Raw genomic sequence first — 53,267 nt, 5'->3', positions numbered from 1 at the left:
TATAAGCAAATCATCATTGCTGCGGGTGAAGGTGCTAAAGCCTCTTTATCTGCCTTTGATTATATTATTCGTTCTGGACAATAAGATATTTCATTTAAATTCTCTATTAAAAAAGCCTTTTATCTTTACTGATAAGAGGCTTTTTTAATGATCATTTTTTCATTAACAATTTTAAATATTTTTTTCTCATGATTTTGTTTATATTGCCAATATCCATTGTTATGGATTTAAAAAATAATAGGTTAAGAAGGTAAAACAAATGAATAAATTACTTGTTGCTTTAGGTCTTGCTGCTACCGTTGCACTTGTGGGTTGTAATAAAGACAAAACTCCTGAAACTGGTGCCTCTACTGGTGAACATTTAGAAAATGCTGCTGAGCAAGCTGGACATGATGTTGCAAATGCAACTGAAAATGCAGCTAATGCAACTGCAACTGCTGCTGATGCGACTGTAGATGCTGCTAAAGATGCCACTGCTGCAACTGCTGGTGCTGTTGAACAAGGCGCTGCTAATGTAAAAGATGCTGCTAAAAACTAATATTTTCATACTATATAAAAAACTCCCACGGGAGTTTTTTATAATATTTGTGCAGCTATCATATTCATCTCATTTATTATAAAAATAATTTAATCAAAATTACTGATTTAACTCATCAATTATTCTCAATATATTGCTCAATAATATATGTATTATAAATCTATGATCTCGTAATTAGTCGCTTAAATTCTCTCACTTACTCAGCTTTTTATACTTCTCCTATGTCTATTGTTGCTGCAAAATCTGACCGATCGAATGCCTCGGTTTGGGTCGCTCTTGTTCTTTTAATTCTAGGTACTTTCGGTGCTTATTCCGTGGTTGGGCTGAATCAAGCCTTATTATTTCTTATCGGTGGTGCTTTGGGCATGACTCTCTATCACGCTTCTTTTGGCTTTACCTCAAGTTGGCGTGTGTTTTTAAATGAACGTCGTGGTCGTGGACTTCGTGCTCAAATGATCATGTTGGCGCTTGCAGTATTGCTATTTTTCCCTGCATTAGGCGCTGGTGAATTATTTGGTCAATCTGTGCAAGGTAATGTCAGTCCTGTCTCCATGTCTGTCATGATTGGTGCTTTTATCTTCGGAATCGGCATGCAACTCGGTGGTGGTTGTGCTTCGGGTACACTTTATACAGTCGGCGGCGGTAGTGCCCGCATGGTGATTACCCTGATCTTCTTTTGTCTGGGTTCATTGATTGCGACAACACATTTACAATGGTGGTTTGATTTACCACATTTCGCACCTGTTTCACTGGTGACAAGTTTAGGTGTTGTGCCTGCATTACTGCTCAATTTCGTGATTTTCGCAGTGATCGCATGTCTGACCGTTTACTTTGAGAAAAAGCGTCATGGCTCACTTGAAGTTGAAAAAGCAAGCTCTCATCAGGGTTGGTTCCGTTTTTTACGTGGTCCATGGCCTTTGATTTGGGGTGGCATCATCTTAACTTTATTAAATTTTGCCACACTTGCTTTGGCAGGTCGTCCATGGGGCGTGACCTCTGCTCTGGCGGTCTGGGCAGCCAAATCTGCAAGTCTACTTGGGGTTGATGTTGCTTCGTGGGCATATTGGCAAATGCCTGCCAATGCTAAAGCACTTTCTCAATCTTTATGGTTTGATATTACCTCAATGATGAATTTTGGCATCATGCTCGGTGCTTTATTGGCAGCAAGTCTTGCAGGTAAATTTGCACCGAACCTGAACATTCCGAAACGCTCCATTATTGCTGCTGTTGTTGGTGGTTTATTGTTGGGTTATGGCGCACGTTTGGCGTATGGATGTAACATCGGCGCTTACTTCAGTGGTATTGCTTCAGGCAGTTTGCATGGTTGGTTATGGCTTGTTTTTGCCTTTTTGGGTAATGCTATTGGGGTAAAAATTCGTCCATTTTTCTTTCCCAATGAAAAACCTCAAGCAACTAAACTTACAGGTTGCTAACTGTTGTATAGGCTGATATTAAAAACTTAAATATTCAGTCCAAATGTTAAAACTTTAAGTCCTCTTGATTTACATCAAGGGGCTTTTTTTATATCCATTCTTAAATCAGTACAGCTCATCTATTTCAGCTTATACATTTGATATATCTGTCAAGAAAAGCTCAAAAATGTCATGCATTTTACAGCGGTCTAAAACAACATATTATAAGATGTATTTAATATATATTTTCATAAAAAATACTGAGTATAATTTGCTAATTTTCTTCAGCTTGGGCAAAGTAAAATAAAATATACGGAGCACATGGATATGACATTATTGGAACAATTGGGGATTCAGCATCCTATTTTACTTGCTCCAATGGCAGGGGTTTCCACACCTCAACTCGCTGCTGAAGTTTCGGAACAGAATGCATTGGGTTCCTTAGGTCTTGGTGCAAATACGGTTGAAACAGCACGTCAGCAGATTTTGCAAACACAAGCTTTAACCCCAAAATCATTTCAGGTAAATTTTTTCTGTCATGACAGTGTTGAAAGTGACAGCGCAGCCAATCAAGCTTGGATTGATTACTTAAGCCCTCAATTTGCACAACTGAATGCTGTACCGCCAACAGAATTACAATGCATTTATCCAAGTTTTAAAGACAATGATGATTTTCTGAATTTGTGTCTGGAGACTAGACCTAAAGCAGTCAGTTTTCATTTTGGTATTCCACATCCACATCAGATTCAAAAGCTTAAGGATGCAGGTATTGTGACCATGGTTTCAGCTACCAATCTAGTTGAGGCTCAAGCCATCGAAGCGGCAGGGATCGATGTAATTATTGCTCAGGGTGTAGAAGCTGGTGGGCATCGTGGTATTTTCAATCCATCCATTGATGCTGCCATTAAAACTTCGGATCTGGTGCAGTTGATTAAAAAATATTGTAGCCTGCCGATCATTGCGGCAGGTGGCATCATGAATGGTCAACAAGCCAAAGCCATGCTGGCACTCGGTGCAGACGCAGTACAACTTGGCACAGCATTTGTACAATGTAAATCATCCAATGCCAATGCAGCTTATCGTCAAGCCTTGTTTAATCAGCCTTTGACTCAAATTACAGCCACCATTTCAGGACGTCCTGCCCGTGGTTTAATAAATCATTGGCATGAACAAATTGATGTTCCTGATCGGGTTGATCTTGCACCCTACCCTTATGCTTATGATCTTGCCAAACAACTCAATGCACTGGCAAGTAAACAAGGTGATTTTGGTTATGGTGCATTTTGGGCGGGTACAAATGTTGCGCAAATCCGTGCATTGGAAGCTCAGGATTTAATTAATCAGTTGGTCGTGGAAATCAATCACGCTTAATGCTTAGGCTAAAATTAATCATATTAAATGAATCTGTCACGATCAATCGACACAAAATGATTCATTATGTTGCTGCCATTACCTGAATCATTTGTGCTTCTGAGCATTACACAGGAGGGAGTTTATTTTCATTTTTTACAATGTAAAATTATTCCCTTCTCTTTTTTTAAACAAAATAATCAATCACTTCGCCTGTCAATTTAACCGCACTTATGTCTCAGTTGATCACTCGATTCAATCTGCATTTAAACCACTATTATTAAGATTAACTTAAAATCAATCACAATATTTACATCTTAATTTTGCCAAAATAACAAGAATTATCAATGTAATTGTTTAATTTTAATTATCAAATATTTATCAATAAAAATAGCGCAAAGAACTATTTTTAGACCTGAATTATGCCGAACAGATATTGACCATCATTCAACTGAAAAATAAAATCCGCTCACAATTGAAATGATAATGATTATTAACAATCTTACGTCTATCAAAAATGTAGACGAAGCCTTCTGGGGAAGATATGAAACGAATTGGCTTGAGCATCATCATACTTGGACTGTTCCAAAACAGTTGGGCAGATGAAAACCTTTTTGGTTATGTAAAAGGTGCTGAAACTTTACCTAAAGGTGGACAAGAGCTTTATCAATGGGTGACCAATCGCAGTGATAAAGGTGCGGGACACTACTCTGCTTTTGATTATAAAACGGAATATGAACGCGGAATCACCGATAAATTTAATGCTTCCGTTGCCTTAAAAGCTATGTCATTGGACACCTCTGGCATTGTCATTGATGGTTATATGCCTGAAGACAAAAAATTTGCATTCAAAATAAGTGGTGTGGAATTGGGTGGAAAATATAATTTCCTGAGCCCTGTAAGTGAAACCGTGGGACTTTCCAATCAATTTGAACTCAGCTATTCCACGATTGACCCACATTCAGGTCAGGACAAAGATACACTCAGCTTTGAAAATAATTTAATTTTACAAAAATACTTTATGGACGCAAGTCTGGTTTGGGTTGGCAATCTTATGTTTGAAGGTACCTATGCGAAACGCAGTCCAATCAATAATTTACCTGAAAATTTTGAATGGCCAACCAAACCTGAAATGGAGCTTGAACTACAGCTTGGAACAGGTCTGAGTTATCGTTTTGCCCCAAACTGGTATGCAGGTGCTGAAACACAGTATGAAACAGAGTTTGAAACCGAAGTTGGGCAAGAGCGTTGGTCATGGTTTATGGGACCTTCTCTACACTATGGCTCTAAGGATTATTGGCTGACTGCAACATGGTTTCCACAATTACGGGGCGGGCGTGAAAAATTTGATGAACAGGATGATCGAGATCTGCACTTGATTGAAAAAACAAAAAATGAGTTCCGCTTAAAGTTTGGTTATAACTTTTGATTTAACAGTCGAGATATCAATATGAAATGGATGCCTTATGCAACAGCGCTGCTGAGTATTAGCCCGATCGTTGCACATTCTGCAGTTTATCTGAGTGCAGAACAAGCACAGAAACTGATGTTCCCAAACCTTGCACTAAAAAAAATACTTATCCATCTCAGTGAAGATCAACTCAAAAGCCTCAAAAAATCCTCTGGAATTTTTTATCCCTTCAAAGCTGATTAGGTTTATAAAAGCAGTGATGGAGGTTGGTTGGTCATTGATCAGGTATTGGGTAAACATGAAATGATAACCTATGCTGTTGCGTTGACCGCCAAAGGTGCGGTCAAACAAGTTGAAATTCTGGAATATAATGAATCTTATGGTGGACAGGTTCGTGATGCAGCATGGCGTCAACAATTTGTGGGTAAAACGCTGTCCTCACCTGTTGCCTTGAATAAAGACATTAAAAATATCAGTGGTGCCACCTTATCTTCTAAACATGTCACAGATGGGGTCAAGCGTATTCTTCAGTTTCATCATTTGGTATTAGCAACATTAACAGTATAAGAGCCAAACCTTTATTGGGCACCATGGTTGAAATCAAACTGTATGATGACTTCATGCCTCATGCGGCACATTCAATCATCGATCAAGCATTTGCCTGTATTGAAAAAGTTCAACAATTGATGAGCTTTCATGATCCTGCAAGTGAGTTATCACAGATCAACCGCAGTGCTTTTCAACAAGCGGTGCGGGTTCATCCATGGACTTATGCTGTTTTACAACGTGCTCAACGGGTATTTACAGCCTCTTCAGGCATATTTGACTGTGCTGTTGCCAATACTTTGATGGACTGGGAATTGTTGCCTACGCATCTCCCTATCGTAAACCCTGAAAAAATGAATTTGTCACAGGCACATTTACATTGTCTTTCTGCCAATAAGATACGGTTTACAGCTCCAATTGTGCTCGATCTGGGCGGCATAGCCAAAGGCTTTGCGATTGATATTGCGATTTACTCCCTGCGTAAACATGGCGTGAAAAATGCAGTGGTCAATGCAGGTGGAGATTTACGTGTTTTAGGGAATATTGCTGAACAAATTTTTATTCGAGATCCTCAGGCTCCTCAGCAATTATATGTCTGTGGAGAATTGGCAAATGGTGCGATTGCCACTTCTGCCTGCTATTTTTCCAAAGCCAAAAATCAAGGGCAATGGATCAATGCTTTGGTCAACCCATATACACGCCATGCATTGGATACCGACCACAGTTTTAGTGTGATCGCACCAAATGCCTGTATTGCCGATGCACTGACCAAAGTTGTTGCGATCACTCAAAATCTACAACACCCCTGTTTGCCTTTATTTTCGGCACAGGCATTCATTCTATAAATTGATTTGGTATTGCCATGACATTTAGCTTAAAAATTCCGTTTCTGCAACGCTACTTGCTCTATTTTATCTGGCTGATTCTTGCGCTAAGCGGACTCTATTTTGCATATACGCAGGACTGGAAAATGCAAGATCCGAGCGATTTTACAGTCAATGTACTAAAAACACATGGTATTTCGGCAGCCATTTTTTTAGTGATTTTCGGCTCAGTCATTGCTGTACATATCCGTATTGCACTAAATTTAAAGCGGAACATGCTCACAGGCTTAAGCATGCTTGTGTTGATGAGCATTTTAGCGCTGACAGGAACACGTCTATACTATAGTCCTGAAGAATGGCATGAAAATATCAAATGGACACATATTTGGCTTGGTTTAATCTGCATTATTTGGTTGCCACTCCATATATGGATGGGTATTTTACTGAGAAAATCTAAAAATATAGCTTAAAATATCAGCTACACTTTATATTTACCTCTTGATTATTCTGCTTGCAACTCCATCAACATATACACCAAATCAAGCTCGGGACAGCCATAACCCAATGCAGTCATGGCAGCCGTGATTTGCCCACGATGATGAGTGCCATGATTAAACACATGCAGCAATGTTGCAGCAAATGGCAAACACATCGCCTGTCCTGACGCTGTTTTATAATTTAAATTGCCCTGCAATACCGATTCATCCAATTGATTTAACCATATCACCCAATGATTTGACTTCTGCCTTAAATCATTCAGCAAAAGGTTTCTATCAGAATGAACGATTTGATTCAGCGCTGAAACAGGAGATTGGTTCAAGGCAAATCTTGCATACCACAAGCGATGTTCACCCAAAAGCAAATGATTGAGCGTGCCAAAAATACTGTTAAAAAATAACCCCGTATCCTGATAAAAATGTTGATCTGAAACAGGCTTTAAGGCTTCCACCAAACGTTGTGTTGCCCATACATTATATTGAGCAAGTAAAAGTAAATTTTCTTTAGAATTTATCATCAACATCCCATCTATTTATACTTGCTAAAGTTTTATATTTGAATAAAATACACACAAAATTTCTCTATTTTACATTTTTATCATGATGAATCTAATTGTTTGCCAAGCGGTAAATCATTTTCCACTTGTTTAAATCAGTTTTTTAATTTTCAAAAACTTGATTAAATTTTTAAGTGAGATTCATTATGCCTGCATATCATGAAATTCGTGCAGTATATGACCGTGACAGCATTACGGTCTATCAAGCCTATAACAAACAGATCGCGCAACTTGCCTTTCAACAGCAAAAATTTGTTTCTCCATTTTCATTTCAAAGAATGACATGGATTAAACCGTCATTTTTATGGTTGATGGGACGCAGCAATTGGGCAAATAAATCAGGTCAGGAACATATTCTTGCGATTCGTATCCCACGTGATTTTTGGGAAATATTGTTGAGTCAAAGTGTACATACCGATCCAAGTTTATTTCACCCCCAACACGATCAACCATGGCTAGACATATTTGAGCAAGCGCAAGTGCATATCCAATGGGATCCTGAACGTAATTTGAAAGGTGCAAAATTAGAGCATCGCAGTATTCAGATTGGCATCAGTCGTTTTTTAATCCATTCATTTAATAATGCAATTCTAAGCATAGAGGATATCAGTCCAAAGGTGCAAAAAATGGCTCAATTTCGTCGTGAAGGTCAATATAAACATGCGGAAAAATTATTGCCAAAAGAGCGGATTTATCCTGTGAGTGCCTCACTCAAAAGGCATTTAAGTATTTCTTAAAATTATACGCTATGAAAAATGGGAGTAAATTTACTCCCATTTTCAACTATAATATCAATATGATTAAGCACCATATTTTCGTTGTAAATAATTTATAATTGCTTCAGATTCAAATATTTTTGCCCCTGTATTTGGATCTTCAAAATAAGGCACTTGAATATCTTTTTTCACACGCCCCATAACAGAGACAATCTTTTCACGCTTTCCGCCTTTTAGTGCTTCGTATTTACCTGGTTTCAAACGTAAAATCGAAGGACCTTGATCTTGCCAGCGCTCTTTTGCCACATTATGAAATACAAATGGAATCTCAAGCTCTGTTAAAACACCACGTACTACACGTGTATATGGGCTTGCTTCAAATCCCCAGAGCTGAACCAACTGCTCAGGTGCACTACGATTAATAATTTTTTTATTGATCCAAACGCCACGCGCGCCATTAATTAAAGTACCTGCAAATGCAACCAATGGAAGTTTTGGATAATGTGTATATTTTTTTGGTGTTTTTCCTGATTTACCGTAATTTTTAAACAAATATTGGATAATATCTTGTGATTCATACAGTTTTTCACCTGTATTTTCATCTACAAAAAATGGAAATTGTGCTTTTCCACCCAATTCTTTTACAATTTTACGATATTTTGTGCCGCCCTTAGGACAAGGATAAACTTCATAGTCTAGATTCAATAGTGTCATCACTTCACGAACCCGACGACAAAATGGTGAACCTTCAAATTCATAGAGCTTTAATGCCTTTTCTGGCTGATTTGGAAATGCTGTTCCATTTGCACCACGACCACCTTCTGTAATGGCTGAAGCTAAAGCTTGTACAACTTTAATTTGATGATGTACCATTTTGCGATCCTTTGGGATGACCCTATTTTATAAATCAACTAATTTTTCTTTTGAAACAATAATTCCGTTGTTATCTACATAGATATATTCTTCAGAATTAAAGCTTACATTACCAAAATACAGCGTAATATCAACCTCTCCAATGCCTTTACGATTACTTTTTTGTGGAATTGAAGCCAATGCATGTACGCCTAAGTCAAGCTTTGCTAAAGCATCAACATCACGCACACAGCCATAAATTACAACACCATTCCAGTGATTTTTAACAGCAGACTCAGCAATCATATCGCCCATCAATGCACAGCGCATAGAAGCACCTCCATCAACCACCAAAACTTTTCCAGTTCCATCTGTAGCCAATAATTCCTTAACACGTGAATTATCTTCAAAACATTTTACAGTCACAATCTGACCACCAAATGTTTTACGTGCGCCATAACTTTTAAAGAACTTTCCATCTAAAGATGGAATTAAAGTTTGAATGGCTTTTTCAGGGTTATCATCTAATAAATCACAAGTTACAAAGGGTACTGAAGTCACTTTAATTCTCCATTATTTGGCATTTTGTATGCTTAAATTATCATATATTTCAAATTGATGAGTTTGATTTTGCGCAGCCTCGACCATAGTATGAGCCACTTGCTCGGCTGTCACAGGTTTATATTTAAACGTATTTGGTATTAAATGTGAAAATTTTTGATAGGTCTTTTGAGAGATATCTTCTAAAAACCGTTTTTCGTTGCGCTCGCCCAATAATAATGATGGACGAATAATCGAAACACGCATTAAACCAAGTTTCTCAATATATTGTTCCAATTCTCCTTTAACACGATTATAAAAAATTGAAGAAGATGGATTTGCGCCCAAAGCACTCACGAGCAGCAAATGAGTTTCGGTGCTTTCCAATAAATCAGCAAAATGTGCATTGATCTCAAAATCAATATTATAAAATGCTTGTTTTGATCCTGCTTTTTTAATGGTTGTACCTAAACAACTAAATGCATGACTATAACCATTTACATCTTGATCATTCAGCAATAAAAAGTCATCTAAAAGTAACTGATCTACTTTAGGGTGTTTTGCAAAGGCATCATCTTTTCGACGCACAACAACTGTTATTTTTTCACAGCAAGTTACTTGGTTGAGTTGTTCAACCAGACAACGCCCAACTAAACCTGTTGCACCAATAATAATTGCATTTTTAATCGAATAAGCCATTTTTTAATCAATCTCCTGAATTTATTACTAATCTAACGTTTTATTTAAAAAGTTTCTGCATCTATAATGTTGCCAAAGCAAGTCAAGACTTGACTTTAGGCTGTGCTTTAATCACAATATGGCACTTGTTTACGGGCTGGTGATAATCCTCTGATGTTGGTTTTCAGATGTGGTTTCAGCCCGCCCAGACCAATCTAATTCAAGGAGTGCACGAGTGGCAAACTCTGCTCAAGCAAAAAAACGTGCTAAGCAAAACGTAAAAGCGCGTAAACACAACGCAAGCTTACGTTCTATGGTTCGTACTTACATCAAGCGTACTATCGCAGCTATCTCAGCTGGTGAATATGCTGCTGCAACTGAAGCTTATAAAGCTGCAGTTCCAGTAATCGACCGTATGGCTGATAAAGGCATCATCCATAAAAACAAAGCAGCTCGTCATAAGAGCCGTTTGAATGCACAAGTTAAAGCATTAGCTAACTAAATTGTTGCATAGAAAAGAGCCCTTTTTAGGGCTTTTTTTGTGCCTGAAATTTACTGATTTACCATTGAACTTGAATGACATTTGAACGTATAAAACCCCTTAAATAATGTCCCGTCATTACACGACATTGTAATGGTTGCTTTAATCGTTCTTTATTTTGCCAATGATTTAACTCAAGCTCTATTTGATAAATATATTTTTGCTGTTTTGCATCAAATCGTGCAGGTGTTTTTCAATCAACCCGATATATTCTGCTCCTGTTGGCGTATATGACCATGCTGTTAAATTTAATTTTTTATCATTTGTACAAAATAAACGGCTATTTATTTCAAAAAAACCACGTGTTCCAAAATCCTTGGAAGATTGTAGATGAATGATTATTTTCTGTGGATCCTGTTGCACTTGTTGTAATCGAATAACAGACTGAGGATAAACTCGCCAAACCTGCCATCCAACAATAAACAAAAGAAAACAGCCTAAATATTGTATGGTTTTATTTTTAAATATTTTCATCTCATTTTTAAATCATATCCGTTAGCATTTTTCAAAAATGAGTAAATCTTGTTATCCACTCAATACATTGCATAGTAATTCTATATAAATTATTTACATTTATAAAATTTTCAATATCTAAAATAACAACTTATAGAATGAATCTTTCATACAAATATAAATAGATAAATTACAACACTCTCTTAAAAAATGATCTAATTTTCCAACTTTTGAAAATCTCGAATAGACAATTGATTGACCTCACCACGCCAAATCCATTTTAAAAGACAATCCTCAAATGTATCACCCTCAAACCAGACAAATAGACCTTCCATCATTTGCGGCCAATCGACTTTAGTAACATGATGACGACCTGAAATTACCGCAATAATAGCCGCTAAAATCGTATCATGGCTTACAGCAAGGCTTAAACCCTGCGCATTTTGTGGATGCGTGTTATAAATCAACTCTAAAACATCAACCACCCCTGAGATAGGATGCTTCATGCCCGGTAAAGCATTATTCACAAAGCTATTAATAAAACCTAAAGCACCTTGTTTTTGAAAATAAGGGGCTGCTTGCTTAATATCTAAAACAAAACTTCCTGGCTCTACAAGTAAGCCTTGCTCCACAATCTCGATACGATGCGTATTATGGGGTTGGTTAATTAAATCAGCACCTTCTATCATCAGTGCTGCTGTATCAACACAACGTTGAATTGGGCTTGAAATACAATGCTGAATAATACGATCTGTCTGCTCTGTCAAATAAGCACCCCATGATTGCGCCAGATCTCGCCCTTGGGTAGTCAATTGCAAATCATAGCCTGCTAAGCCCTGCCCATCTACAATTTCACGAATCGAATGTCGTGTAAATAAAGTGACAGGTGTTTTTGTATCAGGCAATAAATCAATCGCTTTCAACATGCTTTTAGGCAATAGCTCAAGTGCCATACAGACTCAATATTTATCTTTTCATCATGCCTCACTATACCATGAGATACAAAACACTCAATCTTAGCCTGTCACGTTTGTAAGCGCCGCTAATGCAATTTTTTGGTTTTCCTGATCTCGGTATGCAATAAAACCATCATTAAGCACTGTTGCTCGTTGATTATAAGTAAATGCCTGAGCTTTTAGACTTACCAGTCCCCCACCGATACTTTCTAACAAGCCCTGTCCTGCACTTGTATCCCATTCTGAGGTTGGATGAAAACGTGGGTAAATATCGATTTCACCTTCAAGCATCATACAAAATTTATAAGCACTACCCGCTTCACGCTTAATGACTGGCGTTTCTTGCTCAATATAATCAATATATTGCTGATATTTAGGATTTTTACTGCTATGACTTAACCCCACTTGAATTGCATCATTCGCGATATCTTTAAATTTGCTATAACGCAACCATGTCTGTTGTGAAAATGAATATTTATAAGGAAGTTCAGTCAAATAGCCAACGTACATGACTTGCTCAGTTGGCACAGCAATCAGAGAGAAAACCGTTTGATGATTTTGAATAAGACTCAGGTTAATTGTAAATTCATCTCGTTCGTGAATAAATTCTTTGGTTCCATCTAATGGATCAAGCAACCAGCATTCTGTCCAATGATGACGTTCAGAATGATCATTTTCTTCTGATAGCACAGGAATATGAGGGGTTAAAATCGCCAATTGTTGTAGTAAAAATGCATTTACTCTTAAATCTGCTTGTGTCACAGGTGAATGATCATCTTTTTCATGAATATTAAACTCGCGCCCTGCACAATAATTTTGGTATTCTTCTAACAGTATTTGAGTTGCCTGTGCCAAGATTGGGACTAATTTTAAAATTTGCTCATCTTGCGGTGCTTGAGTTTTAATAAACATGGATTAAACCTATTTTTATGTCTGATTGTATAAAACCGATTATCATGTTTGATATGGACGGTACGCTTCTTGATTTGGCTTTTGATGATCTGATCTGGAATCATCAACTTCCAGAACGTCACGCAGCCACGCATCAATGCTCACTCGAACAAAGCCATCACACTTTACACGAATTTTATCAGCAGCATAAGCATACCTTATTATGGTATTCCTCAAAGTATTGGACTGCAAAAGTTGGTGTTGATGTACTTCAACTACAAGCTGACTTTCAACATAAAATCGCACCTCGTCAAGGTTGCTTTGAATTACTTAAACAATTAAAAGCACAAGGCTATCGTTGTTGGTTAGTGACCAATGCAGATCGCGCAGGACTTCAGTTAAAACTTGAAAATGTTGATTTAAGCCCTTATTTTGAAGTGATGGTGAGTAGTGAAGATATTGGTTATGCCAAAGAATTTGTAGAATTTTGGCAAATTTTACAACAGCAACATCCTTTTGACCCTCAACATGCGATGTTGATTGATGATACTACGCCTGTATTACAGGGTGCTGAAAAATTTGGCATTCAACGCCTAGTTACGATTCGTCAGCCCTCAAGTTTAAAAGCAGCACGCCATGTCTTAGAACTTGAATATCCATCTATTAATGACTTAACTGAACTTTTACCTTTATTAACGCAAGACCAATTGAAGGATGTCGATGTCAAAACAGCCTAAAAATCAGCAAACTGAAAATAATCAAAATGAAACAACTCGTGCAGATAAATGGCTTTGGGCTGCGCGCTTTTTCAAAACTCGTTCTATCGCAAAAGATGCAATAGAAGGTGGCAAAGTTCATCATAATGGTGAACGTATCAAAGTATCCAAAGAAATTCGAGTTGGTATGGAACTGACCATTCAACAAGGTTTTGATAAAAAAACGGTTCTTGTCAAAGCATTATCGAATGTACGTGGTGCTGCCCCCATTGCTCAACAACTTTATGAAGAAACTGAGCTGAGTATTGCACGTCGGGAATTGATTTCAACCCAAAGAAAATTGCATAATCTTGCTCGACCTGAGCATCGACCAAGTAAAAAAGACCGCCGAGAAATCAGCAAATTTAAACAAGAAAATGATTCAGGTTATGAGCAATCTTGGTCATATCATGATGAATAAAATCTAAAATTGCCTGCGCGACATCTTATGTCGTAGATAAGCGATTTTGCATAGATTCATAGATAATTTTCTGTCACTATTGCTTCTGTGGACGAAGATCAAATTTAAAGACATCCACTTAAGATAGTAGTGATATAGACATAGTTTTGAGGTTTCAAGATGGATGATAACAAAAGTAAAGCGCTAAATGCTGCATTAAGTCAAATTGAAAAACAATTTGGTAAAAACACAGTCATGCGCTTAGGCGAAAATACCGTACAAGCCGTTGAATCTGTTTCTACAGGCTCATTAACGCTTGATATTGCATTAGGTATTGGCGGCTTGCCAAAAGGTCGTATCGTTGAGATTTATGGTCCTGAATCTTCAGGTAAAACAACCATGACTTTACAAGCGATTGCCCAATGCCAAAAAGCAGGTGGAACTTGTGCTTTTATTGATGCTGAACATGCACTTGATCCACAATATGCACGTAAACTTGGTGTAGATATTGACAATTTACTTGTGTCTCAGCCTGATAACGGTGAGCAAGCACTTGAAATTGCAGATATGCTTGTACGCTCAGGTGCAATTGATATGATCGTAGTCGACTCAGTTGCTGCATTAACACCTAAAGCCGAAATTGAAGGTGAAATGGGTGACTCACATATGGGCTTACAAGCGCGTTTAATGAGCCAAGCATTACGTAAAATCACAGGTAATGCAAAACGTTCAAACTGTATGGTGATTTTCATTAACCAAATTCGTATGAAAATTGGCGTAATGTTTGGTAGCCCAGAAACAACAACTGGTGGTAATGCACTAAAATTCTACGCTTCTGTACGCCTTGATATTCGCCGTATTGGTCAAGTCAAAGAAGGTGATGAAATCATTGGTTCAGAAACGCGTGTGAAAGTGGTGAAAAACAAAATGGCACCTCCTTTCCGTGAAGCACTGTTCCAAATTCTATATGGTAAAGGTGTGAACCATTTAGGCGAGCTGATAGACCTTGCTGTTGCACAAGATATCATCAATAAAGCAGGTGCTTGGTATTCTTATAATGGCAATAAAATCGGTCAAGGTAAAAATAACGCGATTCGCCACATGGAAGAAAATCCAGACATGGCAAATGAGATCGAGAAGCTCATTCGTGAAAAACTACTCACCACTTCAAATGCAGCACCTATAACAGAAGAGCTAGATGAAGAAGCTGAGTTTTTAGATGCTTAATACTGATTCATGAAATCAAAAAGATGAAACGCCCACAACGGGCGTTTTTTCTTAAGCGGTAATTGCACTACAATTTATGTTCCTAATTTGAGGATTTTATTTTTTATTATGACTGCACCTAAATTTCCCAAAATGCTCAATTACACCGCATTAAAACAGCAGTTTTCTGAAGAAGAAAATCTTGTTCCCGCCCCTCCATCAGAAACACATTTAAATTTTTCCGCAGAAAAGCAAACCAAAGCACAAGAAGGCTTAACAGGAACTCGACTACGTTCTTATGCTTTTGCAACCCTCACACGTAAAGAATATTCCAAAGCAGATCTCATTGAAAAATTATGTTTATATGCAGCCAACAGAGATGAAGTGATTGAATTAGTCGATGAGTTAGCTCAAGAAAATTACCAGAGTGATCAACGTGTTGCAGAAATGACAGTACGCAGTCAAGTACGACAAGGCAAAGGTCCAAATCGCATTAAAATGGCTTTACGTCATAAACAATTAGATAAAGACTTGGTGACAGAAGACTTAACTGAAATTGACTGGTACGAACAAGCATATCAGCTTAAAGTTAAAAAATATGGAACTGAAGTTGCACAAGATGCCAAAATCAAAGCAAAACAAATTCGTTTTTTACAATATCGAGGCTTTGAAATGGATGCGATTATGAAAGCGATTCGTAGAAAGGTATCAGAAGATTAAAAATAAAATGATGAATTTAAAATTAAAAAATGATAATAAAGGAATAATTATTTTAGAATATGGTGGCAGCCCTACTAGCAAAACCTCGGCACATCGTATTTCTGATACCGTTGCTACCTTCCGGTCCTGGCGGGGTTTTCAGAGTACAATTGCGAAGCCACCAGCAGGGCTACCATTGCAAGAACAGAGTATAGAGATTTTTTAACATCTTGCAAGTGAACATTTCTATTTTTCTTATTTTTTATGACTGTTTGATTAATTCATCAGCAATATGAATAAAAACAGTATTATAAATTTAGTTTTTGCAGTCATTTCTTCATATTTCAGCAAAATAAAGCCCTTTTTCAAAGAAATGCTAGAACATTGTAAAAGTATCTTGCTTTTCCCCGCTGAGCCGTTTTAAATAAAACCCATTCTCTAATGATATGACTATTTCTACACTAGAAATAAAGTCAATAAAGTGACTTTTATGGATTCTACATTATGCTAAAAAAGCAGGCTCTCTTTTCTATCGCACTTTTAACTTCTGCGACTTTATATGCTGTCCCAATCGAATCCAGAGGGTTAAGTGGTCAAAATGCAAGTGATGTAATTGGTCCAGCAGCCCCAATTACAGGCAATATGAATTGGGATTTGATGCAAAAGAACCAACAATTAGAAAATCAAATTCGAGAATTACGTGGCAAACTTGAAGAACAAGACAATGCCATTGAACAACTCAATAAAGAACTTTCCAATCGTTATACAGACTTAGACCAACGTCTTGAGTTAATGGCACAGAAACTAGAAGCGGATACAGAGTCAACGGATGAAACCCCTTCTGATGAGACCACTCCAGAAGAGCAAAAGCCTACAGAAAATCAATCCAATGAAACCGCACCTATAGCAACCACACCCAAGAATCAAACTCCAACAGAGCCATCTGTACAAGGTGAAGGAAATACCAGCAGTGCTCAGGATTTAGAAAAAGCAGCTTACTCCATTGCATTAGAAGCTTATAAACAAGGAGGAGCAAAAAAAGCAATTGAACCGATGCAAAGTTTTATTAAAAACAACCCAAACAGTATTTACACAGGAAATGCTTATTTTTGGTTAGCCGAATTCAATCTTGCGATTGACCCACCTAACTATGAAGAAGCTAAAAAAAATTATGAAGTTGTGGCAGCAAAATATGGGAATTCATCAAAAGCCCCACGTGCCCTCTATCGTCTTTATAGTATTGCAACAGAAGTAAATAAAAACCCACAAACAGCAAATGTCTATAAAAACAAATTACTCTCTGCTTTCCCTGATTCAGAAGAAGCTAATTTTTTAAAAAATAGTTAAAAAAATAGGCATAAATCTCTAAAAATAAAAAAGACATCCTAAGATGTCTTTTTTATAGCATTTCAAATTATCAATAACTCAACGCACAATACCACGTTTTGATTGAATTAAAGAATCTAATAAAAGCTGAGCTTCGGGTACTTCAGGAAGAATTTCTTCTGTAATTTTAGCAATCGCTTGTTCAGTCGTTAAATTTTCTTTATAAATCAATTTAAATGATTCACGTAAACCCTGAATCACATTTTTCGACCAACCTTTACGACGCATACCTTCGACATTCATTCCAAAGGCATGTGCTGGATTGCCTGAAACCATCACATAAGCAGGCACATCTTTTAAAATGAGTGAAGCACCGCCAATCATGCTATACGAGTCAATTTTACAAAATTGATGAATACCTGAGTTACCACCAACAATCACATAATTACCAATATGAACATGTCCTGCGATACCGACATTATTCGCAAAAATATTGTGATCACCAATTTGGCAGTCATGTGCAACATGGGTATTAACCATCAAGAGATTATGGCTACCTATTTTAGTAAGCCCATGATCTTGAACAGTTCCTCGATGCAAACTACAGTGTTCTCGAATTTTATTTGAGTCACCGATCTCTAACCAAGTTTCTTCACCTTGATACTTAAGATCTTGGCAAGCTTCACCAACACTCGCAAATTGAAAGATTTCATTGTCTTTACCAATACGAGTGAACCCTCCTACCACCACATGAGAATGCAGTTTAGTTCCTGCATCAATGGTTACATTGGGTCCAATAATACAATATGGTCCTATTTCCACATCAGATGCAATCTGTGCAGAAGAATCAATAATAGCGGTAGAATGGATTAGATCTGTGTTGCTCATGCCTGCTCTAATTTTTGATGAGAGATGATAATTTCAGCGGTTGCTGCTACCATGCCGTCTACACTAGCAGTACATAAATATTTGTAAATGCCACGTTTTTGCATAAGTAATTCAGATTTTAACACGAGTTGGTCGCCTGGAACGACTTGTTTTTTGAAACGTACTTTCTCTGCTCCAGCAAACAAAAATAATGAACCAGGTTTTGGCTTCTCATTATTCATAATAAAACCAAGAACACCAGACACTTGTGCCATCGCTTCCACGATCAGAACACCTGGCATAATTGGATAACCAGGGAAGTGACCTTGCATAAATTCCTCATTGATCGATACATTTTTGTACCCAACAATGCCATTTTCCGTTACTTCAGTTACACGGTCTACAAGCAAAAACGGATAACGATGTGGTAAATACTCACGAATCGTTTGGGTTTGCATAGGTAATTCAGGAACCGTAAAAGGTAGAGGTTTAGACTCAGTCATAATTATTTACGCGACTTTAAAGTTGATTCAATGGACTCAATTTGAGCCTGCATATGATCTATTTGTTTAACTAACTTGGTCAATGGCACATCTGCTAATTGTCTTAAACGTACAACCGTTCTTTTCCACTTATTTGTTTCAAATTGCCCAGTCCCTGAAGAATAAGAACCAGCTTCAGAAATACTCTTTGAGACCATTGACATTCCTGTAATTGTCACATTATCAGTGATATTTATGTGACCTACAACACCTACTGCCCCTGCAAATACACAGTTTTTGCCAATCACCGTACTTCCCGCAATACCACACTTCGCAGCAATAGCTGTATTTTCGCCAATTTGCACGTTATGTGCGATTTGCACAAGGTTATCAATAATAACACCATCATGGATGATCGTATCGTCCAAAGCACCACGGTCTATACTACAATTTGAACCAACACGAACATCATTACCAATGCGAACAGAACCCAATTGAACAATTCGATTCCATTTTCCTTGATAAGGTGCAAAACCAAAACCTTCTCCACCAATCACGGTGTTCGAGTGAATACGCACACGATTTGCAAGTTTAGATTTACCTGTAATCATCACATGAGAATCAATAAAGCAGTCTGCTCCTACTTCAACATCATGATCCAAATGAACATGTGATTGAATGACGGTATTATCGCCAACCACGCAATTCTCACCAATCACCACATAATGACCAATATAAGCATTTTCAGCAATAATAGCTGAATCAGCTATCTGCGCAGTCACTTCAATACCGCGTTTTAACACCTTATCTTCAAAATGATGCGTTAAAATTGCAAAGGCTAAATAAGGATGATCGACAACAATGAAGTTTTGATGATGGCTGAGCTGGTCTTTTAATGCAGCAGTGACAATTAATACTCCAGCTTTCGAAGCTTGTGCTTCTTGCAAGTATTTCTCGCCATTTACAAAGGAAATATCTTGAGCCTGAGCTTGCTCTAAACTTGCTAAAGCAGCGACTTTGAATTTAGATTGACCAATTAGCTCACCTTGAACAAGTTGAGCTAATTCATCGAGATAAAATTGATGAGATGTCATTGATTATTTAATTGCATTAACCTTTTGGATCATTTTAGCAGTTAAATCATTCTTTGCGTCATAAGCCAAAGCAGAGTTTTTATTCAAAACCATATCTAAACCGTTCTCTTGGCGCAATTGTTCAGCAGCTTGCTTCACACGTGCTTCAAAAACAGTATTCGTTGCCTGTATTGTTGCTTGCGCTTTACTTTGTACACTTTGCTGAATCGTTTGATACTCAGTCACTTTTGCTTGGTATTGTTTCTGAATTTGTTCTGGATTCGCACCTTTTGCTTGTGCTTGCTGCTGTAAAGACTGAATATCTTTAGAAATCTGCTCAAGTTTTGCTGTTTGTGGCTTAATTGTCTGCTCTAAACTGGCATTTTGTTGTTTTAAATATGTACTACCTTCAACAACTTTTTCAATATCAACAACACCGTAACCTGCTGCATTTACTAAGCCAGCAAAACCCAAACCAACAATAGCACCGACTATTTTTTTCATAATGTTCCCTTGGTAAATTTCTGATTTCATCATATCAAGAACTGATCGAACTTAGAAAGTTCGACCAATTTCAAATTGAAGCTCTTTAGTTTCATCACCTGGTTTATCATTCAATGGGAATGCATAACTCAATGATAATGGTCCAATCATTGTGATCCAAGTAAAGCCTACACCGACGCTATAACGCATATTGTCTGGCTCAAAACCAAAATTGTCTTCACAATATTTTTTAGCATTCACACCTGTACTATTTGAACCAAAGTACAAAGTTGAATCTGATTTAATATTACATTGGGTGTCAAAAACTTGCGCACCTTCAGCAAAGATTACAGGACGAACCTGACGTGCCCAATCCCCTTTAAATGGTAAAGGTAAAGCCAATTCAGTACCAAATTGTACTAAAGCATTACCGCCGACTTCTTCATAGTCATAATCTTTGGTCTTGGTTTCGTTATAAGCAACCCCAGGATAATTAGGACCTAGAGTACTATTATCATAACCACGTACCGAGCCATAACCACCCGCATAGAAGTTTTTATAGAATGGTAGATCATTACCATAACCTAACTTACCATAACCACGCAGTACAAAGTCTTTACCTAAAGGTAAGAAAGCTTGCGCGTCATAAACAATTTTTTGATATTCAACATCACTGCCCGGTAAAGCAACTTCTGCGTTAATACGATGTGACATACCACTAGTTGGGAAAATCGGACGGTTTAATGTGTTATAAGACCAACCAACGTTAAGACTATACGTTAAAAAATCACCCTCAAAGGCATTATTATAAGTGATTTCCTCAACCTTACATTTCATCCCTGTAATAATATCTTTACCTGTTTCAGGATCTTTCTCAGTAATGTCTTCCATTTGAGAATCACCCTTTTCATCCAAAGGACAATAGCTTGAACTACCTGTTGCCTTACCACCATTTGATAATAAATAATCACGTACATAGGTAGAAACATATGGACCTGTTGTGACTTTGGTACTATCAATATTTAAACCAGCACTAATATTCTGATTTTCATCAATTGGATAGCCAAAGTTAATACCACCACCAAAACTGTCTGTGACATAGTTATTAACGTTATAGTCATTATCTAACTTTGTCTTGCGGTAGTACATATTATAACCACGACTAACACCATCAATCGTAAAGTATGGGTCAGTCACACTTAAGTTATAATAGTCTTGAGTTTCAGAACGAGATAAATCGATAGAAACACGATTACCTGTACCTAAGAAGTTTGTTTGGCTTAAACCTGCTTGGAATGTCATACCACCATTTTGTGAGTAACCCACAGCTAAAGTACTTGTACCTGAATGCTGCTCTTCCACTTCAATATTTAAGTCAACTTGGTCTGGTTGGTTAGGCAAACGTACAGGTTTTACATCAACTTTACTGAAAAAGCCTGTGCGCTCTAAACGTACTTTAGACAATTCAATTTTTTCATTGCTTGCTAAAGCACCTTCCATTTGACGCATTTCACGACGTAAAACCTCATCTGCTGTTTTAGTATTACCTGTAAAATTAATACGACGTACGGTTACTTGTTGACCTGGATTAACATAATAGTTCAAGTCAACAGTATGTGTTTCACTATTAATTTCAGGTACAACATTCACTTCAGTATAATAATAACCAGCATTACCATATTTACGCAGCAGCAACTGTTTTACAGCATTTACTTTTTCTTGTGAATATGTTGTACCGTCTTTATAAATTTGTAATGCCTTTAATTCATCTGGCTTATATAAAGCATCACCTAAAAATTTTGACTGACCAAATTTATACTGCTCACCTTCATCAACAGAAACTTCAATGAAAATGTTTTTCTTATCTTCACTAATATTTAAATTTGAGCTATTAATATCAAAATTGATATAGCCTTTATTTAAGTACAATGCACGCAAAGCTTCCAAACTTGCTGACATTTTTTCACGTGCATAGCGATCATTACGTGTAATAACAGACGCCCAGCCACTTTCTTTTACAGCGAAAGCACGCTTAATATCATCATCTTTAAATACGGTATTACCAATAATATTAATATCAAAAACTTTTGCAGGTTTACCTTCGTTGAAATTAATATTTAAATCAACACGGTTATTTGGACGTGCAACTGTTTCAACCGTAATATCAGAGTCATAACGACCTTGCTGTGAATACTGCTGTTCTAGCTCGGTTTCTAAAGTTTGCAAAGATGACTTTTTAAGCACTTCACCTTCAGACAATCCCATCTTTTTTAAGCCTTCTTCTAAAGCTTCTTTTGGAATGAGTTTATTGCCTTTTAATTCAATTTTAGAAATAATTGGACGTTCAACCACTTTGAAAACTAAAACATCATTTTCCTTAGTTGCTTGAATATCATCAAAGGAATTTGAGGCATACAATGCACGAATTGCGTCCGCAATTGCAGGATCATTAATACGATCCCCACTATTGATGGGCAACAAAGCAAGCACATTACTTTGGGTTAAACGAACTAAACCATCTACACGAATGTCACGCGCAATGAATTCATCTGCTGCATGTACTTGCTGTACTGCTGCCATCGCACTAACGAGTGCCAAGGGCATAAATAAATGTGAGTGCTGCATGCCTATTATTTTCCAGTAAGTTAATTTTTCACTATCGCGTTTACAAACGCATAAAATCATTAAATATTGCTAAAAGCATCATGCTTCCAAGCAGTACCATACCAATTTTCAACCCAACCAATTGTATTTGTTCAGAAACAGGTTTTCCGCGTAAAACTTCAATAAAGTAATACACCAAATGACCGCCATCTAACATAGGAATAGGTAAGAGATTTAAAATCCCCAAACTCACACTCATCAGCGCCATAAACGAGATAAAAGTCTGCCATCCCATTTCTGCACTTTGACCTGCAACTTTAGCAATTGTAATTGGACCAGATAGATTATCTAAACCAATTAAACCACGTACCATTTTCACCATCGAATTTAAAATCATGCCAGAAATCTGACCTGTTTTTTCAACAGCAACAATAAAAGCTTCAGCAGGATTATATTGTATGGTTTGTTTATATTCAGCAGGAATATTTGCCTGACCAGATTGAGCTTGTACACCAAGCATTCCTGTGACATTTCCCATATTATCACGCTTGCCTTGTGGCATCACTTCTAAATGAACCACTTGACCTTGGCGTAATACATCAACCTTAAGTAACTTTTCAGGCGACTTTTGCACCACATCAACCACATCAAACCAGTCTTTCATTTTGACTTGATTAATTGCGATAATCTGATCACCCTCTTTCATTCCTTGACGAATTGCAGCACCATCTTCACTTAGCTTATAGATCGTTGCAGGAATTTGAGGACGATAAGGTGTAAAGCCTAAAACATCAAAAGGTGACTGACTTTGATCTTTTAAAAAACCTTGGATTGGCAACTCAAAAGTTTTTATTTGACCTTGGCGCTCAGCCTGAACCTCTATATGACCTGTTTCTCCAACACGATCAACCAAAGCATAATTTAGCTTTTCCCATGTTGTTGTTGCAGTTCCATCAATTGCTAAAATTTTATCACCTTGTTGCATTTGAGCCATTGCAGCAGGTGTATTGGGTAAAATTTTACCTACACGTGTACTTAACTGCTCTTGTGCAGGTAAAAATAAAATCCAAAACAATAAAATTGCAAAAATCAAATTAATCAAAGGACCAGCAGCGACAATGGCAATACGTTTCCAAGGCGACTGACGATTAAATGCATAGGGTAAATCTTCTGCACTAACATTACCTTCACGCTCATCCAACATTTTGACATAACCACCTAATGGTAATGCCGAAAGTTGATACTGAATACCTGACTTTTTTGATGTCCATTTAAACAATGTTGGACCAAAACCAATTGAGTACACTAAAACTTTTACACCCAGTTTTCGTGCAACCCAATAATGCCCAAACTCATGTATTGCAATAAGCGGACCTAAAAGAAAAATGGCAGCAACAATGATAAAAAGGACATTCATAAATTAGCTTTCCAATTTCGAAATATATTCAGTTGCAATATTTCGAGCAACTTGGTCGGTCAGTAAAATCTTTTCGATTGATTCTGTTGAACTATTTTCTATAGCATTCAATGTCTGCTCAACAACTTGTGCGATCTGTAAAAATTGAATTTTTTCAGACAAAAATGCTGCAACCGCAATTTCATTCGCAGCATTTAAAATCGCAGGTGCCAATCCACCCGCTTTCATGGCTTGACGTGCCAACTTTAACGCAGGAAATCGCTCTAAGTCAGGCTCTTGAAAATTCAATTGCGAATGTACAAATAGATCTAAAGGAGGAACATGTGTTTGAATACGCTCAGGCCATGCAAGCGCATGAGCGATTGGCGTACACATATCAGGATTACCCATTTGAGCCAAAGTTGAACCATCTACATATTGAACCATTGAATGAATAATACTTTGTGGATGGACGACAACTGTAACAAATTGTTCTTGAATTGAAAATAAATGACACGCTTCGATAAGCTCTAGCCCTTTATTCATTAAAGTTGCTGAATCTACCGAAATTTTTTGCCCCATAGACCAGTTGGGATGTTTAACCGCTTGAGCAGGGGTAACATGCTGAAGTTGCTCAAAACTATGATTTAAAAATGGACCACCTGAAGCAGTAAGGAGAATTTGCTTTACACCTAACTTCGGCTCACCATTACGCTCTATTTGTAAATAATGTTGAGGCAGACATTGAAAAATTGCATTATGTTCTGAGTCTACAGGCAATAATAAAGCTTGATTTTCATGAGCAGCTTGTAACATCAGATCACCCGACATCACCAAAGCTTCTTTATTTGCCAATAAAACACGCTTACCTGCTTTTACTGCTGCTAAGGTTGGCATCAAACCCGCAGCCCCAACGATTGCAGCCATAACAACATCTACCTCAGCATGTGCTGAAATAGCGATTAAACCTGCTTCATCCGTTAGTATTTCAATTTCTGGTAAATCAGCCTGCTTTAAAAGCTGCTGTAACTCATCTACACGCCCTGAAGGTACAACAACAATTTTTGGTCGATATAGTTTACAAATTTCACTCAATTCTTGAATACGGCTATGTGCTGATACTGCAAAAACTGAATAATTTTCAGGATGTTGTTCTATAACTTTTAAAGTGCTACGACCAATAGACCCCGTAACACCCAAGATACTAACAGATTGTGACATCTACAAATTTACACCAATAAGTTTTAATACATACAACCCTGCTGCAAAAATCGGCGCCGCGGCAAGCAAGGAGTCTATTCGATCTAGTACACCACCATGTCCAGGCAAAATACGTCCCGAATCTTTAATTCCAGCACGACGTTTAATCATAGACTCAAATAAATCGCCAAGCACTGAACTAAATACAGTAATAATAGAGAGAATAAGGAAAAGAATATGTTGAGGAAGCGTGAGTTCTAAGTATCGATATTGCACAAAAATGATAATGATAGCGACGGTAACGATACCACCTACCAAGCCTTCAATAGACTTGTTTGGACTCACATCAGGAGCAAGTTTATGTTTACCAAACTTACGCCCTACGAAATAGGCACCACTGTCTGCCCCCCAAACCAAGAGGAACAAATACATGAGCCACCAAGGCGAGCTATTCCACACACTAAAAATGGCTGTAACCGCAGCACTGATCAAGACCAAACCAACAATATTGAGCGTGGTGTTATACCAACCATCATATTCAGGATAAGATTTAACCCAAAATAAACTGCATAACCATGTTAAAACTGATGCACTCCATAAAATGAGTGCTAAATCATTAAAGTATAAAGCCAAACCAGAAATTAAAGCGGTAAATACCCCAAAAGCAGCTGCCTTTAATTTACGCACAGTTTCAGATTGATGAGGCATAAGTTTAAACCACTCATAACCTGCTGCTCCTGCTGCGATAATCATTAACACTAACATTGGGTATTGAGAAGTTGTGGCAAACATACAAATGAGTACAACTGCAACCAAAACCAATGCGGTAATTATCCGCTCTAACATTATAAATTCTCTATATGCTCTTGTTCAATTTGTTCAGAGGTTTTTCCAAAACGTCGTTCACGACCTGAAAAAACATTAAACGCATCTTCTAATTCTTGGACGGTAAATTCAGGCCATAAAGTTTGAGTAAAATACAACTCAGCATAAGCAGCCTGCCAAAGTAAAAAATTGGATAAGCGGAAATCTCCACCTGTTCTGATCAACAAATCAACAGGAGCTAAATCTCCCAAACTGATCATTTGACCAAATAAATCAGCATTAATTTGATTCACATCAATTTTTTCATCTTTTACCAATTGTGCAATTTGTTGGGCTGTATGTGCGATATCCCACATTCCACCATAACTCACTGCAATTGTTAAAGTCATGTGAGCGAACTTAGCAGTCCTTTGTTCAGCATGCAACATTAATTCACATAATTCTGGAGAAAGCCGACTACGGTCACCAATAAATCTTAAAGCAATTTCAAACTTTTCCATGCGTGGAATCTGCTCATGAATTGTCTCTTCTAACAATTTCATTAATAAATCCACTTCATATTGTGGACGATTCCAATTTTCACTTGAAAAAGCAAAGACAGTCAGTGCTTGCACACCCACTTTGCGACAATGCTCAACAATCGGATCTAGGACACTTTTGCCTTCACGATGCCCATCGCCTTTTTGCAATTGTTTCTTTTTTGCAAAACGATTGTTGCCATCCATGATGATGGCAACATGTTTTGGAAGATGGTTGTCTTCAGATGTGGTCATTATACGTCTTAGACCTTCATCAAATCTGCTTCTTTTGCAGCTAAGCGTTTATCAACTTCAGCAACATATTTATCAGTAATTTTTTGAATGTCATCACCTGCACGACGCTCATCATCTTCAGAAATTTCTTTATCTTTTAATAATGATTTAATATCACCTAAGACGTCACGGCGAATGTTACGAATCGCAACTTTAGCGTTTTCAGCTTCATTACGTGCAACTTTCAACATGTCTTTACGTGTTTCTTCTGTCAATGCTGCCATTGGAACACGAATTGCATCAGCAGTTACAGGGTTCAAACCTAAGTCTGACTCACGAATCGCCTTATCAATTGCATTGACCATTGTACGTTCAAATGGTTGTACCAATAAAGTACGTGAATCTTCCACACCAATGTTTGCAACTTGGTTTAATGGAACATCAGAACCATAATAAGGAACCATAACACCATTGAGGATTGATGGATGCGCACGCCCCGTACGAACTTTTGCAAAACCGTGTTCTAACGAGTCAAGTGACTTGTTCATACGGTCTTCAGCATCTTTCTTAAGATCGTTAATCATATGATCTTCCTTATTTATCAAATATCTATAACGTAAAATTGCAGTAGTATAAAGAGCTTATTCACTCACGTACATTAGTTTGTAACGTGAGTTCCTTCTTTTTCACCCATAACAACTGAAAGCAATGAGCCTGCTTTATTCATATCAAAAACTTGAAGTGGCACATTATGATCACGACATAAACAAATTGCTGTTAAATCCATTACACCTAACTTTTCATCTAAAACTTGATCAAATGTTAAAGTATCGTATTTAACTGCATCGTCATATTTACTTGGATCTTTGTTATAAACGCCATCTACTTTCGTTGCTTTTAAAATTAAGTTTGCTTCGATTTCAATACCACGTAAACATGCTGCCGTATCTGTAGTAAAGAATGGATTACCTGTACCCGCAACAAACACACAAACTTCGCCTTGAGTAAGATGACGAATCGCATCACGACTTGAATAAGACTCAACCACTGCACCAATTGGTAAAGCAGACATTAAACGTGTTTTAATATTACGACGTACTAATGCATCACGTAATGCCAAACCGTTCATTACAGTCGCTAACATCCCCATTTGGTCGCCAGTTACACGTCCAACTAAACCATCTTTTTGCAATTGGCTACCACGATATAAGTTACCACCACCTACAACGATACCAACTTGCACACCTAGACCAACTAAATGTGCAATTGCTAAAGACATTTGATCTAAGACTTGAGCATCAATTCCCATGTCTTTGTTGCCAGCAAGTGCTTCGCCTGATAATTTCAACAAAATACGTTCAAAACGTGGTTTTTTTGAATCTAACATCGTAAAACTCCAACCTCTATACTTTCAATTCTTTTTAAGTTTCAAATTTTTAAGCAGTTTGAATGCGAATTAGTTTTGCAAATAAATCATATTCATCTGCATCCGTAATTTCGACTTCAAGTAAGTCACCTGCTTTAATTAGAGACTTATCAATATCTTCAACAAAAACATTACCATCAATTTCAGGCGCATCAGCATAAGAGCGTGCTACTGCAACAGGAAACTCTTCTTCCAAATCATCAACAAGCACTGTCATGGTTTGACCAATACGTTTTTGCAGTTTTGCTGCCGAAATTGCTTGCTGTACTTCCATAAAGCGTTCATAACGCTCTTGTTTAATCTCTTCTGGTACATGATCTGGTAAGTCATTTGCTGTTGCACCCTCAACTGGTGAGTAAGTGAAGCAACCTACACGATCAAGTTGTGCTTCTTTCAACCAGTCAAGCAACATCACAAAGTCTTCTTCAGTTTCACCTGGAAAACCTACCACAAAAGTTGAACGAATCACCAAATCAGGACATTTTTCACGCCATAATTTTAAACGCTCTAGTGTATTTTCACTGTGCGCTGGACGCTTCATTAACTTTAAGATACGTGGACTTGCATGCTGAAATGGAATATCCAAATACGGTAGGATTTTTCCTTGAGCCATCAAATCAATAACAGCATCCACATGTGGGTATGGATATACATAGTGCAAACGCACCCAAATACCCAATTGACCTAATGCTTCGCACATGTCATAAAATTTAGTTTTTACTGGCTGACCATTCCAGAAATCCAACTTGTATTTGGTGTCTAAACCATAAGCTGAAGTATCTTGGGAAATGACTAAAACTTCTTTCACACCTGCTTTTTTCAATGCCTGTGCTTCAGTTAAAACTGAACCCACTGGACGTGAAACTAAATCACCACGCATGCTTGGAATAATGCAGAATGTGCAACGGTGGTTACAACCTTCTGATATTTTCAAATAAGCATAATGTTTCGGTGTTAAACGAATCCCTTGTTCTGGAACAAGGTCAATAAATGGATTATGTTTTGGTGGCTCAGGAACGTACTGATGTACCGCTTCCATCACTTCCTGATATGCTGCTGCACCTGTCACTTTCAAGACATTTGGGTGCATCGCACGAATTTTGTCTTCATCTTTACCCAAACAGCCTGTCACAATGACACGACCATTTGCGCTCATGGCTTCGCCAATCGCGTCTAAAGACTCTTGTACTGCAGATTCAATAAAACCACAGGTATTTACAACAACTAAATCTGCACCATCATAATCTGATGCAACATCATAACCTTCAGTCTTTAACTGAGTTAGAATTCGTTCGGAATCTACCAATGCCTTAGGACAACCTAAAGAAACAAAACCGACTTTGGGGGACTTCATGAATCTGCGCTCCACTAGAATCCGCGTATTGTATGTCTTTTCCGAGCATAAAAACAGGTGAAAACCACACTCTTTACAACTTGCACCAAAATATAACCAAACTTTTTATCATTTTTTTACAATGCACCATTTTGGAACACTGATATAATTATTTATCACTTTATGACGAACAGAATAGAAAATAAAAGTGAGTTTTTGCACAATTTTCAAGACCCATGTAAAAAAATTGTGCAACTCAATAAAGTTGGCGTGCATTTTGCTTTATATCAGGACGATTTATCTTAAATTAGTCACCCAATTTATGGGAAAATAAAATGAGGTGCAGATGCCATTGCGCTATTTTAAAACAGGAAAGTTCAGCTAATGGATCAATACCCAAGCATTGACTATCGACTACTTGTGGATAATTTAACCACTGCAATTCTTTTGATCGACTCAGATTTAAATATTTTTTATTTAAACTCATCTTGCGAAGCACTTTTTGACATCAGTTTACTACGGGCGGCAGGTCAACCTGTCATGAATATTTTACATGCACCCAATGATGGTTTTAACACTTTAGACGCTTTAACCAACTCACTCAAAACAGGTCAAGCTTATACTCGCCGTGAAGCGACGATTAATGTCAACTTTAAAGATATTCATGTGGATTATTCAGTTTCACAAATTAATACTGACAAACCTTATCACCCTTTATTGCTCATTGAACTCAATCCGATTGATCGCATGTTAAAAATTTCTAAAGAAGAAAGTTTAACGCAGCAGCATCAAATCACTCGCCAACTGATTCGGGGCGTTGCACATGAAATTAAAAACCCTTTGGGCGGTATTCGTGGTGCGACTCAACTTCTTGCTCGTAGTTTAAACGACCCGCAATATACCGAGTTTACGGATATTATTATTAGTGAAGTGGATCGTTTAAGAAATCTTGCAGATACGATGTTAGGTTCTCGTCAACTTCCAAGTTATGAGTTGGTGAATGTTCATGAACCTTTGGAACGCGTGCGTTCATTGGTTGCCAACCAAACCAAGAAAAAAATTAAAATTATTCGTGACTATGATCTTTCTCTACCCGAAGTGAAAGCAGATCGTGATCAGCTTATTCAAGTCATGCTCAATATTTGTGTTAATGCAGTACAAGCAATTACTGAAAATAAAGAATTTTTTGTAGATCATCAACCTGAACTCATTTTACGTACTCGTATTCAACGTCTTGTCACAATCAATGGTGTACTTCATCGCTCAACGATTCGCATTGATATTGAAGACAATGGTATAGGTATTCCACAAGAAGTTGTTGAGTCAATTTTCTATCCTTTAGTGACCACACGTGCGAAAGGAACAGGTTTAGGACTCAGCATTGCCCAAAATATCATGCACCAACATAATGGAATGATTGAATGTCAATCGATTCCTAAAAAAACAGTCTTTAGCTTATATTTACCTTGGGAGTCTAACCATGTCACATAATAAAATCTGGGTGATTGATGATGACCGCGCAATGCGTTGGGTCTTAGAAAAAACCTTCAAAGAAGAAGGTTTTGATGTGACGAGTTTTGAGGAAGCTCAATCTGCTTTAGAGCAACTTCCAACAAATGCACCTGATGTGATTCTGACAGATATTCGCATGCCGGGTATTGATGGGCTCACTTTTCTTGGCAAAGTTAAAGGTAGTTATCCCGACTTGCCTGTTATCATCATGACAGCACATTCAGATTTAGAGTCTGCTGTATCAAGTTATCAAACAGGTGCTTTTGAGTACTTACCTAAACCTTTTGATATTGATGAAGCCTTAGCATTGGTAAATCGTGCTATTTTACATATTAATAAACTACAACAACAAGAATCAGCAAAAGCAACACCGATCCAATCGACTGAAATTATTGGTGAATCTCCTGCCATGCAGGAAGTTTTCCGTGCCATTGGACGTTTATCTCAATCGCATATTACAGTATTAATCAATGGTGAATCTGGCACAGGTAAAGAATTAGTTGCGCATGCGCTACATCGTCACTCACCGCGCAGTAGTAAACCATTTATTGCCTTAAATATGGCAGCCATTCCAAAAGATTTGATTGAAACAGAACTTTTTGGACATGAAAAAGGTGCTTTTACAGGGGCAAATACTCAACGTCAAGGACGTTTTGAACAAGCCAATGGCGGTACATTATTTTTAGATGAAATCGGCGATATGCCATTTGAAACTCAAACACGCTTACTTCGTGTTTTAGCAGATGGTGAGTTTTATCGAGTTGGTGGACATATTCCTGTGCGTGTGGATGTACGTATTGTTGCAGCAACACATCAAGATCTAGAAAAACTTGTCCATGATGGACGTTTCCGTGAAGACTTATATCATCGCCTCAATGTTATTCGTATTCATATTCCAAAACTCTCTCATCGCTCGGAAGATATTCCGATGCTTGCCCAACATTTCTTGGCAAGCGCAGGCAAAGAACTCGGTGTTAGCCCAAAAATCTTACGCCAAGAAACTCAAGATTATATTAAACAATTGCCTTGGCCGGGAAATGTCCGTCAACTGGAAAATACCTGCCGTTGGCTCACAGTGATGATCACAGGACGTGAAGTTTATCCTGAGGACTTGCCTTCTGAGTTAAAACAAATCCCGCTCAATAAAGCCGATGAGCAAAACAAAGCGCAAGGTGGTATTGATCGAATTGCAGTACATCATTGGGATGAGTTACTTGGGCAATGGGCGGTACAAAAGTTAAAAAATGGCGAGATGAAATTACTTGATATTGCCACACCGATGTTTGAACGCACATTGATTAATGCTGCACTGCAACAAACACGCGGTCGTAAGCGTCATGCAGCAGAGTTATTAGGTTGGGGACGTAATACCTTAACGCGTAAACTCAAAGAGTTAGGTATGGACTCTGCTGACGATGATGAAGAAGATGAAAGCAATAAAGCAGTAAATGAATAATTTTTAGCTTTAGACCATTAAATTTAAGAATAGAAAACTTTCGGGTTTTCTATTCTTCATCAAGATCGTAGAGCATTTCTAAAAACTCATGCAATCCATTTGCAACAAACTTGATATTTTCAAAATAATTTTCACCACTTTCCTCATGCTCTAACTCATGATCCCAATAGTAAATTTTAGATTTAAATTCATCTCTCCAACCCAATAACAAATGATCACCTCCACCTGTTGAAGCGATTGGCAACATACTTTTAGGATAACGATCACTCATTGCATGTTGTACGCTATCAAATGAATCCTTCCAATCTAACAAACCATAAAAATAATTAATGACCTCATCACCAAAACAGTCTAGTGTCGGTCGACCACCATTATGTTGCTTTAGAAATAACTGATATTCTATAGGTAAATCAATTGCATACTCTGTTTGAAATGTTTGAATTTCTTCATCTGTTACCTGAGCATGCGCTAACAAATAAAGTTGATATTTTAAAAGCTTGTTATTTTTCTTCGTTGGATGAGATTTTAAATAAACCAACTCTTCATCATCTACTGCTAAGCGTTTTATTTCTAACACAATCATTATCACTCTTGATCAATCAATTCTGCATTTAACATCAGATCTTTAAAATTTTTATACACCTGTCTGACACTCCCTTCATCCAACCAATATTCCCAAATACTCATATCCACTAAATTAAAATAAAGCCGAGTACCATCTCCTGAACGAGCAAATACAAAAGTTTTTATAAATTGATCGGATTGAGCACTCTGCCAAATTTGCAAATATTCATGAGCAAATATCTCTTGTTTTACTTTAGAAAATAATTTCTGAATAGGATACAAATCAATATCATGCGCATTTTTAATATATAAACAATAATACTCAAACTGCGTTAAAATCTGTAAATAGCGCGTTGGGAATTTAACTTTATACTTTTCTTCAATATTTAAAAATTCTTGAATCATTTTTTATATCCTATTATTTTTTTAAAATAAAAAAAGGCATGCAATACGCATACCTTCTCTTCACGCTATAACACATCATCAATGCGCAGGCTGAAAACCTAAACGTGCTTCAATCGTGTCATAACACCATTGGAAAATAAAGGTATACACCAAAATACACGAGGTCATGCCCAAATCAAGCAAAATCGCTTGCCAGATACTCATATCCATCGCATATGCCACCATTGGAATGGTCGCCAACATCAAACCACCTTCAAAGCCAATTGCATGCAAAACACGCACACCAATTGTTCTTTTAAACTGATGTTTCTTTTCCAATTTTTCAAAAAAATGGTTAAAAATCATATTCCAGACCACAGATGTAACTGCCATCGCTACACCTAAAGTTCCCGTCACTTCCATAGGAACTTCAAAAATAAAACTCAATGCAATCGCAATGATCACCAATAAGATGATTTCATAGCTGAGCGCATGAATAATCCTTCTTTTGGAAATCAACATTTTTCAATACTCAAATTTATTCGACAAATGCAATTTTATTTTTATAATAGTGAATAATAAAGTTAGATTCTTTCAATAAAATTGATAGATAGACCCTAAAGTATGAATATCAACCAAGAACAACTGATTGTTTTTAAAACCGTTATGGAATGTGGCTCTTTTTCTGCGGCTGCACGTAAACTTGCAAAAGTTCCCTCTGCCATCAGCATGTCCATTGCAAATTTAGAAATAGATTTAAATTTAAAACTTTTTGAGCGCATTGGGCGTGAACCTGTTCCAACCCCTCAAGCACATGTTTTATATGAAAAAACAGAACAACTTCTGATTGAAATAAATCAATGGAAACAGCAAGCTTTGGCTCTAGCCAATGGCTTAGAAACGTCATTGAATATTGTCGTTGTCACCGAGCTTTTACATACCGATTGGACAGAATATATCTCTTTACTCGCTGAGCATTTCCCAACTTTACAAATCAATATTTTTTCTGCACCGCAAGAAGATGCTTTAAAAATGCTGATTAACCAAACCGCACAACTCGCTCTAATGTTTGAACGTGAAATCTTAGAACGTCGTGAACAATTTGTTGAAGTTAAACGTGAAGCTTTAGTGCCTGTTGCTGCACAGCATTTCCCACTTGCACAAAATGATGTGGTGACTTTCGAGGAAATTTTACAAAGTCGGCAAATCGTGGTGGCAAGCCGAGATAAAACCATTAAACCCGAACTACTGTATTCGAAAAATTACTGGCGTACAGATAACCATCATTTGGCATGTTCAATGATTTTACAAGGCTTAGGTTGGGGCGTTTTACCTTTACAAATTTTTGAGGAAAATAGTCAGTACAAAAAAAATCTCAAAATTTTAAATTTGGCAGATTTTACGCCCAAGTTTGAATATTACGTCGATTTGGTTTGGAATCGTGAAAGTCATTTAGGACAAGCTGCTCGTTTTTTGATTAATCACATCAGAAATCAACGAATTCATACAAAATAATGCATACTAAAACACCAAAACCGCTTTCGATGAAATCTCATTGTGTTATAAATAAAGTTACATGTATTTTTTCTAAGAATTAAACAGCAATGACACAATCTGCATTAGAGCAATTAAAACAACTCACCACTATTGTTGCCGACACAGGTGATTTAACTGCCATTCAACAATTTCGCCCTTTAGATGCAACGACCAATCCATCTTTAATTACAGCAGCAGCACAGCAGCCTGAAAGTAAAGAATTAATCGAGTCGGCTTATCTACAAGCAAAACAAGAAGGTTATCAAGCAGATTTACTCATTGAGCGCACAATTGATATTTTAACAGTCAAATTAGGTGTTGAAATTTTAAAAATTGTGGAAGGTCGCGTGTCTACCGAAGTTGATGCTGCCCTTTCTTATGACACAGAAGCAACGATTGCTAAAGCCAAAGAATTGTTAGCATTGTACAAAGACTATGGCGTAGATCAAAATCGTATTTTGATCAAAATCGCTTCGACTTGGGAAGGTATTCAAGCAGCCAAAGTACTTGAAGCTGAAGGAATCCATTGTAATTTGACTTTACTCTTTGGTTTACACCAAGCAAAAGCATGTGCTGATGCAAATGTCACTCTTATTTCACCATTTGTGGGTCGTATTTTAGATTGGTATAAAAAAGCTGAAAATGTGGATCACTACACTATTGATAAAGATCCCGGCGTATTGTCAGTGAAACAAATTTATCATTTCTATAAACAGCATGATATTCAAACAGAAGTCATGGGAGCAAGTTTCCGCAGCATTGATCAAGTACTCGGATTAGCAGGTTGTGATCTATTAACTGTTGCACCGAGTTTATTACAACAACTTGAACAGGATACGCGTACTGTTGTAGCACAAATTTCTGAAAATCATGCACATGCACACCAAGAGCATACTTATATTGCGCTAGAAAAAGCACAATTTAAACAAGAACTTGAAAATGACCTTATGGCATTTCAATTATTACAATCTGGAATTGATGGTTTTATCAAAGCACGTGAACAATTACAAAGTTTATTGCGTCAGTCTTTTGGTTTAGATGCTGAAATTCAGGCTTAAATAAATCTAAATTAATTTCTGCATTTTTATGCTCAAAACCGAGTTTAGGCTTATAATCTGACTCGGTTTTTTTACCTTTAGATATAAAGTGAGCATCTGGTGTTTGGTATTACAGATATTGTAACGTTTATTATCGGCACAATTTTTATTGTGATTTTACCTGGTCCAAATTCACTTTATGTTATGTCTATTGCATCGCGCTTTGGAATTAAAATTGGTTATTTGGCAGCACTGGGTGTTTTTACTGGCGATTTAATTTTAATTTTATGTACTGTTCTAGGCGCAGCATCTTTACTACATAATTTCCCTTGGTTATTTATTTTATTAAAAATCATTGGTGCAGCTTATTTATCTTATTTAGGTATTCGCTTAATTATTGCGAGTTATCATACTTGGTTAAATACCCACGCTCAAAATATTGAAGCTGCTGACGCCATCACGCAAAAAAATATTCATCCTTTTAGAAGCGCATTGACCATTAGCTTACTGAATCCTAAAGCAATTTTCTTTTATTTGTCTTTTTTTATTCAGTTTGTAGACCCTGACTATACTCATCCTGCACTTAGTTTTTCGATTCTTTCGATTGTGGTGCAAATCACCAGTATGGCATATTTAAGTATTCTCATTTTTTCTGGCGTTAAATTGGCACACTTTTTTAACCGTCGTTATAAAATTGCAGCCATTGGCGTTGCCGCAGTTGGATTACTGTTTTGTGGCTTTGGCTTAAAACTGGCTTTTTCAACAATGTAAGTGCCTAAAAATAATAAATATTCACAATGTGAGAATTTTTCATGTAAAGCCTGTTTTTGCAACTCTCCCAAAGGTGTATGATTTACACACTTTTTCGCTCAACTCAAATCTTCGCAACGGATTATGCAAAAACTTCTTCAAGATTTCTCAATCCCCGCTGTCTTCGCAGGCTTTATTACCTTTCTGGTTGGTATTAGTGTTTCTTCAGTCTTGGTTATTCAAGCTGCTCAACTACTTGGTGCAACACAAGCACAAATCACTTCATGGTTTTGGGCTTTAGGCTTAGCAATTGGTTCATGTGGATTATTTTTATCTTGGAAATTTAAATATCCTGTTGCTACGTCATGGTCTACTGCGGGTTTAGCACTTATTCTTGCTTCAGGCAGTGGCTATACACTCTATGAAGCCATTGGCGCTTTTTTAGTGTGTGGGCTACTGACTGCAATTTTAGGTTTTTTAGGCATTTTTGAAAAAGTACTGACTTATATTCCTCAAAGCTTAACCAGCGCTATGCTTGCAGGTGTATTACTTAAATTTGGTATAGAAATATTTGCCAGTATGGAAGCAAATTGGGGATTTATTCTTTCCATTTTAGCGATTTACATCATCAGTAAACGTCTATTTCCACGCTACTGTATTGTTATTACCGTTATTTTAGGTGTCATGATTTGCCCATTGTTTATGCAGTTTAAAAGCGCAAATATTCACCTCGCTTTAGCACAACCAATTTGGATGAAACCTGAGTTTACTTGGTCTGCTTTATTTGGTTTAGCCTTACCTTTGTTTGTCATTAACATGGCATCGCAATATCTTCCAGGGCTTGCCATGATTAAAAGTTACGGCTATGAACCCCACGTAAAACACTTAATTGGTTGGACAGGTTTCGTCCAAACCATTCTTGCACCTTTTGGCTGTTTTAGTGTCAATATTGCTGCGATTAGTGCTGCGATTAGTTTAGATGATCAAGTACATCCCGACCCTAAAAAACGTTATATCGCAGGCATGAGCTGTGGTATTTTCTATATCATTATGGGCTTATTTGCAGCCACACTCACCAGTATTTTAATGTCCTTTCCTCACCTATTTATTACAGCTCTAGCAGGCATTGCATTATTTGGTACTATCGGACATAACATTTCAATTGCTTTTACCAATATTGAAGACCGTGAAGCAGCATTACTCACCTTTTTATTTAGTGCCTCAGGTGTACAATTCTTTGGTATAGGCTCAGCATTTTGGGGCTTACTGTTTGGCTTAGCTGTTTCTATAATTTTAAAATTTAGAACTAAAGCATAATTTTATCAAGGTGTTATATTACATCAATACAACACCTGAATGCTTTATGTTTAATCTAGCTCATCTTCAATTTCATATTCGTCAAATAATGCCCAAACTTGTGATAAAAAAGGTTCTGGCAAACCATCCTCAAATTTTGAACTGCGTGTTAAATGCTTTCCTTCTAACACTTGCAACATTTTTTCAGGTATTTCCTGTTGTATTTCAATCTCAGCATATTCAGTGACCCAATTATATTCATCATGATCATGACTTGGGTCATAAGCAAAGTTTTGATTTTTCCAAAAACCGTTCAGATATTTTTGTTCTAACTGCTGTAAATAATCATAACTTTCAACTGACCAACTTGCTTTTTCTAATACTTCTTCACGATTTTTATATTGCTTTAAATAACGTACTCCGCTCATCCAATAGATCGCTAAAATCACCGCTTGATCAACCTCAGCATGATCTAAAATCCAGTTCAGTAAATATTGGTTTCCATCCCAATTAGAACTAATCACAGATTGATAAATATCTTCAGGTGTCGCCTGTTGTAAAAAGTTAAGCCAAATTTGATCCATTAGATCAGTAAAAACTGCATTTGATATTTTTTCATCGCTTTCTAAGTTTATTTAAAAATTCTCAGCAAGATTATAAACAAAAAAAAAGCTTATCCTAGGATGGATAAGCTGGAAAAATTGAACAAAGAAACAACAACGAGAAACTAATCACTATTTTAATTTTCGAACATGATTTAAACAAATACATTAAAACAATAATAAAAAACCTCAGTTTTCTTAAATTATTGTGACAATGTAGAGCAGCACGATGTCGAATCTTAAAAAGCAATAAAGACTAAGACATAAAATTCATTTTTCAGTCATTTGATGGCTTATATTCGACTTTAGTTTTAAATTTCAGGATATTGACCTGTACCTTCTGGCCACGGTGAAAGTAGCTCAAAACCTGTCTCTGTCACATAAACCATATGTTCCCATTGCGCAGATAACGAACGATCCATTGTGATCACAGTCCAACCATCTTTTAACTCTTTTACGCGCGCTTTACCTGCATTAACCATAGGTTCAATGGTAAACACCATGCCCGTTTTCAGCTTTAAACCTTGTCCTGGTTGACCATAATGCAGCACGTTTGGTTGCTCATGATAAACTTTACCAATTCCATGACCGCAATATTCACGAACAATACTATAACCTTCACGATGTGCAACGCTTTGGATCGCATAGCCGACATCACCTAAAGTTGCCCCTGGTTTTACAGCATGAATACCCGCTACCATCGCCTCATAAGTCGTTTCGACTAGCTTTTTTGCAGCAGGACTGACATTTCCGACGTAGTACATACGACTGGTATCACCAAAATAACCATCTTTAATAATCGCAACATCAATATTGATAATATCACCATCATTTAAAATGGTTGTTGCCGATGGAATCCCATGACAAACCACTTCATTTGGAGAAATGCATGTGGTTTTTGTATAACCATAGTAGCCAACATTCGCAGGAATGACCTTCAAAGTATTCACAATAAAATCATTGCAAATATTATCTAAATATTCGGTACTTACACCTGGTTTAACATATTGACCTATCATTTCTAAAACCTGAGCAGCCAAACGTCCAGACACTCTTAGTTTTTCAATGTCCTGTTCGGTTTTAATCGTGATAGTAGAAGCTTTCATGTCATCCGCCCTCAAATGTAAGCCACCATTATAGGCGCTATAGAAAAAAAATGGACAAATAGAACGATGAAATTAAATCATTGTATTGGGTCAATTATGCAAATAAATCACTTAAAATATCGAAGTGAATTGCCATTAAAAACAAAATAATTCAAATATTTAAAATATTATTTTTTTTGAATTTCATTAAAAAGCACATTATTTTCATTAAGATAACTTAACCTTTTTCCTAAATTTCCCGCCCTTATATAATTTTTTTTAATAAGGTTCATAAAATAAAATACAAAAAGCTCGACTTTTCCCCTAAAATCTACGGTTTTTGTAATCCTAACTCTCCTATGACAAGTCTTCGTACTAAGGATATTATTGCTTTAGGGTTTATGACTTTCGCCTTATTTATTGGGGCGGGCAATATTATCTTTCCACCTATTGTTGCGCAACAAGCAGGTGAACATGTTTGGTTAGCAGCATTTGGTTTCTTAATCACTGCTGTTGGTTTACCCGTAATTACCATCATGGCACTTTCTAAAACTGAAGGTTCAATTGCACTTTTAAGTTCACCTTTAGGTAAAGTTGCAAGTTTAATTTTAACTGTGGTTTGCTATTTATCTGTTGGACCACTCTTTGCAACACCACGTACTGCAACAGTTTCCTATGAAATCGGATTTTCATCCTATTTTGGTAACTCAAGCTATAGTTTGATGATTTACAGTATCATCTATTTTGCAGTTGTGACTTTAGTTTCACTATATCCAAATAAACTGCTAGATACAGTAGGTCACGTCCTCGCACCGTTAAAAATTATTTCTTTAGCAATCTTAGGGATTGCAGCAGTCATGATTCCTGCGGGCTTTATTCCCCCTGCTATTGATGGCTATATTACAAGTCCTGTTTCTGAAGGCTTTGTGAATGGTTATCTCACGATGGATACATTAGGCGCTTTGGTTTTTGGTATTGTCATTATTCATGCCATTCATTCACGTGGTGTGACTGATAAAAAACTGGTGACTAAATATGCAATCATTGCAAGTTTAATTTCAGGCGTAGGGCTTACATTAGTTTACTTAAGTTTATTTAAGCTAGGCTTAGGAAGCCATGAAGTTGCACCAAATGCAACCAATGGTGCCGTTATTTTACATGCTTATGTACAACATGCTTTTGGTGATCTTGGTGCTTTATTCCTGACAGCTTTGATTTTTCTGGCTTGTATGGTGACTGCAATTGGCTTGACTTGTGCATGTGCTGAATATTTCGCCCAACTGACTAAAATTCCTTATAAAGTTTTAGTATTTATCCTCGTTTTATTCTCTTTAATTATCTCTAATCTTGGTTTAACAAAACTGATCGCTGTGTCTGTCCCTGTACTCAGTGCAATTTATCCACCTGCAATTGTGGTGATCATGTTGAGCTTTTTTTGGAAATATTTTAATCGTCCAAGTTTAGTGATTGCGCCTGTAACTGCTGTTGCTTTTGTCTTTGGTATTATTGAAGGAATCAAAGTGACTTCTTTTGCCAATATTTTACCTGATGCAATTCAACATCTACCTTTAAATCAGCAAAATCTGGCTTGGTTACTGCCTTCTTGTGCCATTTTAATTATCTTTGTTGCAATCGACAGACTTAAAAAATAGATCTTTTAATGTTTGTTATTAAAATCTTATTTTACCCAAATAGAGATTTTAACAGTACACAATAAACGTTACATTTACCCAATGAGCTTTTATTGTTTGCAACAAGATTAAACAAAAAATGCAATACAATATCATGATTTTTATAAATATTACCTAATAATATAACATTCGTCTTTTGTCTAATTAGCACTTTTCATTCTCTTTATTATGTTGTACTTTTATATAAGTTCAGCAGACTATTTATCTCAGAAATGATATTTATGGTTAAAATTTAACCTATTTTAAAAATAAATAACCTAATGTAATATTGTCATAAATATGTCACATTTATTTAGGATAATAGAGATATTTGCATTCAAAATAATAATTTGCTATGGTAAGGATCAACCAAGCAATTCAGACTAAAACAATGGGGTTTTTGTCGAGCAGACAGGAGGGATGAGGATGTTATCATTACATTCAAATAAGCAAGTCTTCATTAATTCTTTGAAGGCTAACAAAAAACTGGTCATTTACTTAAGCACAACTTTAGCTTTGATGACTATTCTATTTTTACATGGTCTCGTTCAAGGCAACTTAAAACCTGAGTTTTTTGTATACGCTTTATTCGTTTCTGCCGCATTTTGTCTATGGGAATTGATCGACCACAAAACCCGTAAATCAGCCAAAGCAGCAAGTATTAAATAAAAGATGGATGCTTAGCATCCATCTTTTTTGAAGTAAAAGTATTCTACAAATTGCATCTAATTTTAAAAATAAAAACCGAAGATCACACCCAAAACTAAAATACCAGTCGCCAATACCTCCCCCAAAACCAAAAGTATCATCGCACTTGTCATCAACCAGTTAGGTAAACTTTTATTCCCCATTTTATGCGGTTGTTTAAATTGGTTTGTCGTATCTTTTAACCAACCATGTACGACATAACTTGCAATCGAAAAAGTAAAAAAAATCAAATTAATCAGTACACAAAGTAAATTTATCAGGTCTGACCAAATCGAAAAGTATGCAAGCACAGCTAAAATCAACGTTGCTGGTGCATAAAGCAAGCTACTTCGATGTGCAATATCCACATAATAGTGCGCACGTGATTGTTCAGAATTACGGATTTGTGCATATTTCCATACACCTGTCAGCATACCCACCCAAAGATATAAACCACTAAAAATAATTGCGAACTTAACCGCATTTGAAAATTGCATTACATCCATTATTGAATTAACTACCCTATTCCATTTTCTTGTAGTGTACCCATGTTCTCATTTATTTTTTGACTCTCTAGTCATAATTTAATCAAGTTTCTTTTTAGAACTTGTATATTGTAGAAACAAGTTCATAATTATTTTTGAATCAACCATGCAAAACTCTGAAAAACTCAATATTACTTGTAAAGATGGTTATACTTTAAGTGCAACCTTTTACGAAAATACGCAAAAAAATCAAAACTTACCTATTTTAATTTGCCCCGCTACAGGGATTGTGCAAAGCTTTTATCGCTCTTTTGCTGAATGGTTAGCAGAACAAGGCTATCAAGTTATGGTCTTTGATTTTCGTGGTATTGGTGCTTCATTACATGGTCCATTAAAAAAATCTCAAGCAAGTATTCAAGATTGGGGACAGCTTGATATTCCTGCTGCCATTGATGCGCTTTTGGTCAAAACACAAAAAGAACAAGTCATTCTTGTTGGACATAGTGCAGGCGGTCAACTCCTTGGAATCGCCCCTAATTATGCAAAAGTCGCAAAAGTCATTGCAATTTCAGGCTCAACTGGACATGTCAAAGGCTTGAAAGGTCGCACCAAACAACTTGCACCTGTTATGTTTAATATTATTTTTCCAATTTCGAGTTTTTTTAAAGGCTACGGCGCAACAAAAATGATGGGAATGGGTGAAAATTTACCGAAAAATGTTGCAAAACAATGGGCACAATTTTGTAGCCGTCCAGGTTATGTAGAGAATGCTTTAGGTAAAACAATTTTTGAAGATTATCATCAAAATATTACCTGCCCTATTTCGGTGTATTGGTCATCAGATGATGAAATCGCAACTGAAGCCAATGTTAAAGATCTCCTACGCCTTTATCCAAATGCTAAAACAACAATGCATGAACTCGTTCCACAAGATTTAGGGCATAAATCTATCGGACATATGCTGATGTTCAAAAAATCACATCAAAATATTTGGTCAATGATTGAAAAAGAAATAGCCGCTTAACCCAGTTTCAACACTGAATGCTGTAATCCTCGTTCAGTGTCTTTTTATTCTTACAAAAAATGCCTCATTATTGAGGCATTTTTATTTAATCTAATCAATCAGGTCGAGTAATTTTAACGGTCTTAATGCGATTTTCATCCATTTCTAAAACTTCAAAATCAACACCCTCTTGAACAATATGCGTTCCAACTTTGACATTACCCTGAGTTTTATCAAAAATTAAACCAGCCACACTAAAATAGTCTGAATCTTCTTGAACTAAATCGACTGTTTCTAGCTCTAATTCAAGTTGATACAAATCAAGCATTCCCGATGCTCTCCATGTTGTGTCATCAACTTTCACCAGTTCAAGCTGTTCATCTGCATCAGGAAACTCACCTGCAATAGCTTCAAACACATCTAATGGTGAAATCAGACCTTGAATATTACCAAACTCATTCGTGACTAAAACCAGTGAACCTTTTGAAGTACGTAAAGTATGAATTGCATCAATCACCTTCATTTTTTCAAAAATAAAAATTGGGCGCTGACGCTTCAATAACGCTTGTAATTGTTCAGGCTCATCCAAAGCATCTATTAGCTCTTTTGCACGCACAATCGTTACGACTTTATCTAACTGACCACGACATACAGGAAATAAACTATGTGGTACAGACAAAATTTGATTTCGAATACTCTCAGCATCATCCTCTAAATTTACCCAAGAAATTTGATTTCGAGGTGTCATAATAGAGGCAACACTCCGTTCAGCAAGTGTTAAAACCCCTCCCACCATATAACGTTCTTCATCTACAAAGGCTTTTTTCGCTTCTATGGTTTCAGGCGATGCTGACACATCTGTATCTAACTTACTTCCCATAAGCTTTAAAATAGAATCGGCTGTACGGTGGCGTAAAGGAATTTTTGCTTTATGTTTTTCAGCATTTCGATTACTAAATTGGTTAAATGCCTCAATTAAAATCGCAACACCAATACCTGAATAGATATATCCTTTTGGAATATGGAAACCAAAACCTTCTGCAATTAAACTAATACCAATTAACAATAAGAAACTTAAACATAGAATGACAACAGTTGGATGTCTGTTTACAAATGCAGTTAATGACTTTGAAGCCAACAACATTACAGCCATAGCAACAACCATAGCAACCATCATCACATAAATATTATCTACCATACCAATGGCAGTAATTACAGAGTCTAAAGAGAACACTGCATCTAAAATGACGATTTGAGCAACAACAGCCGTAAAACTTGCATAGACAACATTACTGGTGACATGAACTTCTGGCTTGCCTTCCATTTTTTCATGTAATTCTGTCACGGCTTTATAGACGAGGAAAAGTCCGCCAAATAAAAGAATTAAATCACGACCTGAGAAGGTCTTATCGAAAACCGTAATAAGAGGTTGAGTTAGCGTAACTAACCATGAGATTGCAAATAACAATCCTAAACGCATGATTAAAGCGAGAGAAAGACCAATAACACGTGCTTTATCACGTTTTTCAGGCGGTAATTTTTCAGCTAGAATGGCAATAAATACGAGGTTATCAATACCTAAAACAATTTCTAAAACAATTAGAGTGAGTAGACCTACCCAAATACCAGGATCTAATAAAAATTCCATTATTAGATCTCCTGCTCTTTATTCTTATTCATTATACAAAACTTAAATTTTAACCTACACGGCGACGGATCCATGAATGAGACCTTTTCAACTATATTGCTCTTAATTATGCACAATCTAGATATTTTGTAATTATTTTTTTTATTATTTTACAAATAAAAATAAATTTCGTGTTTTATCACCAAATTAAAATTCAAAAAATAAATAGTTTCATTTAATTAAATCAGTAAAATTGATTTAGAATCATCTAATATTTTATTTCAAGCCCTTGTATTCTAATTCTATAAATTTAATAAATATATGTGTTTTTATTTTTTATGACATTTTAGACAGAAATTTTTGTTTGTAAAGCCAAGTCTAAGAGTACCTTTTTTTAATTAAAATATCACACGAACATGATTGATATTTCACCCACATTATTTTTAATGAAGTATTCATGTATAAGTGAAGTAAATCACTCTATTATATGAATAATTTTTTAAATAGCGTAAGTGTACGGTATCTAGGTTGAAACAAACCTAAACCCTATATAGAAATATTAAAATAGCTTATGAATGGGATTAATTTTAATACATACCCCTCATTAAAATTAGATAAATAGCCAAAAAGCAAAACAAGAACAGTACACTAAAAACTGGACTTGAAAGATCAAACAATAGCAAAACTATTGAAATTCTTGTGCTGAGTTATTTAGTCCAGAAAGTAAGCATCATGCAATATGCTACTTAAAATTAAGCTCAAATGACAAATGATTAAACTCAAAAATGATAAATTTATACTTACACTAAGTAACAGAGTTTAAACAATTATAAAGTAAAACTTCATAGTATTTCTTTATTTTTAGCATTATTTGTTTATTTTTGTATTGATTTTAGGTATCAATTTACAATACTATTACAATTGTTATTACATCTGGTTAATAATTAGAAAAAACAAGGAATCTTTTTGATGACCAAAAAATATTCAAAATTTTTACCAACAACTGATAATTTTAATTTGGAAAATTTTCCATATTACTGGATTACACAAGTTCATTCTCAGTATGTACTTAATGTCGACCATGCCTTAAAAAAGTATGGTGTAGATAATTCTAGACGTCGTTTATTATTAGCACTTGAGTCTAAACCAGACGCAAGTGTTTCTGAACTATCAGACATGATTGTTTCAAAAATGTCGACCACAACTAAAATTGTCTATCGATTAAAAGATGAAGGCTTAGTTAATACCTATTCTTGTAGTCAAGATGCACGTATTACACGAGTAAACTTAACCGACTCTGGCCGACAAATGACAATTAAAATCAATGATTTAATGAGTGTTGTTTTAGAGCAATCTTTTGAAGGTTTAACCCCACTTCAAATTGAAAAAATGATGGAAAGTTTGAAACATATTTTTAAAAATTTATCACGTTAATTTATAAAGCGCTCTGCTTTATAAATCATCAAACATGTTTAACTGTGGAGAGTTTTTTGCTTGACGTTGTTGGGGACAATAAAAGCACTCAAACTCCTCCACAGGAAAACCCTGCATAAATGTCATAATATTTGGGTTTTTCCATGCAAGCCATTGCTCGATTCTTTCATGCGGAATGACAACGACTGAACGCTTAATATTACCTAGTTCATGAAACTCTTTCATCATTGCATGATCTATAGCATCCATTGTAATCATACAAGTTGAACGGATAACTTCTTCATTTAGCTTGGTAATTTCATACAATGCTGCAATAAAAATGCCTGACCATCTTTACGTCGCACGCCCCAACGCTGTGCTTTTCCATGAATATATTTAGCTTCATAAAATTCGGTCACAGCAATTAGACCTAATTTTGCTTTTAGTAATGAATCACGAAAACTTGCTTTTTCAAGCAATGTTTCATTTCGTGCATTATAAGTGTGCTTTGCAATATCACGATTTTCTGCCCATTTAGGAATCAATCCGAAATTGACTAGACGCCATTCTAAACCTGTATCTGACTTAAATAATAAAGGGGTCTGAAAACTTGGATAAACCTCCTCCTGATATTCAAACGGAATTTTTGGTAATCCTAAATCATAAATTTGTTGCAAGGTTGCAGGCTTATAATTTGCACACATATTTTAAGCGAAACTCCATCAAACAAACTGACTTTATTCATCATGTATTAGGTCATTTTGTCTCATTTGCACAAAAATAATAATTTTCCATCATAAAAATGTAAAAAAATTAATTGACCTTTTATATGATTATTTAGTTTTATTTAAAAATAATTCAGTAAAAATAACCTTACAAGGCAACCTGACTAAAACCAATGTAGCGATATAAACCTTCAACACCTAAATCCATTTTATAAATTTGATAATCTTTAAATGTAGCTTGTGTTAATTCATTCAATATATGAAGTCCCTGCTCATCATGTGCATGAATTTCATCTACACTACGAGGCATCGTCTGTTCAAAAGCATCAGAGATAAATTCAAAACCTAAATCCATTGCAATAAATAAAGTATGCTCACAAGGCTGAATATATTGCTCTTGCGACCAGTCTAATACAGCATGCTGACAATGAGGGCATGTTACATTTTGTCCAGAATTATTTACGTCAATCAATTGAAAAGTCATTTTTAAAAGCACACAATAAAATTATAGTTTAAACGAGTTCAAAAAAAATTCGAATAGTCTACGTACTTTTACTTAATTTAAATCAATACATAAGGATGTTATGTCAACAATTGAGAAAGCTATTGCGCTTGCTGCAAAAAAGCATACAGGTCAACTTGATAAAGGTGGTCAACCTTATATTTTTCATCCATTACGTTTAATGCTCAAAGTCCATCATCCTCAGCAGCAAATCGTTGCTGTTTTACATGATATTTTAGAAGATACTGATACAACCATTGTCGATTTAATTTCACTCGGGTTCAACCAAGATACAATCGATGCTATTCTAGCATTAACTAAAAAATCTGGAGAAACACGTATCCAAGCTGCTTATCGTGCAGCGAAAAACCCAATTGCAAAAATTGTTAAACTTGCCGATGTGATGGACAATATGGACTTAACACGTATTCCTCAGCCCACTCAACGAGACCTGCAACGTTTAGAGGAATATAAAAAAGTCTATGAAATACTGCAAAATAGCTAAATTTTAATGTGAAAAATATTGAAGCTTTATTAAAAAAAGCACTTAATCTACCCAATCAAGCACAAACAGTTTAGTTGTTGACATTCATCAGCTAAATTCTTTTAGAATATATAATTACTGCAATTTTGGAAAACACATGCTCACCGATTTAGATGATTTTTATTGTTTTGCTTTAGTTGTTGAGCATGGCGGATTTAGTGCAGCAGAACGTGCAACTGATATTCCAAAGTCAAAACTAAGTCGTCGTGTTTATAATTTAGAAGAAAATTTAAAAGTTAGACTGATTCAACGTAGCTCTCGACATTTTGCTGTCACTGAAATCGGGATGAATATTTATCGTTATGCTCAAGTCATGATGAATGCTGCCCAATCTGCGCATGATCTGGTTGACCACTTAAGTGCACAACCACGTGGCTTAATCAAAGTCAGTGTGCCTGTTTCAATTGCACAGAATGAAATTTCTCGTATTTTACCGCAGTTTTTAAAAGAATATCCTGAAATCAAAATTCAATTATTGGTCAGCAATCGTCGCGTAGATATCATCAATGAAGGGATTGATCTTGCTTTACGTGTACGCGACAATCTTGATGATGATCCAAATCTTGTATTGAGAAAATTTGAACGTATTGAGCAACATTTATTTGCAAGTCAAGCTTATTTAAATGAATTTGGTTCCTTAAAAAGTCCAGAAGATTTATCAGAGCATCGTATTTTAAGCATGATTGATGAGCATTCAGAACAGCAAATTGTTTTATATGATGAGAATAATCATCAGAAAAAAGTGAAAGTTACGCCTATTGTCATGGGTTCAGACCTCATGATGTTAGCTAAACTTGCGAGTCAAAACTGTGGTGTAGTTTTATTGCCTGACTCAGTTGTTCAAGATTATGTTCGTTCTGGCGAATTGGTCAGAGTATTACCAAATTGGAAAGTTCCTCAAGGAATTTTTCATGCTGTTTATCCTTCTAGACGTGGCTTATTACCTGCGGTGCGTGTCTTTATTGATTATTTAGTTGAACATTTAACAAAAAGATAGCTTTTCATTCAGCTAAACTCAGTTTATTGCAGCTAATTTGGCTAATCTTTGTTACCATTCTATCTGCTTTAAACTTGTATCCTTTACTTTTATGACTTCAACTTATCAGCTTCAGCTCGATGCCAAAATTGAGCGTATTCACAATCAATTTAGCAAATTTAATCCACCTGAATTGGAAGTTTTTGCTTCTCCTGAAAAAAATTTCCGTATGCGTGCAGAGTTTAGAATTTGGCATACTGAAGATGATATGTTCTACGCCATGTTTGAACGTGATGCAGATCAGCAAAAAGTTGTTGTCAGAATTGATGGATTTCCTATTGCTGATCAAAGTATTAATGATTTAATGCCGATTTTATTGGCAGAACTTAAAGCGCATGAGCTTTTATCAAAACGCCTTTTCGAGGTTCATTTTCTTGCAACGCTCAATGGTGAAATGCTGGTGTCATTGGTTTATCGTGCCCCACTTCATGAAGAATGGGAAACTTTAGCCAAGCAACTTGCTGACAAGCTTAAAATCAAAATTGTTGGGCGTAGTCGTGGTCAAAAGGTTATTTTAAGTGATGAGTTTGTTGTAGAAGAATTACAAGTATTTGACCGAAAATTTAAATACAAACAAATTGAAAGTAGTTTCACTCAGCCCAATGCCCAAGTCTGCCAAAAAATGTTGCAATGGGCTTGTAATGCTGTAGAAAACTCGCAACAAGACTTATTAGAACTCTATTGTGGCAATGGTAACTTTACACTTCCGTTATCGCTACATTTTAATCGTGTACTTGCAACAGAATTAGCAAAATCATCCGTTTATGCTGCACAGTGGAATATTGAGCAGAACCAAATTGATAATATTCAAGTCGCTCGCCTTTCTGCTGAAGAGTTTACCCAAGCTTATCAAGGTGAACGTGAATTCCGTCGTTTACAAGAAGCTGAAATCGATATTTCGAGTTATCAATTTGAAACTGTATTTGTTGATCCACCACGCGCAGGCATTGATTTAGAGACGTTAAAACTGCTGCAAGGGTTTAAGCGTATTCTTTATATTTCATGTAATCCAGATACATTATTTGAAAATTTAGAAGTTTTAACACAAACACATAAAATTCAAAAATTTGCATTATTTGACCAATTTCCATATACACATCATGTCGAATCTGGGGTCTTGCTCGAAAAGATTTAAACAATTTATTTCAAAGTTAAGCTAGGCTACATTGATGTAGCCTATTTTCTAAACAACAATATTCACATTACTTATCAATGGCTTAATTTTTTAATCATAAAAAAGCTGTCATCATTCCGTTAAATTTTTAATTTATAATCGTTAAAATTCGTGTTTTTTATTCAAGCTAGACCTTAGCATAGCTTGTATTTTATTTTAAACCCTCTATATTTCAAGCTATGTTTGGTTGCATTAGAAGGCTCTATGAGTTTTTGGCAAAAGCTGTTTACAAAAGATGCGCAGCAAAATGAGCATAAAAATCAAATTGCTTGCGTGGAAAATGATTGCTCTTGTAAATCCAATGATCAGCTTCTTTTGGCTTTATCTAAAGCGAAAGATGAAGATACTATTTTGGGTATTAAAAAAGTTCTCATATCTCGAGGCTTCAGTCGTAAAGAGCTAAACGAACTTCAACATCCACCTATTCAATAGTCATGGATGATACAAAAAGGCATTCTCATGAATGCCTTTTTTAATATTTCGCTGCATTTTATAACAAGACATCTTCTAAAAGTGCTGTTAACATCATAAACGCATAACAAAATATTCATGTATTTGAAGCTTAAATCGAGAATTAACAATGAAAAAAATCTTTTTAGCACTGACAGCGATTAGTATTATTCTAAGTGGATGCAGCAGCAATAAAATGCCAAAAGAATGTGAAGAATCATGGCAACACATTGAAAAAATGGCAAAAACTAGTGGTATCTCTGAAGAAGCAATCACAAATCAGAAAAAGGCTTTTGAGGATGAAGTCAATAAAATGAGTAAAGAAGAAGCGACTGAAGTATGTAAAACACAAACAGCTATTTTGGGTATGGTGAAATAAATTTTTAAGATTTCTATGAGTGTAAATTTGTACTTTATCTAAGTCTAAACCATAAATATGTTATTGCACTCAAATAAAAAAACCCTGACAAGTCAGGGTTTTTTTATCGCTTACAGATTAGTCACCTGTATAACCTTTCAATTTCAAGCGGTAAGCATGAAGCAATGGCTCAGTATAACCTGATGGCTGCTCAGCACCTTTAAACACTAAGTCATAAGCTGCTTGATAAGCAAAACCATCGAAGCTTGGTGCCATTGGTGTATAAAGCGGATCGTTTGCATTTTGCTCATCCACGATCTTCGCCATACGCTTAAATACTTCTTCAACTTGTTCTTTAGTCACAATACCATGACGTAACCAGTTAGCAACGTGTTGAGAAGAAATACGAAGTGTCGCACGGTCTTCCATCAAGCCAACGTTGTTAATATCAAGAACTTTTGAGCAACCTACACCTAAGTCAACCCAACGAACAACATAACCCAAAATACCTTGTAAGTTATTTTCAAGTTCTTTGGTTTTCTCTTCATCAGTCCAATTTGTGTCTGTCGCTAAAGGCGGAGTCAACAAATCATCTAAAGATAATGGCTCAGTTTTCAATAACTCTTGTTGACGAGTTGAAACATTACATTGGTGATAATGAATCGCATGAATGACTGCACCAGATGGTGATGGAACCCATGCACAGCTTGCACCAGCTTCAGGATGCTCAATTTTAGTTTTGTACATGTCTAAAAGCATATCTGGCTTAGGCCACATACCTTTACCAATCTGTGCTTTACCACGTAAACCAGCTTGAAGACCGATCATCACGTTACGGTTTTCATAAGCAGGGAACCAGATTTGACCTTTCACTTCGCCTTTACGAACGAATGGACCTGCTTCCATAAATGTATGGATTTCATCACCTGTACGATCCATGAAACCTGTATTAATGAAGATCGTACGATCTTTTGCTTGCGCGATACAGTTTTTCAAGTTTACAGAAGTACGGCGTTCTTCGTCCATAATTCCGATTTTTAAGGTTTTTGCAGGTAAACCTAACGCTTGTTCAGCGCGTTCGAATAATTCAACCGCAAATGCAACTTCTTCAGGACCATGCATTTTTGGTTTTACGATATACATAGAACCTTTACGTGAGTTCTTGTTCTCGTTTTCACCTTTAATGTCAGCGAAAGTCAATAATGGTGTAATTAATGCATCCATGATTCCTTCGTAGATTTCAGCACCATCTACAAGAATCGCAGGATTCGTCATTAAATGACCTACGTTACGAAGAAGCATTAAAGAACGACCGTGAAGCTTAGTCTCACCGCCAATCAAGTTTTTATGTGTACGGTCTTTATTTAATGTACGAGTAACCGTTTTGCCATTTTTCTCGATAGATTCAGAAAGGTCACCTTTCATCAAGCCTAACCAGTTACGGTAGCCTTCTACTTTTTCTTCAGCATCAACCGCAGCGATTGAGTCTTCTAAATCTTGAATCGTTGTAACAGCAGCTTCAAGTACAAGATCTTTGACACCTGCCGCATCAGTTTTACCAATCGGGCTTGTTGCATCAGCTTCAATAATAACGTGTAAGCCATTATTTAAAAGTACAATTTCATTTGGAGCAGATGGCTCACCATTGAAACCAACAAATTGTGATTCTTTTGCTAAAGTTGTTGTAGCGCCATCTTTTAGGCTCACAACAAGTTTATTGCCGTCCACTGCATACTTAGTCACATCTGTATGTGAACCCGTTGCAAGTGGGAAGGTTTCATT

General features: G+C 36.3%; 58 protein-coding genes, 1 other RNA gene and 2 pseudogenes (1 of these 61 running past the window's edge). 31 read left to right on the top strand and 30 right to left on the bottom strand.

The genetic code is table 11. The annotated features are described in order from the left end of the window. The 9 genes and pseudogenes from HX124_RS03415 to HX124_RS03375 all read left to right on the top strand — a co-directional run. Positions 1-84: pseudogene (locus tag HX124_RS03415) on the top strand (FAD-dependent oxidoreductase); the annotation flags it as partial. Between the two features lie 175 nt (positions 85-259). Beyond that, complete coding sequence (locus HX124_RS03410; protein ID WP_286381937.1) at positions 260-538, top strand: hypothetical protein; 279 nt, start codon at positions 260-262, stop codon at positions 536-538. 221 nt (positions 539-759) lie between these two features. Continuing rightward, a complete protein-coding gene (locus tag HX124_RS03405; protein WP_286381936.1) occupies positions 760-1,971 on the top strand; it encodes a YeeE/YedE family protein in 1,212 nt (403 codons plus the stop codon). 306 nt (positions 1,972-2,277) lie between these two features. After that, entirely contained in the window at positions 2,278-3,321 is a 1,044-nt protein-coding gene (locus tag HX124_RS03400) for an NAD(P)H-dependent flavin oxidoreductase (RefSeq protein WP_286381959.1), read from the top strand. A gap of 523 nt (positions 3,322-3,844) precedes the next feature. Then, the gene (locus tag HX124_RS03395; RefSeq protein WP_286381935.1) at positions 3,845-4,729 is read left to right on the top strand and encodes a DUF6662 family protein; all 885 of its coding nucleotides are present in this window, start codon (positions 3,845-3,847) and stop codon (positions 4,727-4,729) included. 21 nt (positions 4,730-4,750) lie between these two features. Then, positions 4,751-4,954 (top strand): hypothetical protein, encoded by a 204-nt coding sequence (locus tag HX124_RS03390; RefSeq protein WP_286381934.1) that lies wholly within the window; start codon positions 4,751-4,753, stop codon positions 4,952-4,954. A 27-nt stretch (positions 4,955-4,981) separates the two neighbouring features. After that, complete coding sequence (locus HX124_RS03385; protein WP_286381933.1) at positions 4,982-5,278, top strand: FMN-binding protein; 297 nt, start codon at positions 4,982-4,984, stop codon at positions 5,276-5,278. A gap of 23 nt (positions 5,279-5,301) precedes the next feature. Further along, entirely contained in the window at positions 5,302-6,102 is an 801-nt protein-coding gene (locus HX124_RS03380) for an FAD:protein FMN transferase (protein ID WP_286381932.1), read from the top strand. Between the two features lie 17 nt (positions 6,103-6,119). Continuing rightward, positions 6,120-6,551: a hypothetical protein gene (locus HX124_RS03375; RefSeq protein WP_286381931.1), complete on the top strand. Its 432-nt coding sequence runs from the start codon at positions 6,120-6,122 to the stop codon at positions 6,549-6,551. Positions 6,552-6,583: 32 nt separating this feature from the next. Here the strand turns inward: HX124_RS03375 and HX124_RS03370 are convergent, their stop codons facing one another. Continuing rightward, positions 6,584-7,096, bottom strand: coding sequence for a DinB family protein (locus HX124_RS03370; RefSeq protein ID WP_286381930.1), 513 nt, complete (start codon positions 7,094-7,096; stop codon positions 6,584-6,586). Positions 7,097-7,281: 185 nt separating this feature from the next. Here HX124_RS03370 and HX124_RS03365 point away from each other — a divergent pair, with 185 nt between their 5' ends. After that, positions 7,282-7,872 (top strand): DUF4291 domain-containing protein, encoded by a 591-nt coding sequence (locus HX124_RS03365; protein ID WP_286381929.1) that lies wholly within the window; start codon positions 7,282-7,284, stop codon positions 7,870-7,872. Between the two features lie 63 nt (positions 7,873-7,935). On the opposite strand, the gene HX124_RS03360 is transcribed toward HX124_RS03365, so the two are convergent. Genes HX124_RS03360 through HX124_RS03350 form a run of 3 tightly spaced genes read right to left on the bottom strand, consistent with a single transcriptional unit; the run spans position 7,936 to position 9,942 of the window. Beyond that, the gene (locus HX124_RS03360; protein ID WP_107009277.1) at positions 7,936-8,724 is read right to left on the bottom strand and encodes a glutathione S-transferase N-terminal domain-containing protein; all 789 of its coding nucleotides are present in this window, start codon (positions 8,722-8,724) and stop codon (positions 7,936-7,938) included. Between the two features lie 27 nt (positions 8,725-8,751). Then, complete coding sequence (gene rraA, locus HX124_RS03355; protein WP_286381928.1) at positions 8,752-9,264, bottom strand: ribonuclease E activity regulator RraA; 513 nt, start codon at positions 9,262-9,264, stop codon at positions 8,752-8,754. 12 nt (positions 9,265-9,276) lie between these two features. Continuing rightward, a complete protein-coding gene (locus HX124_RS03350; RefSeq protein ID WP_286381927.1) occupies positions 9,277-9,942 on the bottom strand; it encodes a Rossmann-fold NAD(P)-binding domain-containing protein in 666 nt (221 codons plus the stop codon). A gap of 214 nt (positions 9,943-10,156) precedes the next feature. On the opposite strand from HX124_RS03350, the gene rpsT reads away from it, so the two are divergent. Then, positions 10,157-10,423, top strand: a complete 267-nt coding sequence (gene rpsT / locus HX124_RS03345; RefSeq protein ID WP_107009274.1) for a 30S ribosomal protein S20 — start codon at positions 10,157-10,159, stop codon at positions 10,421-10,423. A gap of 180 nt (positions 10,424-10,603) precedes the next feature. Here the strand turns inward: rpsT and HX124_RS03340 are convergent, their stop codons facing one another. The 3 genes from HX124_RS03340 to HX124_RS03330 form a co-directional block, all read right to left on the bottom strand. Next, positions 10,604-10,936, bottom strand: a complete 333-nt coding sequence (locus HX124_RS03340; protein WP_286381926.1) for a hypothetical protein — start codon at positions 10,934-10,936, stop codon at positions 10,604-10,606. 194 nt (positions 10,937-11,130) lie between these two features. Next, positions 11,131-11,868: a histidine phosphatase family protein gene (locus tag HX124_RS03335; RefSeq protein ID WP_286377104.1), complete on the bottom strand. Its 738-nt coding sequence runs from the start codon at positions 11,866-11,868 to the stop codon at positions 11,131-11,133. A gap of 63 nt (positions 11,869-11,931) precedes the next feature. Next, entirely contained in the window at positions 11,932-12,783 is an 852-nt protein-coding gene (locus HX124_RS03330) for a 3'(2'),5'-bisphosphate nucleotidase CysQ family protein (protein WP_107009271.1), read from the bottom strand. Between the two features lie 17 nt (positions 12,784-12,800). On the opposite strand from HX124_RS03330, the gene HX124_RS03325 reads away from it, so the two are divergent. From HX124_RS03325 to HX124_RS03310, 4 genes are all read left to right on the top strand, one after another. Continuing rightward, complete coding sequence (locus HX124_RS03325) at positions 12,801-13,499, top strand: HAD-IA family hydrolase (RefSeq protein WP_286381925.1); 699 nt, start codon at positions 12,801-12,803, stop codon at positions 13,497-13,499. Next, positions 13,483-13,938, top strand: a complete 456-nt coding sequence (locus HX124_RS03320) for an RNA-binding S4 domain-containing protein (RefSeq protein WP_286377101.1) — start codon at positions 13,483-13,485, stop codon at positions 13,936-13,938. Before HX124_RS03325 ends, HX124_RS03320 begins: the two co-directional genes overlap by 17 nt. Positions 13,939-14,097: 159 nt before the next feature. After that, positions 14,098-15,144: a recombinase RecA gene (recA, locus tag HX124_RS03315; RefSeq protein ID WP_286381924.1), complete on the top strand. Its 1,047-nt coding sequence runs from the start codon at positions 14,098-14,100 to the stop codon at positions 15,142-15,144. Positions 15,145-15,252: 108 nt separating this feature from the next. Continuing rightward, a complete protein-coding gene (locus HX124_RS03310) occupies positions 15,253-15,843 on the top strand; it encodes a regulatory protein RecX (protein ID WP_286381923.1) in 591 nt (196 codons plus the stop codon). A gap of 69 nt (positions 15,844-15,912) precedes the next feature. Here the strand turns inward: HX124_RS03310 and ffs are convergent. Continuing rightward, an RNA gene (ffs, locus tag HX124_RS03305) (signal recognition particle sRNA small type) lies at positions 15,913-16,009 on the bottom strand. A 314-nt stretch (positions 16,010-16,323) separates the two neighbouring features. On the opposite strand from ffs, the gene HX124_RS03300 reads away from it, so the two are divergent. After that, on the top strand, positions 16,324-17,169 hold the full coding sequence (locus HX124_RS03300; RefSeq protein ID WP_286381958.1) for a YbgF trimerization domain-containing protein: 846 nt from the start codon (positions 16,324-16,326) through the stop codon (positions 17,167-17,169). Positions 17,170-17,247: 78 nt separating this feature from the next. Here HX124_RS03300 and lpxA read toward each other — a convergent pair whose 3' ends face one another. The 12 genes from lpxA to rimO form a co-directional block, all read right to left on the bottom strand. After that, positions 17,248-18,036 carry an acyl-ACP--UDP-N-acetylglucosamine O-acyltransferase gene (gene lpxA / locus HX124_RS03295; RefSeq protein WP_107009265.1) on the bottom strand — a complete coding sequence of 263 codons (789 nt, stop codon included), beginning with the start codon at positions 18,034-18,036 and terminating at the stop codon, positions 17,248-17,250. Beyond that, a complete protein-coding gene (gene fabZ / locus HX124_RS03290; RefSeq protein ID WP_107009264.1) occupies positions 18,033-18,518 on the bottom strand; it encodes a 3-hydroxyacyl-ACP dehydratase FabZ in 486 nt (161 codons plus the stop codon). Before fabZ ends, lpxA begins: the two co-directional genes overlap by 4 nt. Positions 18,519-18,520: 2 nt before the next feature. After that, the gene (gene lpxD, locus HX124_RS03285; protein ID WP_286381922.1) at positions 18,521-19,591 is read right to left on the bottom strand and encodes a UDP-3-O-(3-hydroxymyristoyl)glucosamine N-acyltransferase; all 1,071 of its coding nucleotides are present in this window, start codon (positions 19,589-19,591) and stop codon (positions 18,521-18,523) included. A gap of 3 nt (positions 19,592-19,594) precedes the next feature. Next, on the bottom strand, positions 19,595-20,074 hold the full coding sequence (locus HX124_RS03280) for an OmpH/Skp family outer membrane protein (RefSeq protein WP_107009262.1): 480 nt from the start codon (positions 20,072-20,074) through the stop codon (positions 19,595-19,597). Positions 20,075-20,125: 51 nt separating this feature from the next. Next, positions 20,126-22,678 carry an outer membrane protein assembly factor BamA gene (gene bamA, locus HX124_RS03275; RefSeq protein WP_286381921.1) on the bottom strand — a complete coding sequence of 851 codons (2,553 nt, stop codon included), beginning with the start codon at positions 22,676-22,678 and terminating at the stop codon, positions 20,126-20,128. A gap of 40 nt (positions 22,679-22,718) precedes the next feature. After that, complete coding sequence (gene rseP, locus HX124_RS03270) at positions 22,719-24,074, bottom strand: RIP metalloprotease RseP (protein WP_286381920.1); 1,356 nt, start codon at positions 24,072-24,074, stop codon at positions 22,719-22,721. 3 nt (positions 24,075-24,077) lie between these two features. Further along, positions 24,078-25,274 carry a 1-deoxy-D-xylulose-5-phosphate reductoisomerase gene (gene ispC, locus HX124_RS03265; RefSeq protein ID WP_286381919.1) on the bottom strand — a complete coding sequence of 399 codons (1,197 nt, stop codon included), beginning with the start codon at positions 25,272-25,274 and terminating at the stop codon, positions 24,078-24,080. Next, positions 25,275-26,099, bottom strand: a complete 825-nt coding sequence (locus HX124_RS03260; RefSeq protein ID WP_107009259.1) for a phosphatidate cytidylyltransferase — start codon at positions 26,097-26,099, stop codon at positions 25,275-25,277. Further along, entirely contained in the window at positions 26,099-26,851 is a 753-nt protein-coding gene (gene uppS, locus HX124_RS03255; protein WP_107009258.1) for a polyprenyl diphosphate synthase, read from the bottom strand. Before uppS ends, HX124_RS03260 begins: the two co-directional genes overlap by 1 nt. An 8-nt stretch (positions 26,852-26,859) precedes the next feature. Further along, positions 26,860-27,414, bottom strand: coding sequence for a ribosome recycling factor (gene frr, locus HX124_RS03250; RefSeq protein WP_107009257.1), 555 nt, complete (start codon positions 27,412-27,414; stop codon positions 26,860-26,862). Positions 27,415-27,488: 74 nt separating this feature from the next. Beyond that, positions 27,489-28,217, bottom strand: a complete 729-nt coding sequence (gene pyrH, locus HX124_RS03245; RefSeq protein ID WP_004696558.1) for a UMP kinase — start codon at positions 28,215-28,217, stop codon at positions 27,489-27,491. A gap of 49 nt (positions 28,218-28,266) precedes the next feature. Continuing rightward, a complete protein-coding gene (gene rimO / locus HX124_RS03240; RefSeq protein ID WP_107009256.1) occupies positions 28,267-29,610 on the bottom strand; it encodes a 30S ribosomal protein S12 methylthiotransferase RimO in 1,344 nt (447 codons plus the stop codon). Positions 29,611-29,973: 363 nt separating this feature from the next. Between rimO and glnL the strand changes: the two genes are divergently transcribed. Further along, on the top strand, positions 29,974-31,080 hold the full coding sequence (gene glnL / locus HX124_RS03235) for a nitrogen regulation protein NR(II) (protein ID WP_107009255.1): 1,107 nt from the start codon (positions 29,974-29,976) through the stop codon (positions 31,078-31,080). Next, positions 31,070-32,557 carry a nitrogen regulation protein NR(I) gene (gene glnG, locus HX124_RS03230; protein WP_286377093.1) on the top strand — a complete coding sequence of 496 codons (1,488 nt, stop codon included), beginning with the start codon at positions 31,070-31,072 and terminating at the stop codon, positions 32,555-32,557. The genes glnL and glnG overlap by 11 nt, the downstream gene beginning before the upstream one ends. Before the next feature lie 49 nt (positions 32,558-32,606). On the opposite strand, the gene HX124_RS03225 is transcribed toward glnG, so the two are convergent. The 3 genes from HX124_RS03225 to aceI form a co-directional block, all read right to left on the bottom strand. Further along, positions 32,607-33,140 carry an SMI1/KNR4 family protein gene (locus HX124_RS03225; RefSeq protein WP_286381918.1) on the bottom strand — a complete coding sequence of 178 codons (534 nt, stop codon included), beginning with the start codon at positions 33,138-33,140 and terminating at the stop codon, positions 32,607-32,609. Between the two features lie 2 nt (positions 33,141-33,142). Further along, a complete protein-coding gene (locus tag HX124_RS03220) occupies positions 33,143-33,526 on the bottom strand; it encodes an SMI1/KNR4 family protein (protein WP_286381917.1) in 384 nt (127 codons plus the stop codon). Positions 33,527-33,604: 78 nt separating this feature from the next. Further along, entirely contained in the window at positions 33,605-34,027 is a 423-nt protein-coding gene (gene aceI, locus HX124_RS03215) for a chlorhexidine efflux PACE transporter AceI (RefSeq protein ID WP_130073841.1), read from the bottom strand. 102 nt (positions 34,028-34,129) lie between these two features. Between aceI and aceR the strand changes: the two genes are divergently transcribed. The 4 genes from aceR (at position 34,130) to HX124_RS03195 (ending at position 38,145) form a co-directional block, all read left to right on the top strand. Further along, positions 34,130-35,020: an HTH-type transcriptional regulator AceR gene (gene aceR, locus HX124_RS03210; RefSeq protein ID WP_286381916.1), complete on the top strand. Its 891-nt coding sequence runs from the start codon at positions 34,130-34,132 to the stop codon at positions 35,018-35,020. Between the two features lie 89 nt (positions 35,021-35,109). Continuing rightward, positions 35,110-36,099: a transaldolase gene (gene tal / locus HX124_RS03205; RefSeq protein WP_286381915.1), complete on the top strand. Its 990-nt coding sequence runs from the start codon at positions 35,110-35,112 to the stop codon at positions 36,097-36,099. Between the two features lie 99 nt (positions 36,100-36,198). Next, positions 36,199-36,849, top strand: coding sequence for a leucine efflux protein LeuE (gene leuE, locus HX124_RS03200; protein ID WP_286381914.1), 651 nt, complete (start codon positions 36,199-36,201; stop codon positions 36,847-36,849). A 123-nt stretch (positions 36,850-36,972) separates the two neighbouring features. Then, positions 36,973-38,145 (top strand): benzoate/H(+) symporter BenE family transporter, encoded by a 1,173-nt coding sequence (locus tag HX124_RS03195; RefSeq protein WP_286381913.1) that lies wholly within the window; start codon positions 36,973-36,975, stop codon positions 38,143-38,145. Positions 38,146-38,195: 50 nt separating this feature from the next. On the opposite strand, the gene HX124_RS03190 is transcribed toward HX124_RS03195, so the two are convergent. Next, positions 38,196-38,708, bottom strand: coding sequence for a DUF4274 domain-containing protein (locus tag HX124_RS03190; protein WP_286381912.1), 513 nt, complete (start codon positions 38,706-38,708; stop codon positions 38,196-38,198). Between the two features lie 329 nt (positions 38,709-39,037). Continuing rightward, positions 39,038-39,832, bottom strand: coding sequence for a type I methionyl aminopeptidase (map, locus tag HX124_RS03185; RefSeq protein WP_286377086.1), 795 nt, complete (start codon positions 39,830-39,832; stop codon positions 39,038-39,040). A 338-nt stretch (positions 39,833-40,170) separates the two neighbouring features. Here map and brnQ point away from each other — a divergent pair, with 338 nt between their 5' ends. Both brnQ and HX124_RS03175 read left to right on the top strand, forming a co-directional pair. Beyond that, positions 40,171-41,463, top strand: a complete 1,293-nt coding sequence (gene brnQ / locus HX124_RS03180) for a branched-chain amino acid transport system II carrier protein (RefSeq protein ID WP_286381911.1) — start codon at positions 40,171-40,173, stop codon at positions 41,461-41,463. A gap of 444 nt (positions 41,464-41,907) precedes the next feature. Beyond that, positions 41,908-42,150, top strand: coding sequence for a hypothetical protein (locus HX124_RS03175; protein WP_107009243.1), 243 nt, complete (start codon positions 41,908-41,910; stop codon positions 42,148-42,150). A gap of 62 nt (positions 42,151-42,212) precedes the next feature. On the opposite strand, the gene HX124_RS03170 is transcribed toward HX124_RS03175, so the two are convergent. Next, on the bottom strand, positions 42,213-42,674 hold the full coding sequence (locus HX124_RS03170; RefSeq protein ID WP_286381910.1) for a hypothetical protein: 462 nt from the start codon (positions 42,672-42,674) through the stop codon (positions 42,213-42,215). Positions 42,675-42,819: 145 nt separating this feature from the next. Here HX124_RS03170 and HX124_RS03165 point away from each other — a divergent pair, with 145 nt between their 5' ends. Then, positions 42,820-43,677, top strand: a complete 858-nt coding sequence (locus tag HX124_RS03165) for an alpha/beta hydrolase family protein (protein WP_107009241.1) — start codon at positions 42,820-42,822, stop codon at positions 43,675-43,677. 94 nt (positions 43,678-43,771) lie between these two features. Here the strand turns inward: HX124_RS03165 and HX124_RS03160 are convergent, their stop codons facing one another. Continuing rightward, positions 43,772-45,304 carry a TerC family protein gene (locus HX124_RS03160; protein ID WP_286377082.1) on the bottom strand — a complete coding sequence of 511 codons (1,533 nt, stop codon included), beginning with the start codon at positions 45,302-45,304 and terminating at the stop codon, positions 43,772-43,774. A 948-nt stretch (positions 45,305-46,252) separates the two neighbouring features. Between HX124_RS03160 and HX124_RS03155 the strand changes: the two genes are divergently transcribed. Continuing rightward, positions 46,253-46,717 carry a MarR family winged helix-turn-helix transcriptional regulator gene (locus HX124_RS03155; RefSeq protein WP_107009239.1) on the top strand — a complete coding sequence of 155 codons (465 nt, stop codon included), beginning with the start codon at positions 46,253-46,255 and terminating at the stop codon, positions 46,715-46,717. A gap of 18 nt (positions 46,718-46,735) precedes the next feature. Here HX124_RS03155 and HX124_RS03150 read toward each other — a convergent pair. Together HX124_RS03150 and HX124_RS03145 are read right to left on the bottom strand one after the other, a co-directional pair. After that, a pseudogene (locus tag HX124_RS03150) lies at positions 46,736-47,400 on the bottom strand (SOS response-associated peptidase). A 169-nt stretch (positions 47,401-47,569) separates the two neighbouring features. Then, positions 47,570-47,905, bottom strand: a complete 336-nt coding sequence (locus HX124_RS03145; protein ID WP_107009720.1) for a hypothetical protein — start codon at positions 47,903-47,905, stop codon at positions 47,570-47,572. A gap of 100 nt (positions 47,906-48,005) precedes the next feature. Between HX124_RS03145 and HX124_RS03140 the strand changes: the two genes are divergently transcribed. The 5 genes from HX124_RS03140 to HX124_RS03120 all read left to right on the top strand — a co-directional run bounded on the left by HX124_RS03140 (position 48,006) and on the right by HX124_RS03120 (position 51,506). Then, positions 48,006-48,428: a guanosine-3',5'-bis(diphosphate) 3'-pyrophosphohydrolase gene (locus tag HX124_RS03140; RefSeq protein WP_107009719.1), complete on the top strand. Its 423-nt coding sequence runs from the start codon at positions 48,006-48,008 to the stop codon at positions 48,426-48,428. Positions 48,429-48,564: 136 nt separating this feature from the next. After that, entirely contained in the window at positions 48,565-49,464 is a 900-nt protein-coding gene (locus tag HX124_RS03135) for a LysR family transcriptional regulator (RefSeq protein ID WP_286377080.1), read from the top strand. Between the two features lie 91 nt (positions 49,465-49,555). Beyond that, positions 49,556-50,638 (top strand): tRNA (uridine(54)-C5)-methyltransferase TrmA, encoded by a 1,083-nt coding sequence (trmA, locus tag HX124_RS03130; RefSeq protein WP_286381909.1) that lies wholly within the window; start codon positions 49,556-49,558, stop codon positions 50,636-50,638. A 243-nt stretch (positions 50,639-50,881) separates the two neighbouring features. Beyond that, the gene (locus HX124_RS03125; protein ID WP_107009716.1) at positions 50,882-51,109 is read left to right on the top strand and encodes a hypothetical protein; all 228 of its coding nucleotides are present in this window, start codon (positions 50,882-50,884) and stop codon (positions 51,107-51,109) included. 148 nt (positions 51,110-51,257) lie between these two features. Then, positions 51,258-51,506 (top strand): putative periplasmic lipoprotein, encoded by a 249-nt coding sequence (locus HX124_RS03120; RefSeq protein ID WP_286381908.1) that lies wholly within the window; start codon positions 51,258-51,260, stop codon positions 51,504-51,506. Positions 51,507-51,623: 117 nt separating this feature from the next. On the opposite strand, the gene HX124_RS03115 is transcribed toward HX124_RS03120, so the two are convergent. Further along, positions 51,624-53,267 carry the 3' portion of a malate synthase G gene (locus HX124_RS03115; protein WP_286381907.1) on the bottom strand. The gene runs 519 nt beyond the window's last position, so only the last 1,644 of its 2,163 coding nucleotides appear in the window; the start codon falls outside the window, past its right edge; it ends in the stop codon at positions 51,624-51,626.

The organism is Acinetobacter sp. 226-1 (assembly GCF_030329325.1).
In the GTDB taxonomy this organism is placed as follows: domain Bacteria; phylum Pseudomonadota; class Gammaproteobacteria; order Pseudomonadales; family Moraxellaceae; genus Acinetobacter; species Acinetobacter sichuanensis.
Note: the sequence above shows the minus strand (reverse complement) of the source record. Positions and strands in the feature narration are given on the sequence as shown.

Excerpts from the sequence above, each read along its gene's own strand:
- HX124_RS03410 (WP_286381937.1), top strand. The coding sequence starts at position 260 with ATGAATAAATTACTTGTTGCTTTAGGTCTTGCTGCTACCGTTGCACTT.
- HX124_RS03405 (WP_286381936.1), top strand. The coding sequence starts at position 760 with ATGTCTATTGTTGCTGCAAAATCTGACCGATCGAATGCCTCGGTTTGG.
- HX124_RS03400 (WP_286381959.1), top strand. The coding sequence starts at position 2,278 with ATGACATTATTGGAACAATTGGGGATTCAGCATCCTATTTTACTTGCT.
- HX124_RS03395 (WP_286381935.1), top strand. The coding sequence starts at position 3,845 with ATGAAACGAATTGGCTTGAGCATCATCATACTTGGACTGTTCCAAAAC.
- HX124_RS03390 (WP_286381934.1), top strand. The coding sequence starts at position 4,751 with ATGAAATGGATGCCTTATGCAACAGCGCTGCTGAGTATTAGCCCGATC.
- HX124_RS03380 (WP_286381932.1), top strand. The coding sequence starts at position 5,302 with ATGGTTGAAATCAAACTGTATGATGACTTCATGCCTCATGCGGCACAT.
- HX124_RS03375 (WP_286381931.1), top strand. The coding sequence starts at position 6,120 with ATGACATTTAGCTTAAAAATTCCGTTTCTGCAACGCTACTTGCTCTAT.
- HX124_RS03370 (WP_286381930.1), bottom strand. The coding sequence starts at position 7,096 with ATGATAAATTCTAAAGAAAATTTACTTTTACTTGCTCAATATAATGTA.
- HX124_RS03365 (WP_286381929.1), top strand. The coding sequence starts at position 7,282 with ATGCCTGCATATCATGAAATTCGTGCAGTATATGACCGTGACAGCATT.
- HX124_RS03360 (WP_107009277.1), bottom strand. The coding sequence starts at position 8,724 with ATGGTACATCATCAAATTAAAGTTGTACAAGCTTTAGCTTCAGCCATT.
- HX124_RS03350 (WP_286381927.1), bottom strand. The coding sequence starts at position 9,942 with ATGGCTTATTCGATTAAAAATGCAATTATTATTGGTGCAACAGGTTTA.
- HX124_RS03340 (WP_286381926.1), bottom strand. The coding sequence starts at position 10,936 with ATGAAAATATTTAAAAATAAAACCATACAATATTTAGGCTGTTTTCTT.
- HX124_RS03335 (WP_286377104.1), bottom strand. The coding sequence starts at position 11,868 with ATGGCACTTGAGCTATTGCCTAAAAGCATGTTGAAAGCGATTGATTTA.
- HX124_RS03330 (WP_107009271.1), bottom strand. The coding sequence starts at position 12,783 with ATGTTTATTAAAACTCAAGCACCGCAAGATGAGCAAATTTTAAAATTA.
- HX124_RS03325 (WP_286381925.1), top strand. The coding sequence starts at position 12,801 with ATGTCTGATTGTATAAAACCGATTATCATGTTTGATATGGACGGTACG.
- HX124_RS03320 (WP_286377101.1), top strand. The coding sequence starts at position 13,483 with ATGTCAAAACAGCCTAAAAATCAGCAAACTGAAAATAATCAAAATGAA.
- recA (WP_286381924.1), top strand. The coding sequence starts at position 14,098 with ATGGATGATAACAAAAGTAAAGCGCTAAATGCTGCATTAAGTCAAATT.
- HX124_RS03310 (WP_286381923.1), top strand. The coding sequence starts at position 15,253 with ATGACTGCACCTAAATTTCCCAAAATGCTCAATTACACCGCATTAAAA.
- lpxA (WP_107009265.1), bottom strand. The coding sequence starts at position 18,036 with ATGAGCAACACAGATCTAATCCATTCTACCGCTATTATTGATTCTTCT.
- fabZ (WP_107009264.1), bottom strand. The coding sequence starts at position 18,518 with ATGACTGAGTCTAAACCTCTACCTTTTACGGTTCCTGAATTACCTATG.
- lpxD (WP_286381922.1), bottom strand. The coding sequence starts at position 19,591 with ATGACATCTCATCAATTTTATCTCGATGAATTAGCTCAACTTGTTCAA.
- HX124_RS03280 (WP_107009262.1), bottom strand. The coding sequence starts at position 20,074 with ATGAAAAAAATAGTCGGTGCTATTGTTGGTTTGGGTTTTGCTGGCTTA.
- bamA (WP_286381921.1), bottom strand. The coding sequence starts at position 22,678 with ATGCAGCACTCACATTTATTTATGCCCTTGGCACTCGTTAGTGCGATG.
- rseP (WP_286381920.1), bottom strand. The coding sequence starts at position 24,074 with ATGAATGTCCTTTTTATCATTGTTGCTGCCATTTTTCTTTTAGGTCCG.
- ispC (WP_286381919.1), bottom strand. The coding sequence starts at position 25,274 with ATGTCACAATCTGTTAGTATCTTGGGTGTTACGGGGTCTATTGGTCGT.
- HX124_RS03260 (WP_107009259.1), bottom strand. The coding sequence starts at position 26,099 with ATGTTAGAGCGGATAATTACCGCATTGGTTTTGGTTGCAGTTGTACTC.
- uppS (WP_107009258.1), bottom strand. The coding sequence starts at position 26,851 with ATGACCACATCTGAAGACAACCATCTTCCAAAACATGTTGCCATCATC.
- frr (WP_107009257.1), bottom strand. The coding sequence starts at position 27,414 with ATGATTAACGATCTTAAGAAAGATGCTGAAGACCGTATGAACAAGTCA.
- pyrH (WP_004696558.1), bottom strand. The coding sequence starts at position 28,217 with ATGTTAGATTCAAAAAAACCACGTTTTGAACGTATTTTGTTGAAATTA.
- rimO (WP_107009256.1), bottom strand. The coding sequence starts at position 29,610 with ATGAAGTCCCCCAAAGTCGGTTTTGTTTCTTTAGGTTGTCCTAAGGCA.
- glnL (WP_107009255.1), top strand. The coding sequence starts at position 29,974 with ATGGATCAATACCCAAGCATTGACTATCGACTACTTGTGGATAATTTA.
- glnG (WP_286377093.1), top strand. The coding sequence starts at position 31,070 with ATGTCACATAATAAAATCTGGGTGATTGATGATGACCGCGCAATGCGT.
- HX124_RS03225 (WP_286381918.1), bottom strand. The coding sequence starts at position 33,140 with ATGATTGTGTTAGAAATAAAACGCTTAGCAGTAGATGATGAAGAGTTG.
- HX124_RS03220 (WP_286381917.1), bottom strand. The coding sequence starts at position 33,526 with ATGATTCAAGAATTTTTAAATATTGAAGAAAAGTATAAAGTTAAATTC.
- aceI (WP_130073841.1), bottom strand. The coding sequence starts at position 34,027 with ATGTTGATTTCCAAAAGAAGGATTATTCATGCGCTCAGCTATGAAATC.
- aceR (WP_286381916.1), top strand. The coding sequence starts at position 34,130 with ATGAATATCAACCAAGAACAACTGATTGTTTTTAAAACCGTTATGGAA.
- tal (WP_286381915.1), top strand. The coding sequence starts at position 35,110 with ATGACACAATCTGCATTAGAGCAATTAAAACAACTCACCACTATTGTT.
- HX124_RS03195 (WP_286381913.1), top strand. The coding sequence starts at position 36,973 with ATGCAAAAACTTCTTCAAGATTTCTCAATCCCCGCTGTCTTCGCAGGC.
- HX124_RS03190 (WP_286381912.1), bottom strand. The coding sequence starts at position 38,708 with ATGGATCAAATTTGGCTTAACTTTTTACAACAGGCGACACCTGAAGAT.
- map (WP_286377086.1), bottom strand. The coding sequence starts at position 39,832 with ATGAAAGCTTCTACTATCACGATTAAAACCGAACAGGACATTGAAAAA.
- brnQ (WP_286381911.1), top strand. The coding sequence starts at position 40,171 with ATGACAAGTCTTCGTACTAAGGATATTATTGCTTTAGGGTTTATGACT.
- HX124_RS03175 (WP_107009243.1), top strand. The coding sequence starts at position 41,908 with ATGTTATCATTACATTCAAATAAGCAAGTCTTCATTAATTCTTTGAAG.
- HX124_RS03170 (WP_286381910.1), bottom strand. The coding sequence starts at position 42,674 with ATGGATGTAATGCAATTTTCAAATGCGGTTAAGTTCGCAATTATTTTT.
- HX124_RS03165 (WP_107009241.1), top strand. The coding sequence starts at position 42,820 with ATGCAAAACTCTGAAAAACTCAATATTACTTGTAAAGATGGTTATACT.
- HX124_RS03160 (WP_286377082.1), bottom strand. The coding sequence starts at position 45,304 with ATGGAATTTTTATTAGATCCTGGTATTTGGGTAGGTCTACTCACTCTA.
- HX124_RS03155 (WP_107009239.1), top strand. The coding sequence starts at position 46,253 with ATGACCAAAAAATATTCAAAATTTTTACCAACAACTGATAATTTTAAT.
- HX124_RS03145 (WP_107009720.1), bottom strand. The coding sequence starts at position 47,905 with ATGACTTTTCAATTGATTGACGTAAATAATTCTGGACAAAATGTAACA.
- HX124_RS03140 (WP_107009719.1), top strand. The coding sequence starts at position 48,006 with ATGTCAACAATTGAGAAAGCTATTGCGCTTGCTGCAAAAAAGCATACA.
- HX124_RS03135 (WP_286377080.1), top strand. The coding sequence starts at position 48,565 with ATGCTCACCGATTTAGATGATTTTTATTGTTTTGCTTTAGTTGTTGAG.
- trmA (WP_286381909.1), top strand. The coding sequence starts at position 49,556 with ATGACTTCAACTTATCAGCTTCAGCTCGATGCCAAAATTGAGCGTATT.
- HX124_RS03125 (WP_107009716.1), top strand. The coding sequence starts at position 50,882 with ATGAGTTTTTGGCAAAAGCTGTTTACAAAAGATGCGCAGCAAAATGAG.
- HX124_RS03120 (WP_286381908.1), top strand. The coding sequence starts at position 51,258 with ATGAAAAAAATCTTTTTAGCACTGACAGCGATTAGTATTATTCTAAGT.